Source organism: Cellulophaga omnivescoria (assembly GCF_001999725.1).
Taxonomy (GTDB): Bacteria; Bacteroidota; Bacteroidia; order Flavobacteriales; family Flavobacteriaceae; genus Cellulophaga; species Cellulophaga omnivescoria.
The window spans coordinates 230,686-288,356 of record NZ_MDDP01000004.1; the positions used below are offsets into that span (position 1 = coordinate 230,686).

The following is a 57,671-nucleotide window of genomic DNA, read 5'->3' on the forward strand; positions in this document are numbered from 1 at the left end:
CCCAAATACACTCACATTTCCAAGTTTCTTGACTTTTTTCATCTTCAGTAGGGTCTTGTAAAAAATCTAATTCTTTTGGTGTTACTAAACTAGTTAAATTGTGTGTGTTAATATACTCCAAAGCATCTGGCCCAGACATAGAGTTAAATGCAACAAAGTTTGTAATTGCCAATATAGTTATACGCTCTGCTATTTCTTTTGCCGAACGAATTTTTACACTTTCTTCACTCGCTACAAATGGCAAGTTTTTATTTACTTTTATATTTTTTGATGCTATAAAAGTATCATTTTGCTCTTTTCTTAATTTTTGATCTTCTGTAATATTATGCATTGGTTTGTCATAATACTTAGTGTCTATATTCACTACCAGATCTTCTATTTCACAATTACCTTTACCATCTATAATTAAATCTAAATTTTTATCTAAAAAATGCTGACCATTAGATTTTGAAATTGGAGCGTCTGGCTGTACAAAAAGCACAGCGTCTAACTCTTGTGCTAACTCTAAAATTACTTCTTTTAAATTTTTAATATTACCCTCTTGCTGAATAGAAAACTCTGCGTTTAATGTTTGTACTTTGGCTAAAAACAAGCCTTTTACTTTATCGTTATTAGTAGGTAAAGAATTTATATAGCCATATAAACCTTTTAAGTTCTCGTTTAAAGGGCAATCTTCTGTTGCATGAATTTGATAATCTGGCTGTAACCGTTCTCTATAATTAATAAGTAATTTACTGTCTTTACTAAATAACCCACCTTTGGTTTCTGCTACTATTTCACGAGAGTTTCCTCTGGTATTTACACTTACCTCAGAAATGCTTTTTTTTAACACTTCTACAATTTTATCTACACCAATATTATGTGTGTATACGGTACATATCATATGTATATTTTAATTTATAAGATTGATATTAAACAATCATTCCTGATTTTTTAGCATTAATAAGTTGCACATAGCCCTCAAAATAAAAAGGAATATTATCTTCCACCCCATTAACTAATCTTTTTTCTACCTTATCATTTGCTATAATTGAAGCTTCAAAATTAGGTTGACCAGTAACGAGTATGGGTTGGTTTAATTTATCATACCAAAAATATTTTCCTCCAAAATTTTGTCTTGCTACTTCAAAAATATATGAGCCAACTGTTGTAATTAAATTTTGCTGTTGTTCCTTATCCATTTGCTTATAAAAATCAGACGCTTCATCTAACATATTCTCAACAACTTCTAAACTTTAAACGGAATAGTCTAATCCTTTATAATTTTCTGAACTGCTGTTAACAAAAAATTCAGCAGACTTGGTCATATCATTTTTAAAATTATTTTGTTTCTCATCCAAAGATGATTCACTTTTACTTGTGTTGGTGTTCTTTTTTTTGAAAAAATTGAATAATCCCATTTTCAATATTAAATTTAAATTTATTCTTTCTGAAAAAACCAGCTATATAGAGGTGAACACTCTTAACAAGAAAAGATAGTTCTTACAGAGAGTAATTTAGAGATTGTTTTTTAATGCAGCAAAAAATTATTCGATATATGTATTTATAGAGCAGTCTAATTTGCAATTTTTAGCAAGCATTTTTCTAAAACCCACTGCTAGGTCGTACTCTTCAAAAATTAGGGCCTCTGTAATACTATCGCTAAGTATAAGTTGTTGCAACAAATACTCTACTACGTATTTATTGTCTGCGGTAAATAGTACAAATTTGGTAGTTCCCAACCTTAAAAGTTTGTTTGTATAAGATTTTTCAAATGTAATAAATACAATTTTAATTATAAGTGTAAATAAAAACCCTTCTAAAAATTTAGAAGGGTTTAGTAAAATTATAACAAAAGTTGTTATCTATATAATGTAAAGTGACCCATAAATTCTCTGTCATCACTTTCGCCATTAAGCTTAATAACGTACCAGTAATCACCTGTTGGTAAATTTGTGTTTTGGTATAAACCGTCCCACCCTTGTTCATTATCTTCTAATTTATACACTTCTCTACCGTAACGGTCAAAAATAGTAATATAAATATCAGGGAACTGATCTATGTGTTTCGGAATCCAAAAATCGTTTTGGCCATCACCATCTGGTGTAAAGAAATTAGGAATTTCTATATCTATAAACTCCATAAATATGGTTTGTATAGACTCACATCCGTTTTCATCTACAACACGTACTGTATACGTATCTGTTTTAGTAATGTAGAACGTATTATCTTCTCCGTTATCTACATCATTAAAGTAATATGTATAACCTGGTTTACCACCTGTTGCTAATGCAGTAATTTCATTAATACTTTGCTGCTCTGCAATTAGTTGCAATGGAGTAAAGTCCTCTATTTCAAAATCTACTGTATTTATACATCCGTTAGCGTGTGCAATAGTTATATAGTGCATACCAGGAGCTAAGTTTGTAAAGTCTGGATCTAATACCATTAACGCTGGGTCTGTAGTATCTAAACCATATAATACATCTGCTGCAACAGTAGGGTCTTCAAAAATTACTGCTACACTGTTGTTTGGAGTATCACCTGTACACTCATAAATAACCTCTGTACTTGCCGTAAGGTTTGCACCGCCTTCAATCTCTACAACTTCATTAGTAATACAGCCCATAGCATCTTTTACAAAAATAACATATGTACCTGCTGCCAAGTCTGTAAACGACATTCTGCCTTCTACAAAATCTGCATCATCATTACTATTAATACTTGTACTATATGGCGCTGTACCACCAGTTGCAGTTACTGTAATTGTACCATCTTCATCACCTGCGCAAATTTCTGGTGTAGACACTAAACTCATTTGTAACTCTGCAGGTTCTGTAATTGTAAACTCTATAAGTTCAAAACAACCGTTAGCATCTTGTACAATTACACTGTAATCACCAGCAACAAGCTCATCAAACATATTTTCATCATCAAACCTATTAAGATCCGGAGATATTGCGTACTGGTAGTTACCCGTACCGCCTGTTACATTTAACACAATACTACCATCATCATCACCATTACAACTTACATTAGTAATAACAGGTGTTACACTTAATGCTGTTGGTTCTGTAATATTAATTGCACTAGACAATGTTTCACAATCTTCACTCTGTACATTAACGTAATATGTACCCATTGGTAAATCTGCAAATGTTTCTGATGTTTGGTAGGCTCTAACTTGGTTTGTTAGTGTAGCATCAGTAAACAATCCGTATTGATAGTTACCTAAACCACCATCTGCTTTTGCAGTAATTACGGCAGTACTTTCTCCGTTACAGTTAATAACCGCTGCACTTTCATCTACAACCAATGTAAGTGGCGCTATAGGATCTATAACTATTACATTAGATACTGCAGAAATACAATTAAAGTTATCTCTAACATAATATTGATATGTACCATCTGCAAGACCAGTAAATACGTGCGTTCCAGGACCATTTGCATTGTTCATTGCTGTAAACGTTACACCGTCTGTACTCCAAGTATAAGGAGCAGTACCACCAACTGCAGACAACTCTAACTCAGCACCAGTAGTACAACCTAATTCTGCTGTAGTTATTAATGTTGCATTTGGTTCTAAAGGATCTACAATTTCTATAATTGAAGACTCAAAAGCACAGTTCATAGCATCTACAACACTTATGCTATAGAAACCAGCACTTAAATTACCAAATGTATCTGCAGACTGACTAACAGTACTAGAAATTAATGAACTACCGCTAGCATCTGTGTATTTATTTAATACATATTTGTAGGTAGTAGTAACATTTCTTGGGTTTACAGTAAAGGTTACTGTTGCATCAGAATCTCCATAACAAACTAAATCTGTGTTTGTAATTGTTCCTGAAATAGGATCTGGAACTACCAAATTAAACGCATTAGAGAAAGTGTTAGAACATCCCAGAGCATCATCTACAGTAACAGTGTATTGGCCTGCAGCTAAGTTTTGGAATAAGTATGAGTTAACACCACTTACTGTTTCTGTAGCCAGAGTAACATTATTTACAATAGAAATTGTATATGGAGCTAAACCTCCTGTTGGTTTAATATTTGCCGTACCCATATCATTTGTACAGCCAACATCTTCTGTAGCTATAGGATCTAATGCTAAAGCAGCACTTGGAGACTTTACATTAAACAATCTATTTTGAGTACAATCTGGGAAACCATCTTGTATTACCTCTACTCTGTAATTACCAGCTGGCACGTTAATAGGTGCAGTAGGTCCAAAATCTGCAGAACTACCACTTCTAATAGCCAGACCATCATCTAAAGGATCTGCTGGTGTATTATTAGTTTCATAAATTCTGTATGTAAATCCTCCTGTATAAGTTGCATCACTTATAGTTAACCTAACTAGTCCTTCAGTACCAAAACAAATAACATCAGATACTATCTCTACATGAACATCAAAAGTATTAGGCTCTGATACAATGTGCTCTGTAGTTATTTGACAACCAGTAGTTGTATTTTCTACTAATATAGTATGCGTACCTGGTTGTAAATCTGCAAACAAATTAGATGCTTGAGGTGTACCACTTGGCAATAATGTAAATTGATAATCGCCAGGGTTAGCACCAGTAGTATAACTTGTAATGCTACCTGTAACATCTACCCTAATATCTTCGCCAGCATTAGAACAAGCTATTGCGTCTGTTACAACAGCATTGGCCGTTAGCAATTGATTGTATGCTAACACTGTAACTGTTTGCTCTGCACTACAACCTTTATCATCAATAACACGTACTATAACATCACCACCAGCAAAATCTGTATAAATATATGTGGCATTTGTACCTGTTTGTAATATATCTCCAGTAGTTACATCTTCAAACTCATAACGAGAATAAGTGTTACTACCACCAGTTATACTAGTTTCATCTAAAACAATAGTTGCATTGTTTGTAGTATTATCTGTTATACAACCAAATTGGTTAACAACTGGTGTAGCAAACGCTACTACATTTGGCTCACCTACCACTATAGATGTTCTAGTAGTTACACAACCGTTAGGACCAACTCCAGACACATCATAAGTACCTGCCGCTAAGCCTGAGAACGAATTTGTAGTAGGATTGTAAGTTGCTACATTAGGTGAAATAGAGTATGATAATGGATTATTTCCATTATTAACTTCAGTAATTTTAATTATACCGTCTGCAGAGCTGTTGCATGTTAAGTCTGTAGCTGTAGCAGTAAAGTTTGGCTGTATTGCAGCAGGAACATTTACTGTAAACGTTCTTACACAAACTGGTGTAGATGTGCTTGCATCATAAACCATAACCGTGTACGTATCTGCAACTGTTACCGCTGCGCTTACAGATGTTGTAAATGCTGTTCTAGCAACAATTTCTGTAGCAGATGAATCTTCTATTCTATATTCATAATTTCCAGAGCCTTGTGAAGCTGTAATTAATATTTCTGCGTCATTAGTACAACCTAAACTTTGTTCTAAAGTTGCAGTAGCTTGTAAAGTTGGGTAAACTTCTGTTGGGAATGAATCTGTACATCCGTTACCATCTTTTACAAAAACAGTATATGTACCCACTGCTACATTATTAAACACTCCTCCGTTTGAAACGTAATTTGCACCACCATCTATAGAATATACAAGTGTAGCTGAATCTCCAAGTGTTGTAATAACATTTAAGGTTGCAGTAGTACCACAGTTATTAACCTCAACATCATTAATTGTTGGGTTAGCTGCTAGTGACATATTAATAGTGCCTAGAGGATACTCACAGCCATATTGGTCACTAATACTTACTGTATAATTACCTGCAACAGAACCTTCAGGAATCTCTAAAGGATTATCTGGCGTACCCGTAGCAATAACTGTAGCTGAAGGGTCTGTAAGTGTAAATGTGTATGTGCCACCACCACCAGTGATGTTTTCTACGGCAATAAGTCCTGGACTAGAACATGTAATATCTTCCAATTTTCTTAAGGTTGCAGATATTGGATCTAACTCTTCTAACAATACATTTTCTGAAGCTGATATACAGGTATCTGTAGCACCATCAATTTCTGTTACCACAATGTAGTACTCATCTGGCACCAAATTGGTTATTTGTAAGTTACTGTTAAAAGTAACAATTGTACCTGCCATACCAGGAGTAGTACCATTACCACTAGATCTGATAATGTTACCTGCTATATTGTACAATTCCCATCTGTATTGTGATCCAAAAGGAGCGGCATTATCTGTAATTGTAAAATCTATTGTTGCATTATCTGCCCCATCACAAGAAGGAGTCGATGTAAAATCAACATCTAAAGGAAGTGGATTTACAATATCGTTCACATTTACATCACTCTGGCGTACACAACCATTAAAATCACGTACATAAAACACATAAGTTCTACCAGGAGTTAAGCCTGTCCACAAGTAATTACCGTGCCCTGCCGGAACTGTTACAGCCGATCCTGAAGAATCATTTACCGAACCACCAGCTATCCAAGTAGCAGCAGCAGGGTTAAAGTTTGCAGGATCTTCAGAAAATGCATACTCATAACCAGGAGTACCTTGGGAGCCTTGTACTTTAACTTGTAACTCATTACAATTTACAACAACAGCGTCTATGGTAATATCTAAGTTATCTAAAGGATAAGGGATTGTATATCTTGGAAAATCTGTTTGACAAACAGTATTTCCAGAGCCATCTACCGTTCTCATAGAAGGGTAAACACTTTCTCCTGATAAATAACCTGTTAACCTATCTGATGTTCCAGGAACCGAGTTATCTGCTGTCCAAGTAGCACCACCATCTGCACTAAACTCTATTGTTCCTAATGTAGATGGGTAAGCATCAAATCTAAAACCAAAATCACTAGCAGTACCAGTACAAGTAACAGGTGTAACCCCTATAATATCTGCCGTTAACTCGTCAGGATTGTTAATAATTACATTAGGAGTTGTGGTTACTGTACAACCACTGGCATCTGTAATATTAATTGTATAGTTTCCTGGGTTTAAATTATAAAAAGTTTTGGTGTTGTTAATTACATTAGTAACTGTCTCGTTAGAGGCACCAGCATTATCTATATCTACAATTTGATAAGTGTAAGGTGCTATACCAGAAGTAATTTCTACTGCTATAGTTCCTAAACCGTTATAACAATCAGGATCTGTTGGATCTGCTGTAAATGTTAAAGGTGTTGCTGGGTTTACTGTTACGGTCTCCATAAACTCACAATGTGGGTCTGCTGCGCCGTTGTCCCATACATAAACATCATAAGTACCTGCATCTGCTGCAGCTACAGTAAATGTGTCTGTTCCTGAAAAATCTGCTGCAGTAACAGGAGTTGTAGTTGGTACAAAAGCATAAGCTAAATTACCATCTCCTCCTTGTGCATCTACAGTTATACTACCATCTGCGCAAGAACTAACATCTTCAACCTCTACTATAGCCCTTAAATTAGGTTGTATTACTATAGTTTTTAGTATTGATACACATCCAAAAGCATCTGTTACTTCAATATCATAACTACCGTTAGACAAACCAGTAAAAATATGTTCGTTAGAATTTGCAGGAATTGGACTTACCCAGGCATTTCCATTTATTCTAAAATTGTAGTCGCCATTACCACTAGTAACGGTAACTGTTATAGTTGCATTATTACTGCCATCATAACATGATGTAGCCGATAAATCAAAATCAATATCATCAAATTTATCTACGGTTACAGCTGTTGTTGTTACAACTTCGCAACCTTTATTATCTTTAACACGAACTACATAATCACCCTCAGTTACGTTTATAAAATTAGTATCTGTTTGGTATGCTCTTACTATAGAATTATCAGCAGCTCTTTCTAACTGATATTCATAACCTGGAGAACCACCCGTAGCAGAAGCTGTTAATGTTGCACCTGTGTTAAAACACGTATATGCAGAAGTCTCACTTAAACTTGGTAGTATTGCTGCTGGCTCTGTTAATGTTGCATTAAAGTTTGTAATACAAGCATTATCACTAACCTTACGTACTTGCACATTATATGTACCATCTGCTAAACTTGCCGCTGTTGTAACTGGTGATGTTAAAGATGTTATCCAAGTTGTACCGCCATCTACAGAATATTCAAACCCTGTTACAGTATCAAAATTAGAAACTTCAAAACGAATAGTACCATCAGAACCACCATTACAATTAGGATCTTTTGTTCCTAATAATGCGGCACTAAATTCTTTATTATCTTCTACAATTACAGTAATATCTGCAGATTGTGCACAAGCTTCTGGGGCTTGTGTTGCTCTAAGGTCATCTATAATTAAATCGTTACCATCATTACTATTTACATTGTTACGTATAACAATACCCACAGTGGTATTTGCACCAGGATTAAAAGTAACCGTACGGTTATGCCAATCATCTACATTTGTATTTTTAGGAATTTCTGCAGTTGCAACACTAGAAATTACAGTACCAGAACCGTCTACCAGTTCTATTGTCATTTCTGGATTATTGCCGCTACTACCTACTTGCATTAAATTATATGCCCACAAAGAAAAAGTAATGTCTTGGTTTGGTAACACCTCTATACCTGTTCTAGACCATAGCACACCGTTTAAAACTGGCGCTGCATATACGTCTGAAAATGTACTAACATCAATAGCTAAGAAACGACCATCTGCTAAACCTGTATGATCATTAGGGCTTCTAAAGCTAGGAACCGGATTGGTTACAAAATTTGTAACTGTATATTCTCCGTTTACTAAAATACCAGCCGGACCACGATTACAAGCTGTTTCTGCACCACTTTGCGGCTCATAACAATAATCAGATCCTATTTCTGCTATTTGTGTAGTAGCACCTGCTCCAAAACTCTCATAAAACAATGTAGACTGGCTAGCTGTTAATGCACTTGCATAATCTACAGTAATAGTATGAGAACCATTAGTTACACCTGTAAAAATATTATTATCTGCTGGTGTATTATCTACTGTATTTAGTTTATAAACATATCTAAAGTCTGCTGTATTAGAAGGTGTTACAGTTATTGTACCATCTCCAATACAATCATACGCAATATCAGTATTAAAAGTTGGTGCAGTAATTGGATCTGGAACCGTAATTTCCATCTCATAAGTACACCCTAAACTATCTCTTAAAACTAATTCATAATCTCCTGGAGCTAAATTTGCTGTATCTGTAGCACTAAAAGTACCTCCGCCGTTAAAGCTAAACTCATAAGTACCATTTCCGCCATTAGGGTTTAGTATTTTTACCAAAGCACCTGCAGGGTTACAAGAAGCATCTTCAATAATAGCTGCAGAAGCTGTTAATCTAAACGGCTGATCTATTTCATAATCTTCACTTACTATACAACCTGTATCTATTGTATCACCACTTGCATCCATAACTGTTATAGTATAAATACCTGCAGCTAAGTTGTTAAACTCATTTACAGTTTGGTAATTTGTACCACCATCTAAACTATACCTGTAAGGAGCTGTACCACCAGTAACATTTACTGTTAATGTAGATGTTGCAGAATCTGCACAAGTAATTGTGCTATGTGAAGCTGTAATTTCTGGTGTTCCTAAATCTTCAACTCTAACCGGAACAGATGTAGCATAACAACCATTATTATCTCTTACTATAAAAACGTACTCACCTTCTTCATTAGGATAATAAGTTAAAGGCGAACCTCTATACCCAAATAAGAAACTAGTACTTTCTGTAAAGGCAGAATCTGGTATAGAAGCTTCATCAGCATATAATGCAACACCGTCTTTACTCCAAATTGCCATTTCATAAACTGGACTAGGTAAACCGCCAGTAGGAGTTAAGTTTACTGTACCCGCAGTACAAGTAATATTTGCCGTAGTAACAGCCCCTAACTTAAGTTCTTCTATTTCGCCTACAGTTATATCTTGAGAATTAAAACAACCATCTTGTGTAGTAGTAATTACTATATAATTACCAGCTGTAACACCTGTAAACTCATATGTATTATCATTCACAGTTGGATGATTACGTAATGGAGAACCATCACCTCCATTAGAACCATCATCTAAACGTAGTTCATAACCATAATTAGGTAGTGCATTAGATGCCTGTACAGTTATTGTACCTCCATTATTACAATCTTCTGGAGTTGTAGTAATGTTAACAGTAAAAATATCTTCCCTAACACCAATATCTTCAGTTTCAAAAATACAAGCTCCATCTATAGGTGAGTTATCTGCAGGATTTAATTGCGTTACCTGTACTTTGTATGTACCTACAGTTGCAATATCAAAATTTGGTCCGTTGTTTGCAGAAAAAGGAACTACTACAGCTCCACTAACGGCATCTATTAACTGAAAACCATATCCTGAACCTACATTGGTAATTCTAATATTACCATCTGTATCACATAATATATTTTTTGAGGTAAACTCTATATCTAATTCATTTTTATAAACTGTAAAATAAAAACGACTAAAACATCCACCAGTATAACTTACAACAACTCTATATTCACCGCTTTCTGTTGCAGTAAAATTATCTACATTAGAAACTGCGTTCCAAGTACAAGTTAAATTTTTATTTGCACAATCGTCACCAGCATCAGAACAGCTAGCATCATCCAATTTTTCCCAAGTAATACTTTCTGCGTCTGTAATACCCAGTTGTATTGTTGCCTCATCTGTAGCACCACACAGGTATATTTTTGGTAATAAACTACCGTCTATAGGGCACGTTGCTATTTCTCCCTGTAAATCATTATCTGGGTTAGTATCACTATTTACATAGTTAAAATAGTCTAATACTGGGTTTGTTTGCGTTGTACCAAAACGTTCTACAGTAATACGCTCTACTAAATTAGGGCAAGTACCATCTCCTGTTTTTTCTACAATAAAATTACCAATATCAGTTGTACGATATGTTCTTGGATCTGTATCTGGATCACCATCATTTAAAACCGTATCACCAGCATCTACCACACCATTATTATTATTATCTAATACCCAGTTGTAAGATGTAAACCCTTCACCAGCTGTTAAAACTACAAAGTCTCCACATAGTTGAACTGTTCTAGCTTGGTTACAAGATGACAAGTCACTTAAAATTGAATTACTTGCTACTTCTGGATCTCTTGTACAAGCTCCAATAGAAGTTGCTCCTCCTTCATCTGTAAAAGTATTTGTGTTTACTGTTCCTTGGTAGGTAGAATACGCTATGTTTTCTAAAGTTGAAGAACAAGCTGCTACAAACTCTGAACAATTAGCTGTAATAGATACTTTTATTCTTATTACATATTCTGTATCCCCTACTTCTACCAGATTATCTGGTACAGTAAAGTTTAATGTATGGTTAGCAATATCATGTGTATAAGTAACTCCAGGAGCACCAGAAACATCTACGCCATCTAAAATAACATTTTCTGGCAGTATATTTCTTATGGTATAGTTTGTAGCATCATCATCTCCTGTGTTTTGAAAACGCAGTACATATTGCATTGTTTGTCCTAAAGTTACATCATCACCATTAATATCGTTACCAGATAAATCTTCAACAGTATTACCTAATAAAATTTCTGGAGCTAAAACCTCTACATATGACGCTGCTATTACAGTACCATCTGTAGGATCTACAGCTGGTGTGCCTGCTCCATAAACTCCATCATCTCCACCATCTGCATTATCATCTTTGTAATATTCATTAGCATCACTACAGCCATCACCATCACTATCTAAATCTAAATGATCTGGTATACCGTCTCCATCTGTATCTAAATTAGCACAAAAACCAGAAAATGAATCTGTATTGTATGCTAAAAAGGCAATATCTGCATCATTAGATAATTCTAAACGTAAAAATGCAACATCTCCAATATTTGCTGCAGGTATACCAAATTCTGACAACTCTATAGTTGCTAAACGGTATTCTCTAGTTGTATTGGCAAAGAAAACACTACCGTTAGGGTAGTAAACATCTAAATCATAAGAACCTACTACAGAAGATAACGCACCACTACCCGATGCTTGTACTTGTACTGCGTTACCTAAAGGAGCTCCGTTAGCATCATACAAGCTAATAACGTGCCCTGCTCCTCCTGGTTGTGCAATTTGGGTTAATAAAATATCTGGTATACCATCACCAACAGTAGTTGCTACAATTGGGTCTATCTCATAGGTCCAACTGTTTCCTATATTAGCTATACCAGTACCTAAATCTAAACTATTTTGACCGTTTGTTAATAATGGATTTAATGGGTCTGTAGTTGGGTCTCCTACTACAGTTAACCCTAAAGCATTATTAACATCTCCATCATTTAGACTAGCCTCTATAGTCATTTCGCCATAAATATTGTTAGAAGGTGTTAAACCTAACCAATTAGATTCTGAAATGCTTAAATCTGAAGAACCATCATTATTAGTATCAATACCGTCCATTAACCCATTACTATTAGCATCAAAAAGATCATCATCTATAACACCTGTAGAAAAAGTAGTTCCGCCAGATGTAAATGCCAATAACTCATGAGATAAATTTGGTCTAACAGTATTTGGACTTGCTGAAGAACTTCTCCAAAAATCATTAAAATTGGTAAAGATTTCTGTTACAGATGTTCCTCCTTGTACTGTTGTTGAAGGAGAGGTAAATGTTACATCACTAGAAATAGTACAAAGTTGTTCTACAGAATCATAAATTCCGTCATTATCATCATCTAAGTCAACAGAGTCTATAACTCCATCGTTATCATAGTCATTATGTACAATAATTCTTGCTGTAGGACTATCTGTAGTAATATTAGTATCTGTTTGGTCTTGTGTATTTGTTACCGTATTTACCAAACTCACCAAAGGAAGAATATCTATTTCATCTCCTCTAACTACCAGTTCTAATGTAGCAGTATCTCCACCATCTAATGTACCTATATTCCATACATTACCACTAAAACTACCAGTAATTGTAAAGCTAGACACTAAGGTTAAGCCAGTAGGTATATTATCTGTTATTTGAAGATTTGTAAGTGGGCCAAGTCCTAAGTTACGTACTTTAATAGTAAAGGTTGCTGTTTCACCCTCTACAATCTCAGGTTTATCTACTGTTTTATCTAAAACAACATCCGGATCACAATACAATGCATCTATAGGCTGAGAATCATATGTACAAGGACCTTTGGTACCTCTTACAAAAAATTCTCCAGCGCCAGATGGTGCATACGTAGGGCTGTTTGCTCCTGGTATAAGTACACCATCCTCATACCACTGGTAAGCATCAAAATTACCTGTAGCTTCATATATTTCAGATCCTACAAAACAACCGCTACCTCCTCTAATTTCTAAAGTAACTTCTGGTACCGTATCAAAACCAGAAAAATATCCAGCAACACCTCTAGCTCCGTTATAACCAAAAAAACCAATAGCTACAGGACCAGTAGATTGTACACTTATATTACCATTTAAATCTGGTATAAAAAATGTTTTCCAATCTGGTGTACCTGCAACAGGTACTGAGGCTGGCATAGATGTTATTTCTGTTCCGTTTTCAAAAACTTTAATATTGGCATCTGGAGTGTTAGTGGCTGCAATTATAGTTACACCACCTGTTACCGTAGTACCTGCCATATTTCTAATATCAGGAATATTATCCATATTATCTGGCAACAAACAATTTACAGGCGCTACAAAGTTTAAACCTTGTGTATACACTTCCGCTGCACCGGCCATACATTGGTAAGCGTAGGCATCTTTAGATGTTTGTACAAACATATTTGCACCAACACTATTGCTAGAGTAATAACTACTTGGTATTTCAAAATAGTCTCCGTCATTAATTGTTGCTATTGGTGTTGTACTACCATTAACATATATATTAGTATTGTCTGCTGTACCTATAATTAATGGAAATTCTGTAGTACCATTTGTACTACCATTACCTCTTACAAATACGTAATCTTTTCCTAATTTATTTTCCGGTACAGGTTGATCTATACCTGCATCTCGGTTTGATGAACCTACCTGACGACCAAAGTTCATACCACCGTTACTAATTACAATATTTTTTGTTGATTTAATAGTGGCTCCTATCCAACCATCTCTTTGTGCTTGTGTAGGAGAGTTACCAACGTAAGCTTCAAAAACAAAAGATTCATTTGCATTTAATGTTATTTGGTACGTGTTATCTGTATGTCCGTCTACATCATTACCATTTCTAAAAACACAGTCTGGATCATACCCATATACATCTACTACGGTATTGTCTTCTGTTGCCATAATACCAAGTGTATTAGATTTAGATGAGTGCTGACCTAAGTTAGGTATACCTCCCCATTTAAAACTAGTACCCATAGCAACCCTACCCTTAGATGTTAAGGATGCAGCCTGTGCAGCAGAATATCCTCTATAGTTAACATAAAATTTATTTCCGCTGGGCGACTCAAATCGTAAACCACTGTTGTTTAAAACAACACCCGTGTTTTCATTGGTAACCAAGGTAATATTATTATCTCCGTTAGCAAGTGTGTAAACAGCAGGACTAACATTAGAGATATTAAAAGTTGCAATTGGCGTTGTATTTGTACCCCTATAAGCATTAACCGTAAAGGTAGTTGGCTCTGGCGTAGATAAATAAACAGCTTGTTGCTGCACAGCTTGGTTGTTTTGCCCTTGCTTTAGTGGCGGTAAATAATGTAAATCACTTAACTGAGCTTGAATGGAGAAACTAAAGCCTATTAGCAATAGAAATAAAATAAGTATTTTTTTGTTCATCAGATGGTATTTTGTTGTAACAACACTATAATTAATACTATCAAAAAGAACATTAAGTAGGCATAAATGCAATATTTTGTTGTAAAACAGCATTAGGTTGTTGCCACAATAACAATTGTGAACATCAAGAAAAATGAAAAGCTAAATTGATTTTTTAAAATATGTAAAAAACATCGGTGAATGCACTATTTTTAAGCACTACAAAGAAAATAAGGCAAAAAAAACACAGATGAATTTTATCGTATTTTAATAACTCTACATCTAAAATATTTCTTGCTTATAATCAAAAAATATAATGCTTTATACTTTCCAAATATCATTCATTTCCTCTAAAGTTTTTCCTTTGGTTTCTGGAATAAACTTATACACAAAAAACGCCGCTAAAATGGCCATAACTCCATACACCCAATATGCAAAACCGTGATTAAATTTCTCTACTAAATAACTGTTTTTATCCATCATAGGAAACGTCCACGAAACAAAATAATTTGCTATCCATTGTGCCGCTACTGCTACAGCTAAGGCTTTACCTCTAATGCTATTAGGAAAAATTTCTGATAAAAGAACCCAAGCCACAGGTCCCCAACTCATTGCAAAACCAGCTACATATACCAACATACAAACCAATGCAAACACTCCCAAAGATGTAGTATAAAATGCTGTTCCTAGGGCTAACATAGCAATAGCCATACTTACAGCACCAATAATCATTAACGGTTTTCTGCCAAATTTATCTACCGTTTGTATGGCTAACACTGTAAAAAGTAAATTAATAGCACCCACAATTATAGTTTGCAACAATGCTACATCTGTACCAGAGCCCATACTTTTAAAAATTTCTGGCGCATAATATAGCACTACATTAATACCAACAAATTGCTGAAAAACGGATAGTAAAACACCTATTATAATAATAGGTACGCCATATGAAAATAACTTTGCAGAGTGGTTAGTAACTGTACTTTTTATTTGATTTAAGATTACTGGAGCATTATCTACACCGTTAACTTTAATTAATACATCTAATGCTTTTTTAGGGTTAGATTTTAAAACCAAAAATCTTGGGGTGTCTGGCACAAAAAGTAAAAAAAATAGAAACAAACTTGCAGGTATTATTTCTGATGCAAACATCCAACGCCAACCAAGGGTATTTAACCAAATATTATCTCCTTGACTAGATATATAGTAATTGACAAAATATACAACCAACATACCAAATATTATAGCAAACTGATTCATTGAAACCAACTTTCCTCTTTTATTAGCTGGAGCAATTTCTGCAATGTACAAAGGTGATAACATAGACGCTAAACCAACACCTATACCTCCAATAATACGGTATAGGATAAAAATATACATAAAAGTATGGTCTGCCTCTCCTATTGGTTTTACAAACAGCTCTGGCATAGCAGAACCTAAGGCTGATATTAAAAACAAAGTAGCTGCTAAGATTAACCCTTTTTTTCTTCCAAGTATTTTACTTATTAGACCACCAAAAACACCACCAATTATACACCCTATTAATGCGCTAGACACTAAAAAACCTAGTCTTGCATTAGAGGCAGTTTCAGACAAGCCAAATGGTAGCACAAAAAACTGTTCTAAAGAACTTACAGTTCCAGATATTACTGCTGTATCATATCCAAATAGGAGTCCGCCTAAAGTAGCTACCAAGGTTAACTTCCATAAAAAAAAGGTATTAGTAGAGGTCTTCATAGGTTTAAAAAGGTTAGTTGGTTATGTATATGACTACAAAAAAGGTGTAAACCATTTTATTTAAGTTTACACCTTTTTACTTATTATATATACTGATTTACGATGTTTTCAAACAATTCTTGTTTTCCACTAATTAAATCTAATTCGCCATTTTCTAGTGCTATTTTATGTAAATCTTGAAGGTTTAATTTTCCATCTTCAAACTCCTTACCTTTTCCTGAATCAAAAGAGGCATAACGTTTTTTTCTAAGCTCATCATAAGTAGAAGAAGTTATAATTTTATCTGCTGTTAGTAATGCTCTTGCAAAGGTATCTGCTCCTCCAATATGAGCTAAAAATACGTCTTCTAAATCTGTAGAATTTCTTCTAATTTTAGCATCAAAATTAACACCACCACCTTGCAAGCCTCCAGACTTTAAAAATACCAGCATTGCCTCTGTAGTTTCTTGTATATTATTAGGAAATTGGTCTGTATCCCAACCGTTTTGGTAATCACCACGGTTAGCATCAATACTACCAAGCATACCTTCGTTGGCTGCAACTTGCAACTCATGCTGAAAAGTGTGTTGTGCCAAAGTAGCGTGGTTTACCTCTATATTAATTTTAAAATCTTTATCTAAGCCATACTTACGTAAAAAACCAATTGCCGTAGCCGAATCAAAATCGTATTGATGTTTCATTGGTTCCATAGGTTTTGGCTCAATAAAAAACGTTCCTTTAAACCCTTGAGATCTTGCATAATCTTTAGCTGTAGTTAAAAACTGCGCCATATGGTCTAATTCTCTGCCCATATCTGTATTTAACAAAGACATATAACCTTCTCTACCACCCCAAAACACATAGTTTTCTCCGTTTAAAGCAATGGTAGTGTCTAATGCTAACTTTACTTGTGCTCCTGCCCTGGCAACCACATTAAAATCTGGATTAGTAGCAGCACCATTCATATACCTTGGGTTAGAAAAACAGTTTGATGTTCCCCAAAGTAACTTCACTTTTGAAGCTTCCATTTTATCCTTTAGATAATCTGTAATACTATGAATTCTTTTTTCAGACTCTACTAAAGTTGAACCTTCATTAATCAAATCAAAATCGTGAAAACAATAATAATCAAATCCCATTTTTGTTATAAATTCAAAAGCTGCATCTGCTTTATCTTTTGCTGCTTGTAATGGGTCTGATGAAGAGTCCCAAGGAAAATTTTGAGTTCCAGGTCCAAAAGGATCAGAACCTTGACCGCAGAAAGTATGCCAATACGCAATGGCAAATTTAAAATGCTCTTTCATTGTTTTACCAGCAACAACTTGGTCTGGATTATAGTATTTAAATGCTAATGGGTTTGCTGAGTCTTTACCTTCAAACTTTATATCTCCTATGCCTTTAAAGTATTCTTTATTGCCAATTAATGCCATATTATTTATGTTTTAAAATTGTTTCTAATTCGTATTTCCATTTTTCATATGCCTTAACATAAGACAATTTATCCTCTAATGGTTTGTATGTTTTTACAAGGTCGTTAGCAGTACTATTATTTTTAAAATCTGTAAAATCGCCATCAATTACGCCTGCTGCCCTTGCTGCACCAACTGCTCCCGTTGTATTGTATATTTCTATTTCAAAGCCAATTAATGTAGCCACTGTAGTAGAGAAAATTTCGGATCTAAATAAGTTGTCATTACCTGCTCTAATAACATTAATAGCAGTATTATCATCTTTTAAAATTTGCATTCCGTAAGCAAAAGAAAAAGCAATACCTTCTAATGCCGCTCTATATAAATGGGCGTTTGTATGTTTGTTTAGGTTTAGATTACAAAAATGAGTCCCTATAGTTTTGTTATTAAACATACGTTCTGCACCATTACCAAAAGGTATTAAGCTTAACCCATTAGACCCCACAGAAATTTTAGAGGCCATTTTATTCATTTCATCATAACTATTAACCCCTAAATTATCTTTTAGCCAACGGTATTGAATTCCGGCTCCGTTTATATTTAAGAGTTTACCTAACACAGGCTTTTTTTGTGTATAATTAACGTGAGCAAAATGGTTAATTCTAGATGTTTCTTTAGACTGCAGCTTATTTGTTACCGCATATACAACTCCAGATGTACCACCAGTTGCAGCAACTTCTCCGTGTTTTAATACATTAAGTGATAATGCATTATTAGGCTGGTCACCTGCTCTATAATTAATAGGTATACCAACAGGTAACCCTGATGCAATTGATGCTCTTTTAGTTACGAGACCCTGGCTTGTAAAATTTGATACAATTGTTGGTGTTAAGTCTTCATTTATATTATAATGCTCTAATAAAAATGAAGCCAACTCATCATTTTTAAAATCCCACAAAATTCCTTCAGACAATCCGTTTTTTGTTGTGTTAACTTCTCCCGTAAACTGCATTGCAATAAAATCTCCCGGAAGCATATATTTATAAATTTTATTGTAAACATCTGGTTCATTATCTCTAACCCATTTTAATTTAGATGCCGTAAAATTTGCAGGTGAATTTAAAAGCCTTGTTGCACATTTATGTTTACCAATTTCTATAAATGCCTTTTCTCCAATTTCTACAGCCCTACTATCGCACCAAATAATAGCATTACGTAAAGGGTTTAAGTCTTTATCTACAACTACTAAACCGTGCATTTGGTAAGAAATACCTATTGCAGATATTTTAGATGCGTTAATACCAGATTCTTTAATTGCCCGTTTTGTAGCATTGCATACGTGTTTCCACCATTCATTAGGATCTTGTTCTGCCCAATTTGGTTGATGAGCAATAATTTCCATTTCGGTTTCTGGTTCATTAACAACAATTATTTGTTTACCTGTATCTGTATCTACCAATGCTGCTTTAACTGATGAACTACCAATATCATACCCTATATAATACATACTTATAAAGATTCTCTTAATATTAATTTTGTTGGAATATAGCTTTGCAAAGGCTTATCATTGGTTACAAAAGAAGCAGCTGTAGAACCTAGAGCTTTAAAATCTGTAGACACTACACTAATACCTTTATAAATAAATTTTTTCATTGGAGTTTCATTGTAAGATAAAAAACCTACATCTGTACCTGGCTCTAGGTTATGCTCTTTACATTGTTCTAAAAAGTTACCTAAAACTCTATCACTTACACTTATGTAAGCCTCATTTTTAACTACCTTAAAGTCATTTATATCTAAAACAACATCATAATCTAAATTGCTTTCTTTACAGAATTTTTTAAAATAGGTAACAGTTTCAAACGGGTGATAGGTAAATGTAGGATACACAAAGACCAAGCGTTTGTATTTTTTAAAACTAGAGATAGCTTCATTTAAAGCACTAGAAAACGAAGCACCAAAATCTTGAAAAACGTAGTTATTATTTTCTTTTGCGTGTATGTTCCAATCTATTAAAAGTAAATTACTAGTATCAAAATCAGATAAAATTTCTGCTACTTCTTTATTATTAAAGTTCATTACCACATACTTATAATATTTACCTTTACTATTGTTAAGTATGGTTTTAAAATTGTTTATTTTATAATGATGAAACTGTACATCTACAATTACATTTTTTGGCAAGTTATTTACAAAAGAATGATATAAAACTTCTTTATAGGCTTTAAAAGTATCTAAAACCAAAAGCACTTTTTTAGTATCATTAGCTATATAATACCCTTTGTTAGGCACTGATACTATTACACCATATTCTTTTAAAAGTGAATACGCTTTAAATACAGTATCTCTAGACAAATTAAAGTCTTTACATACCTTATTTACAGAGGGTAACGCATCTCCATTAGTTAATACGTTTGTAGCTAAAGCATCATTAATAGCGTTAACCAATTGTAAGTATTTTGGTATATCACTATTAGAATTAATTTCAAATTTCATAAACCGTTCTGTTCTGTTCTGGTTAGTCAAATATAGAAATTTATTTTAAAATAAACAATCTAGGTTACAAACATAAAATGTAAGTAAATTCAAACATTATAAAAGTAATTAGTCGTAAAAAAAACACCTTTTATCCAAAAAACACAATATTGAGACTAAAAAAGCTTTTATTAAAAAAATGTTAAAAAACAAGATCCAATAGTCACAAAATAACGTATATATACAAACCTATAACGAATATACATTCTGAACAAGCAATAATATAAATTGTTAAAAACGTGTGAAAGTAAATTCTTATATTGCCAACGGAAACCAATTTTAAAAAACCTACTTATGAATTACAAAAATAGATTACTATCTAATTTTTTGTTGTTTTTACTACTTCTTGTTCCTGTATTGTGTTTAGGAAACCTTAACCCTACCCCTACAAACAGATTATTGGATAGTATTTTAAAGAGTACAAATGCGAATGCTGGTATTTTAAATTTACACGATGTAAATAATTCTTTTAATTTCAAAAACATTAAAGAAGAGTTTCCTACACCTAAAGCAATAATCAATGACAGAAATGAAGCTGCTGCAGTTTTAGAAGAAATAGACCTAAAAGATACTTGGGTTAATACTTTATCAAATAACGATATTGTAACCTTACCAGTAGGTATTAAAACCACTGTTAGTGAAGTAGAATACTCTATTGGAATAGCAAAAGCAACAATACACAAAGATTATACAGAATTAACTGTTTTTGCTAGAGTTAGACTACCCCAAACAGATGAAAGCGGAGATCCTTTAGAAATATTTTTTGGCGCAAATAATGTAAAACTCTCTCACGATGGTGGAATTTTTGGCGATGCAAACCTTGTTCTTTTAGGAGATGTACAAATACCTTTTAATGCTGGTAACTGGCTATTAGAACTTAAAGGTGGGTTTGACTATAAAACAGGTAATACAGATAACCTTACTTATGTTACTATAGACTGTAATGGTGTAAAAGAAATGGGCTTAGCTGCAGAAGTTCAATTTTCTAGAAATTTAATTATTCCGGTGACTGATCTTGGTGAACCAGAAAAAGAATTTAAAAGCGTACAAAGAATAGATGGTACAACAGCTCAGGTACCAAATAGAGTAACAGGAAAATTTAATATGGTTGCTAGCGGATGGAATGATATTGTAGCAACAATAGACCTTCAGCCATTTACGCTATCGAAACATCCAGATAAATTTGTTTTTAACTTAAACGAAGCTACACTAGATTTTAGTGATACTAGAACTCCTGATATTCCTTTTCCTCAGCATTACCATGAGAAAGGTTTACTATTACCAAATGCCGAATTGTGGCGTGGTGTGTACGTTCAATCTTTAGAGGTTTCTTTACCAAAGACTTTTAAAACATCAGAAAGTATAGCTAAACAAGAGCGTGTAAAGTTTGCTGCCACCAATATGATTATTGATAACAATGGCGTATCTGGCTTATTTTCAGCAGAAGATATTATTCCACTAGATAAAGGAAGAACTAATGACAAAAAAGCTTGGGCTTTCTCTGTTGATTATATTGATGTTGAACTTACCACAAACCGGATAACTAGTGCTGCGTTTGATGGACAAATAGTTTTGCCTATTTCTGCTAAAAAAGAAACAACTTCTTCTACCAATGAAGATAATAAAAAACTTGGTTTATCATACAAAGGGTTAATAAGTGAAGAAGAATATCTTGTACGCGTTGCTACTGCAGATACATTAAACTTTAACGTATGGCAAGCTAAAGCACAATTACTACCTAATTCATTTATTGAGTTAAAAGTAGCAGATAATAATTTTAAGCCTAAAGCGGTATTAAATGGTCGTATGGCAATATCCGCTAGTCAAAAAGAATCTTTAGAAAATGAAGGTACCAAAGATGCAGATAGCAGCATGGTTAATTTTAAAGGTATAGAGTTTCAGAATTTAGTATTACAGACTGAAGCCCCTATTTTACAAGTAGATTATTTTGGATATAAAGATGAAGTTAAACTTGCCAACTTCCCTGTATCAATAGCAGATATTGCTTTTAACTCTAATGACCAAGAAGCTGGTATTTCATTTGACTTGAAAATAAATCTGATGGGAAAATCAGATAAAGGTTTTGCAGCAGATGCAAGACTAGGTATTATAGGTAAATTTCAAGAAGAAAACTTTGTTCAAAAATGGAAATATGATCGTTTAGACCTTTCCGAAATAAATATTGAAGCCAATATGGGCGCGGTTAAAATAAAAGGAGGTTTACTATTAATGAATGATGATCCTATTTATGGTAATGGCTTCTCTGGTAATATAGAAGGTACTTTTAGTGAATTTGGGCCTATTACATGTAAAGCAATTTTTGGAAAAAGAGAATTTAGGTACTGGTATGTAGATGCTGCTGTTCACGGACTTAAAATAAATGCTGGCCCTATACAACTCTCTGGTTTTGCTGGTGGCGCATTTTATAAAATGACCAGACAACCTAATGCTGGCCCTGATTTTTCTCCTTCAGGACTTTCATACATTCCTAATGATGATACTGGTTTAGGTGTAAAAGCAATGATTTTTGGAGGTATTCCTGATGAAAGTGCAATAAGTATTGGTGCTGGTTTTGAAATTGAATTTAATAATAACGGAGGTGTTAATAGACTAGGTTTCTTTGGTGAAGCACAAATGATGAAAGCTTTTGATATTCCAAACCCTGTTGCTAAACTTACAGATAAGCTAGGCAAAATGGTAGATACTGAGGCCTTAAATGGAGTAATGGATAGTAAAGTTGGAAAAACTTTTTTAGACAAAGCAGATGATGAATATGAAAGTGAAGTTGTTGGTGAAGCTGGTATAACAGCTAAAATAGGAATGGAATTCGATTTTGTAAATAAATCATTCCATGCAAATATGGATCTTTACGTTAATGTAGTAGGTGGCGTGTTACAAGGAAGAGCTTCTGGTGGTAGAGCTGGTTGGGGTGTTTTTCATTCTTCAGAAGATGAATGGTACGTACATATGGGGACTCCAACAGACAGACTTGGTTTAAAACTAGGAGTTGGTGCAATATCTGCACAAGCAGGCGGATATTTTATGTTGGGTGATAACATACCTGGTAGTCCGCCGCCTCCTGCTATTGTAGCAGAAATTTTGGGTGTAGATGCTGAGTCTTTAAATTATATGAGAGATGAAAATGCACTAGGTGATGGACGCGGGTTTGCATTTGGAACAGACTTTTCTATAGACACTGGAGATATGAACTTTTTAATGTTCTATGCTCGTTTTCAGGCTGGTTTAGGGTTTGATATTATGCTTAAGGATTACGGACAAGCACAATGTGTAAATACAGGAGACCAAGTTGGTATTAATGGTTGGTATGCTAACGGACAAGCATATGCTTATTTACAAGGTGAACTAGGTATCAACCTAAAATTATTCTTTGTTAAAAAACGTATTCCTATAATAAAAGCTGGTGCGGCTGTATTATTACAAGCCAAAGCACCTAACCCTGTTTGGATGCGTGGTTATGTAGGCGGACATTATGACTTACTAGGTGGTTTAGTTAAAGGTAAATTTAACTTTAAAGTAACTATTGGTGAAGAGTGTGAGTTTGACAATGCATCACCACTTGGAGGATTAAAAATAATAAGTGACCTAACACCAAGAGATGGTGAAACAGAAGCTGATGTTTTTGCAACGCCACAAGCAGCATTTAATATGGCTGTAGAAAAAGCATTGACAATTCCTGAAGCCGATGGCGACCATATTTATAAAATTACCTTAGACGAATTTAAAATTACAGATGAAAGTAATACTGAAATCACTGGTTCTTTAGAATGGGGAGAAAATAGTAACAATGTAACATTTGTTCCTGAAGATATTTTGCCTCCTTCAACACCATTAAAAGTTAGTGTAACCGTTGGTTTTAAAGAGAGAGTAAACGGCGTTTACCAAATAGTAATGGTAGATGGTGCCCCTGCAAAAGAAACAGAAGAACGTTCTTTTACAACTGGTGGAGCTCCAGAATATATTCCGTTAAAAAACATAGTATACTCCTACCCTGTTATAGATCAAGAGTATTACTATCCTAAAGAATATAATAAAGGATATATACAACTAAAACAAGGTCAAGATTACTTGTTTGATGATGCACAATGGAAAAGTGAATTGGCATTAATTAGTGAAACTGGTGAAGAAGAAAAACCTGCATTTTCATATAATAATTCTAGTAATACTATTAATTATTCCTTACCAACATTAAATAAATCTACAACGTATTCATTATCTATTTTTAGTAAACCGAAAAATGCAAGTTCAGAATCCGCATCTACTAGAACAGAAAACAATACAGATTTTGGTGATGATAATACAGTGACTGTTACAGATAATAATGCCCAATCTGTTTCTAAAGATGGTAGTATAGAACGTATAGGTTATAATTTTACCAGTAGCGCTTACAACACTTTTGCTAAAAAAATAAAAGCAATAAAAGTTAACAACTATGGTTGGGGTAAAATTACAAATGATGTGGTCTATTTATACAACTCAATAGATAACCACGAGGCTTTTGAAACTGCAGAACTAGTTGGTACTGCCTATACAGATAATAAACCAATGATAGTTGCAGAATCTGACTTAACTGACAACTATTTTAAGCAAGATATAAATCCAATTTTATATCAAAAATACAGTTCAGGTGCATATAAAATTGAACGTCCAGAAGATCCATATGGTTTACCACCAAAAAGAGCATTGCCTTTGTTTACTAACTATGTTACAAATATTGCATATGGTATTAATAAAGGGTGGACAAGAACACATTTTCCGTTTAAATACAATTTACCAGAGATTTACAAGTTAGATTACACTAACACTAAAACTAATGTTTTAAATGATTATGTAGACGGTATAATTACGTTAACTAATCCAAATTCAGCAATACTAGATACAGAGTACATTTTTATTCCAAAAGGTACTTATACCATAAAAGTACAATATGTTTTACCTGGAAATAAGCTAGGTACATCTGAAACTGTAAACTTTAAAAATCTATTAGATTTAGACTAATGATAAAAAAACTATTTTTCTTAATTTCTTTACTTGTTACTTTCTCTACTTATTCACAGACGCAAGACAGTATTGCAACGCCCACTATACAAGCTATTGCAAGAGCACAACAAGGCAAAATATTGGTGCGTTGGGCACCAACAGATGCTATTGTATGGCAAAGAGCAAATACTTATGGTTATACACTAGAACGCTTTACGGTATACAGAGATGGTAAAAGATTAGAATCACCAGAACAAAAAACTATTGTTGCTGGAACTTTAAAACCTGCTCCTGTAGCATCTTGGGAAGAAATTTCTATGGCTAATGATAATGCTGCTATACTAGCACAAGCAATTCACGGTGAAGATTTTGAAGTTGGCACAGATGAAGGTGAGTTAATGGCTATTGTAAATAAAGTACAACAATTAGAACAACGGTACTCTTTTGCCTTATTTGCTGCCGATATGAATTTTGAAGCTGCAAAATTAGCTGGTTTGGGTTTTGAAGATACCGATATTAAAAGTAACGAAGGCTATTTATACCGTGTAAAATCTGCAATTCCTGCCGAGTTAGCAACTAATGTAAAAGAAGGTTTAATTTATATAGAAGCTTCTAATACAGAAGCACTACCTGCTCCTATAGATTTAGTAGGTGTTTTTAAAGATAAAGAGGTATTACTTACGTGGGAATATGAGCTATTTAAAAGTATTTACGCAACGTATTATGTAGAACGTTCTGAAGATGGCACCAATTATAAACGTTTAGACGACCTACCATTAGTAAACCTAAATAACACAGAAGATTCACCTACAAAACGTATGTATTATGTAGATACATTAGCCCAAAACAACAAAAAATACTACTATAGAGTATTAGGTGTTTCACCTTTTGGAGAGCAAGGTGAGCCCTCAAAATCTATTGTTGGTCAAGGTCAAAAAGCTTTAACAGCTACTCCTTTTATTACCAACCATAAGTTAATAGGTGATAGTAATGCCGATATCTTTTGGGAGTTTCCAAAAGAAAAAGAACTAGAGGTAGCTGAATTTCAAATAAGAGCTGCTACTAAAGATAATGGTGATTATGAAACCATTAGAAAAGGAATTACTCCTCAAACAAGATCTACAAATGTAACCACACCATACGCTACCAATTATATAAAAGTTATTGCTATTGGAAAAGATAGTACAGAAACAGCATCGTTTTCTGCTTTGGTGCAGTTTGTAGATTCTATTCCGCCTTCAAAACCAGTTGGTCTTATTGGTGTTATGGATAGCTTAGGTATAACTACCATTACTTGGGAACTAAACACAGAAAAAGATATGTTGGGTTATCGTGTTTTTAGAGGGAATATAAAAAACGAAGAATATGCACAAATTACTGTAGATCCGGTTACTACAAATAAGTTTACAGATACCGTACAAGTTAAATCTTTAAATGATAGAGTATACTATACTGTAGTAGCTGTAGATAACAGATATAACAACTCCGATTACTCTGATGTATTAGAGATTAAAAAGCCAGATGTTGTACCTCCTTCCTCTCCTATTTTTAAAGAATATAAAGTTCATAAAGATGGTGTTTCGCTTTCGTGGATAAAAAGTGTTAGTACAGATGTAGACAAGCACCAACTTTTTCGTAAAAATAAAAGCACTGTGAGCGATTGGGAGTTGATTTTTGAAACCAATGACACTATCACAAATTTTAATGATAACAAAGTAGTAGCTGCTACAAAATACACCTATAAAATTCAGGCTATAGACGATAGCGGACTGATATCTGCGGACTCACCTACCCTGACCATAGAAACAGCTTCTAATACAGAAGATAAAGTTTTAAAGGGATTAAACGCAACAGTAGACAGAGAGCAAAACAACATTACACTATACTGGCGAAAATTACCATCTGAAATTAAAGAATTGGTCATTTTTAAATCTAAAAAAGAAGGAAAACCTTCTACTTGGAAGCAATTGCCTGCAACACTCACAAAAATTATAGACAACAATATATCTCCCAATAATATCTATATCTACCAAATACGCCCTGTATTTGCAAATGGTAGTTTTGGAACTTTGGAGACTATAGAAGTAAATTATTAAGCTATGAAAAAAATATTTCTTTTAATCATAATTTTTTTAGGTGTTTCCAACTCTCTATTAAGTCAATCATATGAAATTAAAATTTATGATTATAACTATTGGATGACTTCCAGTGGAAATAATGTGTGTTCTGATAGAGGCACTCACTTAACAATAGTATACTTTGATGGAGATAGAGAAGAAATATACTCTGGTAATGCTAATGGATCTTTATCTGTTGCTAACTTAAGAACAATTGTAAGACAAAAACGAGTAACTAAAGTTGAATTTACTTCTTTTTTCCGACGTAGGTCCGGTATAACTTGTTCTGGAAATACATCTAGCATTGATGTAGAAAATACAATTTCCACTAGCGGTTGTGCTTATAATGGATTAATACAAGATCAAGAAACAGGAGGTTCCTCACGTTCATCAATTAGTTTTAGGTATGATATAAAACCTTTGATAGAACTAGAAACACCACCTAGTGACCTTATTGGTTATGAAGATGAATTTGATGTTAATGTCACAGCTAATTCAATAGGCTTTAACTCATCTGTCTACAATTGGCAATATCAAGTTGTTAGCAACGAAAGTGATATATCTAATAACAATTGGTTAAATATGCCCTTTTCAACTGCAACTCAAGGTGAAACTTCATTTTCTTTAACTCCTTCAAGTTTTTTAGATGAAAGTACTATTGGTAAATTTTTAGCAATTAGAGTTAATATGTGTGGAGATTTAGAGTCTCCAACCAATAATGTATTTAAAATACTCCCATCTGCACCACAAATTACAGGTATTGAAAATAATACTGGCTTACGCTGTAATGGTACAGATGACGCAGAAATAACCCTTGTTTTTGATGAAAATTTAGAGCCTGGAGAAAGTTTTGGTATAGTAATAGAAGATTTATCAAATTCTACTCCAATAAAAAATATTAACAATATTACTGCTGATGACATCATTAATGACAGATTAACCATAACTGGATTACCAGGAAGTACTGATGATGGTTTTCGTATAGAGTTTGTTGGTGGTACTACCCTTTTCGCTGATGGTGATAATCATAAAATTGATTTTGAAGTTTATGAACCACATTATGTTAGCTTTGAACTTTCAGATTCTACTAAAGTAAACTGTAAAGATGGGCAAGATGGTACCGTTTTAGTTACAGCTGAAGGTGGTACAGAGGGTAATTATCAATACCAACTAACAACACCAGATGGTACTATTGAGGATTGGGTTAATTTTGAAGATACACATACACATAGAATAAATAACTTGTCTGCAGGACTTAACAAAATTAAGGTTAGAGATGGTAATGAGTGCGTTGCAAAAGAATTAGTTCCTGATGATGATGGTAATGATACTCCCGATCATGATAACGATTTAATTTTAGAACAATTAATTGAAGAACCTAACAACATATTAGCTTTAGAATTTTTACAAGTAACAGTAGATAGATTAAACGAAAGTAATGATGCTACCGCTAATGGGTTCACAGATGGCCGTATTATTGCAGTAGTTACTGGTGGTACAGCACCTTATAATGTAGTATGGACGAATAAAAATACCGGAGTTGAAGTTACAACTGTTTCTAGCTCTGCATATGATGCAGATGAAGAAAGTCAAACTTTTACTTTAAACAATATTGGAGAAGGCACGTATACTTTAACTGTAACAGACGCTAACCATACGCAAGCAACACAAAAAACTACTTGTTTTACTGAAGGAGATTTTTCTATAGAAGATCCTGATGAATTACTTCTTACTATTGAAGAAACAAACCCTGTTTCATGTAACAGTTTAAATGAGTTTAACAATCCTGTTGGAGACGGACAATTAGTTGCTCACGGTACAGGTGGTATTAAATTAGATAGTGACATTAATAACGGATTACCATATTATTATACTTGGAAAAAAGAAGATGAAAATGGCGTTTTTCAAGTACTTACAGAAGAAAAAGATAGTATTATTAGTAATTTAACTGCTGCTCGTTATGCAGTAAATATAAGAGATGCAAACGGTATTGTTATTGGCAATTATGTAAACAATAGTTTGGTTAATGAGACGGATGTTATTCACGACTTACTAGATCCAGAACCGTTTGTAATTACTTTTACCAAAGGAGATTTACTATGTTCTGATGGTACTGAAGGTTGGGCAGAAGCCTCAATCACGGGTGGTACTGGTTCGTATACGCTAAACTGGTCTAATGGTTCTACAGAACCTAGAATTGATAATCTTGAAAAAGGAACTTACCTTCTTTTTGTAACTGATGAAAAAGGGTGTCAGGCAACTAGTCAGGTTGTAATTGATGCTCCTAACCCACTCCAAGTAGCCATTTTAGAAGAAAACGATCCTGTTTGTAATAATGGTTCAGACGGTGTAATATCTTTAGGTATTAGTGGCGGATTAGAAGATTACACATATAATTGGCTTAAAGATGGTAATGTTATACCTAGTCAGACTGGTTTTTACGCCAACAACTTAACCGCAGGGACGTATACTATCACAGTTATGGATGCTAATTTATGTTCAGAAACAGTAGAAATTACGTTAGAAAATCCTAGTCCAGATTTAATTAGCTTAGGAGAAGACAGATTACTTTGTGGCGGACAAAGTGTTGTTTTAGATGCAACATACCAAGGTAGTGGCACCACATATTTATGGACATCGGATAACGGATTTACAAGTACAGAACCAAGTATAGAAGTTGCGGAAGCTGGTACTTATACTGTACAAGTTACAACATTATTGGGTTGTAATGGTGGTGATAGTATTGTAATTACTACATCAGATACGCCAATAGATGCACACTTTATTGTAAGTACGCAGGCTTTTGCTGGTGAAGAATTAGCTTTAGTTAATATTAGTGAACCTATAGGCGATAAAGTAGAATGGTTTTTACCTGATGAAGCTGTAGTAATTGCTAAAACAGATGAAAATGTTATTCTTTTGTTTGATGAACCTGGATCTTACGATATATTGCTACGCTCTAACCAAGGAACTTGTTTCTTAGACTATATGAAAACTATTATTATTGGCGAAGCAGAAAACATTCCAGACATTGGCGATGCTGAAACGCCGTTCATTCAAGATTTTAAAATATATCCTAACCCTTCTAATGGTCAATTTTATGTAGATATTTTACTTTCTGAGGCTAGTCCTATATCGCTTAAAATATTTAGTATGGCATCTCAAGGTTTGGTAAACGAACGTCAAGAAAAAGCTGCTGTTAATTTTAATTTAGAATACGGTACAACATTAGCCTCTGGAACTTATGTGCTTTTGCTAGAAACTGCTAAAGGGAGTGAAATAAGAAAAATTATTATTAACTAATATGCTTAACTCTAAAAAAATAGCGCTTTACTATTGTAATTTAATTGCAATTTTACTTTTGTATACTGGTTGTACGCAAGAGCAAGCTGTACCAGTAGTTATAGATTTTGAAATTGCTATAATTAATGAAGATTACTCTATACCTGTTACCGTTAAAGTGTTAAACAAAACTGTTGGCGCAGACGCCTACTCTTGGTCTTTTGTAGGTGCAGATAGGGAATCTAGTACAGATAGAAACCCTGGTGCTTTGGTCTACAACAATAAAGGCGAATATACCATACGTTTAGATGCATCAAACAAAGATGGCTCTGCAGATAGTAAAGAAATTACTTTTACCCTAGATGCTGCTGTAGAAGTTGCTTTTGATGCCGAAATACAAACTAATAATTTTGCGCCTGCATCAGTTTTAATAACTAATAACACTAAAGGAGCTACAACCTATAATTGGACGTTTGCAGGTGGTACTCCAGAAACTTCTACAGAAGAACAACCAGGAACAGTAGTTTTTAATGAACCTGGCGATCATATTATAACATTAGTGGTTGGTAACGGAAAAGAAACTCACGAATTAGAGAAAACAATTACAGTTGCGGATGGTTTGGTAGCAGATTTTGATTGGGAAGTCGCTTTTCAGGATGATGATCTTCAAATTCCAGTATCCCTTACAATGCAAAATAATAGTACAGGTGTTTTAACGTACAACTGGACTTTTTCTAATGCTACACCATCAACTAGTACAGAAGAAAACCCAACTGTTACTTTTACTGCAGAAGGCACTCAAACACTAACGTTAACGGTTTCTAATGGTAAAGAATCAAAATCGATCTCTAAAACTATAGAGTTATTAGCAAATACCAATATTAGAAGTTTAACGGATATAAAATTCGGAATTAACACTGCACATAACAACAATACTGTAGGTGCTTTTTATTCCGCCACAACCAGAGAAATATATACTAAAGAAGAACTAGATGCCATAGATGGTAGCTTAATAGATATTGTATTTTTTGGCTTGGGTGAAGACTTTACCTTTAATAAGTTTGTATCTCCAGACGATTTAAGCACTACTACGTTTCCTGCATTAATAAATGCACAAAACACACGTATTATTAATTCTCAAGAACAATGTGGTTGCTCTACATTATTAACTGTAGCAGAGTTTGATGCTATGACAGATGATAGTATTTTAAGCAGTTTAACCGTTACAGAAACCAATGGTGGTTCTCAACATTTTACAGATACTACAGTGCCCAGAATTGTTTTGTTTACTACTGCAGACGGTAGAAATGGTGCTATAAAAATAAAAGAATATGTAAAAGACGGACAAAACTCTTACATACTAACCGATATTAAAATACAGAAACAGTAAGATGAAAATACGTAATTTAATACCTTTTAAAACAAGCATATTAAGTGCACCTATAAACAAGCTTTTAGGTTTTGCATTAATATTGCTAGTACTACTTACTAGCTCTGTAGCATCAGCACAATTATTCCCCGTACAAGTATCGCCACAGTTAACACCTCCTTACAGTTTAAAACTGTCTGACTATAGCACTTCTACCACAGAAAAATTATTGGTAAACTTGCTTTTAACAGATGTTAATGAGTCCGACTTACAAGTGCGTTTACGATTTTCTATCTCTGGTAACAGTGTTAACATACAATCTAAAGATTTTGTTCAAAATGCTGCTCCAATACAATTAACTGGTGGTATTCCGTTGCGCTTATCTAACCTAGATTTGCAACCGTATTTTGACTTACAAAACTTAGATGGCATTACTCCTAGCGAATACAGCAAACCGCTACCAGATGGCCTGTATCAGTTTTGTTTTGAGGTTTTTGATTGGACTACAGGTAGACCTTTATCAGAAAAAAAATGCTATCCTGTTTACTTAGTACTTAACGATCCTCCTTTTTTAAATTTGCCACAAAACGGAGAGCAAGTACCTGCCCAAGATCCTCAAAATATTATTTTTCAATGGACACCAAGACACGTAAATGCAACTGGTGTTGAGTATGAGTTTGAACTGCGTGAACTTTGGGACACAAATGTAGATCCACAAGCAGCTTTTTTAGCTTCGCCAAACTTATACCAAACTAAAGGTTTTGCAAATACCCTACTCTACGGCCCTGGAGAAACTAGCCTTTTAGAAGGCAAAACATACGGGTGGCGTGTGCGTGCTATTGTTAGCGATGGTATTAGTGAAACTGCTGTATTTAAAAATGGTGGTTATAGTGAAATTTTTTACTTTACCTATACTGGCAAGTGCGATGCTCCACAGTACATTTTAGCAAAGTCTGAAGGTACAACCACAGAAGAAATTACCTGGCAGCAAAACCCAGACCATATTAACTACCAAATACAATTTAGAAAAGAAGGTGGCAGTAATAATGTGTGGTTTGAATCTCAAACTGTTGAAACTAAAAAGAAATTATTCTTTTTAGAAGCAGAAACTACCTATGAGTATAGAGTTGGTGGCCAATGTGTACAAAATGGTGGCTACAGCTACTCCGCAATAAACACCTTTACTACGCCTGGCAAAGAAGATGCTAGTGAGTACAATTGTGGCATACCTCCAGAAATTGTAATTACCAACCAAGACCCGCTACAATTACTAGGCGTTAATGATGTTTTTACAGCAGGTGATTTTCCTGTAACCGTAAAAGAAGTAAATGGCGGCAATGGCAATTACACAGGTTGGGGTTTTATAGTAGTACCATATTTAGGAGACACACAAATAAGGGTTACTTTTAACAACATACAAATAAATACAGACAAGCAATTAACCAATGGTATTGTAGAAACGGAGTATGATGAAAAGTTTGCTACTACCGGTGGTGCTGGTATGTCTGATGTATCTGAATTAACAGAACTTATTGAAGGTGATAATGATATTGATGAATTAAATGTAAACTTTGTTATACCTCCAGATTATTTTGAAGATTACATTACTGTTGAAGACGGACAAATTGTTATTAGAAATCCTAATGATGCACAGGTAAGAACTTCTCCTTTAGGAGATGATAAAGTTATTGTAGATAGTGCTGGCAACACCTACCACGTAGATGCAGAAGGTAATGTAACCAAAGGTGGTAAAATAGACAAAGGCGGACCTGTAAATCCAGATAATGTAGAAGGTGTAACCAAAAACGGAGACATAGAGTCTTTAACTGCCAAAGGTATTACTGTAACTTTTAATACTAGAGGCACTTACGGTTATGACAAATTACCAACAGGAATAAATAACACCAAATTAAATGAAGAATATAAAACTATAAAAGATGCACAAGGTGCTAACTATGAGATTGTAAATCACGTAGCAGAAAAAAACAACTCTTCTTTAATTACAGCAACAGTTAGTATTTCTAACTCAGACTACACCATTGATGATCTTATTTTTAAGACCAAACAAGGAGAGTTATTAACGCATACAAAAGCTACCAACAACACTATTAACTTAAGTGTACAAGGAAGGTATACTTTTGAGAACGAACCTATTTATGCTGTTGTAAAATCTAAACAAGACACTACCAAACAACAAACGGCTGGTGCGTTTAATTTATGGCATTTATCTAGAAAAACTGTAGACGTTGTACTCGTTTCTGTAAACGGTGCACAACTACCTACAGCAATAGACTTAAATACAATTTTTAACCAAGCTTCAACTACGCTTAATATAGAGACTAAAAGTGTTTCTTTAACTAATGGCCTATTAGGAGCCGATAATAAATTAGAAATTGGAGACAAACCTTGGTTAAACACCTATAACCAAGAGCAGAAAGCCATTATAGCAGATTTAAAACAAAAAATAGACTACCAAAAAGATAAATACTACGTCTTTACATTTAATTCTAGTTTTAATACAACTAAGTCTATAGCTGGTTTTATGCCACTAAAACGCCAGTTTGGTTTTGTATTTAATGGTGGGTTAAGCTCAGATGAAGAAGGTAAAGGAGATTTAGCAAAAGTAACAGCGCATGAAGTTGCTCACGGTATTTTTGCCTTACAACATCCTTTTACAACTTATGGCGATGATATAAAAGGAAAAACTCCTTGGCTTATGGACTATGCTAACGGTGACCTTTTAAGTCATATGGACTGGGCACAAATACACAACCCAAATTTAAAGTTCTATATTTTTCAAGATGAAGAGGATGGGGAGAGTACTAAGTTCTCTAAAATACCTGCAGAGTTTTCTAATGGTAATGGCACATTTACCTTTATGACTTTAAATGGAAGTTATATTACATTACCCTCTGACATAAAAGATATAGTATTTTCTACAGGCTTAAACGAAATTGAAAAATATATTGATTATCCAGTTGGGGCTATTTTAGGTTTCACAATAGGAGATGAAGAGTTTGAGGTAGATGTAGATAGAAGTACTAATTTTACTAACGTAATCACTAAAGAAGATTTAACATTTACTTATAAAGGATTTATATCAAAGAAAACAAAACAATATTATGAATCTACGCAATACAATCAAGAAAGGCAAGAGTTAATTGCTTTGTTTCCTTATTTTGAAAAAGGTTCTACTTATGAGGTAATAAGTTATAGACTTCAAAAATGTAGCGTTCCAAGCAGCGTTAGTTTTGCTCCTTTAGCAAACAACAAAGTGACATTTAATTTAATAGATGATTATCAAAAATTAAAATCTATATATCAAGGAAAGACTGAATTATACAAAGATTATGATTACCAAAACGTTCCTTTCCCTGGTCAATATGAAGTAAATGCTAGTAGAATGACTGACATTCTCAGGAACATTACTGGGGATTATATGATATGTGCAAAGCTGGCATTATTAAACAATACGCAACCTTTGTTATTTAAGGATTTCATTTCTGAAAAATTTGGAATTAATGATTATGATGAACTATTTCTAAATCATCTGAATTCTGAAGCTAAAATTAAAAATGCCTACATTGACTTAATTAACTATTTTACTAAAAACTCAAAAGATAATACATCTGAGTTTATCTCATTAGTAGATAATTTTAACTATGATTCTGCTAGTAGTTTTGATTATGAAGAAGTTTACGACAAATGGGTTAGAATTTCAACAGAAGACATTATTGAATATATCCCTATCACTACAAGAAAAAAAGCACTTGATTTATTTATTGAAGGATTTAGTTCAACCTTAAGCTCTTCTAATCTTAATAATCTTCACTGGCATAATGGTATTGCAAGATTAATAAAATTCTCAAAAGAAAAGAATAACGAATATGATGATAAAAAAGAATTATATGAGTTTATAACAAAAGAAGAAAATAAATACGTTTGGCAATTTTTAGAAGATGCAAATGATGTTGCAATAACCGAATTTATGAATCAATTTACTCTCCTAAGTAATGATTATGGAGATGTAGATGACCGCATAAAAATTCTTAAAACCCTTGATAACAAAGATGATTGGGGTAGTAAATCAGAAAAAATAATTGCAGGTACTTCTGCTAATCTTACTGATGCTAATAGTTTAGCTTTAGGATTAAAGCTAAAAGAAAATCCAATTTTAGTAAAAAAAATATTTGAAACTTTAGATAATATATCTGACAATACCGAATTAAACAGTTTTATTCAAAATATTTCTAAAGCTTATATCAAAAGCTTTGAGGGAGCATTTCCTAGTTCGGTTTACGGCGATTATGCTACAATTGATTATCTCAATACGGAGTATGATAAGCTTAAAAAAATACCTGAGGACACTAATTACATACCTTTTCATCAAATATCATTGGGTGATAAAGTATATGAAGTTGCAACTGACGCCATTTTTTTAAGACACTTTTTATTTGAGGGAGCTAATTTTTCTACTAAAATAAATGAAAGTGGAAATATTGAGGTAAAATTCAGCATAAAACATTTTGGTAAGAGTGATAAAGAAATTATAAATAGGACTTTTAACCCAATGGATTTAGTGTATCTAGATTTCAAGGGAAATATTTATTTAGACACTCAAAAATTTGATAAGGGGTCTGCTTTTATGGTACCTGCTATATTTCTACATTGGTTACAAGATTCTATAGTAGATGATCAAATTAAATCAACAGTTAGAATAGCAGCAGATATCTTAGCCATTGCAGCTGCTCCTGCAACATTTGGAGCAAGTAGTACTTTCTTAATTGCATTAGAGCAATCAGCAGCTGGTATAGATATATATATGATGCTGCAAAGAGAAGAAGTAGCTGATTACCTTGGAGAAGACATATACCCTTTATGGGATAATATGTATACTATATATCAAGTAGCACAATTACCATCTGCAATAAAGGGACTATATCAGACTGTTGCTGTAGGGGGTAAAAATGTTTTAAAATTTGGGTTAGTAACAAAACAGGCTATAAAAACATTACCTGCTCAATTAAAAGGAATGTCTTCTGGAAATAGAGCTATTCTATTAACAAAATTAAATAATACATATAAAGAATTAGTTAAGTACAGAGAGTTTTTTCCTAATACAGCTAGCTACGATCAAATTTTAGAAGGCTTTGCCGAGTTAACTCTTGTAGTAGCTTCAGAAGCTAAAAACGCATTTATAACTGCTAAAGGTAAATTTGATTATTATAAAAAAGTATATAATGTTACAGCAGAATTAGAATACTCACTATTTAAGTATAATTTTGAAGGGGGTGATGATGCTCTTACTATATATAATACACTTAAGCTCCCAAATAGTTTAACTAACTCTAAAAATATTATTGTTTTAGAAGAGTTTAATGCTATAGACAAATCTGTAGATGCAGCTACCGCAAAGTGGCAAATAGTAGAAAACATTGAGGATGGTAAGTATTACATTAGAGCTGCTACAGCTGATGACCTAACTGTTTCCAATTTTATAAAAAAATTAGAAGATGATGGTTTTTCCAGCTTAAAAACAACTTTAGAAAACTTAAATGACCAAGGAAAATTAACAAAATTTGCCGATCAATTTTCAGAATTACCAGACTTACTTAATGCCCTAAACAAAAAACCAAAATCAGTTGAAGCTTGGGCTGTTTTAGACGATATAGGAGTTGATGATGTTATAAAAATAGACTTAGAAAACCTAGATGAAGTTTCTGAATTAATTGGTGGGAGTTATAAAACTTGGAAAACAAGCTCTGCCGGTGTTAACAATAGACTTTGGACAAATATAGATTTTACGGGCAAATATTATAAGGTTAAGTTTTTAGATGATGTAGATTTAGGTGTTGCAAGCTCTAGTTATACCCAAGCAACAAAAACAATTGAGTTTGACTTAAATGTTCCTCCATTTTTACAAAAACAAGGAGTAGCATCTGAAATTTATGCAAAAGGTTTAGCCAACCATCCAGAAACAAAAATTATAAAAGAAGAGTACATAGCATCTAGCCGCTATATTGGTGGTGAACCAGCTAACCTCACTGAGTTTAAAAAACTTATAAATGGAACAGACGCAATTCCACCTGTTTCTCCAAAAGAAGCTGCTTTTTTAACTCCTTCTGGAAAAACTATTAAAAGAAATAATTTTGATGCGGAACCTGAAATACTAATAAATACTGATAATAATGTAACCATACAGTTTAGAAGGGCTGGAAGTGCGGCAAATACTGTGGTTAACAACATAGATGATTTTGCTAGATTATCTAAGGCACAAAAATTAAGTTACATAGAAGATGCTTGGAAAGCATATTATCCTCAAATTTTCTTTGAGCGAAAGTTGTTTGAAGATATGATGGGCAATTACAGGTATTTGAAAACTTCTGGATGGGGACATACAGATGAAATTGCAAGTAATTTTAAAGCCATTGATTTTTATAAAAATGGAACTTCTTCTGGTAATAATATTTTTACAGAGACCGTAGTTTCTATGAAAACTACAACAGTTACAGATGTAAATAAATGGTTAGAATCTAATGCAATAAAGAATAACTTAGATAATCTTATTGCAGGTAAAGGGGCTAATAATGGTATTACTTGGAATGGTAAAACAATTATTTATAATAAAGTAGAAGTTCATATTTATATGCCAAAAGAAAAATTTAAAGATGCCATTAAAAATGAATGGTTAAACACTTTAAAGGTGGAGAGACCAACAATAGATTTTAAGATTAATACTTTAGAAGAATTTATCCCATAATGAAAATATCAGACCCTTGGATATCCAAAGAGAAATTTAAGAATATTTCCAAAATAAAAGAGAAAATATCTTACGATGCTTATATCGAATTTATAGATACTCATCAAGACTATTTTACTTGGGAAGAAGAAACTGAACAAGGTAAAAATACTTTAAAGAATTTAGATGAAATACCAAAGGCCTTTAGAGATGGTATATTGAAGAGTCATAGTAAACAAAAAGCTAATGCTGAATTTAATTTAAAAAAGGGGTATTATGAAGTTGTTGTTCAATTCAATGAAGAACTTGGAGTGATTAGAACTACTTTTCAAAAAAAAATTAAGAAGCATCATTTAGAATTGTTATTAGAGATGGCAAATTATTTAGATGCATTGCTTCTTGTTGATGGCACAAAGATTATAAATAAAGAAACTTTGAAAAATGAAATTTCTTAAATTCATAAAATATATATTTTTCTTACTCTTAACCCCCGCTAGCGCTAGCGTCACGCTCGTGCCGTAAGGAGTAAGCAAAGCAAAAAACAATATAAAAGTAAAATGAGCAGAAAATACAAATTTAATAATCCAACAGCAGCTTACTTTGTAAGCTTTGCTACTGTTTATTGGATAGATGTATTTACTAGACAAACTTATTTTAATGTATTAGAAGAAACATCAATTTAAAAACAAAAAAATAACCCAAATAAATTACATACAACTATGAAAAAACAATTGCTTATTGCCTCATTATTTTTAGTATCTCTTGGTGCTATGGCACAAAAAATAAAAGAAAAAAAAGGGGAGATATTTTTAGATAAAGTAAAAATTGCAAACATAGAAAAGGTAAAAACAGAAAAGCCTAAATACTACCAAATATCAGACGTAGATGGTAATCCGCTTTTTAAAGTAAAAACTTTTGTTTACAAGTCTATCTTATTTCATGATGATGAAACTATAGACTACCACGTGGTTACAGGAGACAAAATACAAGACACACTTGCTATAGTAGAAAAAGGCTTTTACATTACGCAAAAAAGAATTGTAAAGTACTTGGTAGAAGTTGGTTTTTTAAATAGTAACGGCTATAATGAAGCTAATATTCCCTATTTAATAGCTAAATCTATCAAAATTCCAACAAAATTGGTAGAACTACAAAACAACGAAAAAGAACTTAAAAAACACATTGGCTATAAAGTAGAAAGAGACTTTGAAAATCGTGATATTTTTATAAAAACCTATGCTCCTAAACAAACAACTAGTATTAAAAGTACTATGATGGTTACTGCTACTGAGTTAGAAATTTACCAAAATACTGCTACAGAAGAAAACCCAGATAGTGAGCCATTATTAATTGGTTACGGTGTGTATGAGTTTAAAACTTTTGCAAATAATACTACGTATAAAAAAACGTACTTATTAAATTCTAAAAGAGTGCCTTTGGCATCATACGTAACCTATAATTACAAAACATACGTTCCTTTTAGAAAAGAAGAAAGCGACAAACTAGACAAGTTAAAAACCAAAGAAGAAGTTTTAAAAGCTATGGCTATAAACCATATTTTAAGAGAAAAACTATAATTCTTGTTTTTACTACTACTATAAACACCAACCAACTTTTTTCTTGAAAAACCTATTACTTTCACTTTTTATACTACTACCTACACTTGCCATATCGCAAAGTGTAGATTTAGAAACTTTTGGAAAATCTTCGCCTTTTAAAGTAGGCGGAGGTATTTCCGCTAGTTCTGTATTTTACAGTAGCAACCAAAGAAACAACAGAGAACCTTTTACGTATTACGCACAAGGTAATTTAAATTTTAGTTATTATAATTTTTCTATTCCTGTTAGCTACAACTACTCTAACCAAGGGGAACAGCTAGGCTATCAATTGCCTTTTAATTTTAACAGGTTAAGCTTACACCCTAAATACAAGTGGATTACTGCGCATATTGGAGATGTAAATATGACATTTTCTCCTTACACCTTAAGCGGACACCAATTTACTGGTGGTGGTGTAGAACTAACACCTAGTAAAGGTTTTACATTTAGTGCTATGTATGGTAGACTTTTAAAGGCTACAGAACCTGTAGAAGATGAGCGTGCCGTAGTTGCCTACCAAAGAATGGGTTATGGTTTTAAAACGGTGTTTGAGCAAGATAAATACAGTGTGGGTGTGTCTACGTTTTATGCATCGGACAGGGAGAATTCTATTGATATTAACCCAGATGTAGAAGGTGTGTTACCTAAAGAAAACCTTGTTCTTGGTTTTGAAGGTAGTGTAAACCTATCTAAAAACTTAGAGTTGCGTGCAGAATATGCTACAACTGCCATAACGCAAGACACTAGAGCGCAAGAGACCTCTAGTGGTAAAAAAGGACTGTTAGGAAGCTTTTTTAAAAACCGAGCTTCTACAGAATATTACAATGCGTATAAATTAGGTGTAAACTACTCATTTTACCAAGCAAATCTTGGTGTTAATTATGAGCGTGTAGATCCTGGTTATGAGACTTTAGGTGCTTATTTTTTTAACAACGATTTTGAGAATATTACTCTAAACTTATCTAGACCACTATTTAACAATAAAGTAAATTTAAGCTTTAATGTTGGTTTTCAGAGAGATGATCTAGACGACCAAAAAGCAAACCCTACAAGCAGATTTGTTGGTGCTGCAAATGCAACGTATACTGCATCAGAGCGTTTAACATTTACTGGCTCCTACTCTAACTTTAGTACTTACACCAACGTTAGAACCAATCAGTTTGATGATATTAATGATGATAATTTACTAGACAACGCTACAGACTCTTTAAATTACAAGCAGATATCGCAAAATGCAAATTTAAATATCAACTATATTTTATCGAGCTCTAAAACCAAAAAAGAGAATGTAAATTTAAATTACAATGTTAGTGATATTGCCAATGAACAAGGGGGAATTGTTAGAATTGGTGATGCGTCTACTTTTCATAACATAGCTACCTCCTACACTATTGGTTTTACAGAATTAAACCTAAATATAACACCATCATTAAATGGTACATACAATACTATTGGTCGTGAAGATGCTACAACTTGGGGTCCTACCTTAAGCGTTAAAAAAGGCTTTTTTGACAACAAATTAAAATCGGTTTTAGCATCATCTTACAACAAAACCCAAAATACAGGTGGTACCACAAACATTACCAACCTTAGAGGTGGTGTGTCTTACGTGTTGCTAGAGAAACACAACCTAAGTTTAAATGCAATTCAGCTTTTTAGAACCACACCAACGGTTTCTGGCTTAAAAGAGTTTACGGCAACTTTCTCATACAACTATTCTTTTGACGTTAAAAAACCTAAAATTAAATGGGGTAAAAAAGACAAAAAACGTAAAACTAGAGATAGTATTATTACTATAAATTACAAAAAATACAAGTATGTAGATTATGCCAATAATATTACAGACACTATTTTACAACTAACCAAAGATCCTAACTTTGGAAAAATACCAGACGATAAAAATCTTGAGTTAAGAGGCTTGGCAGATAATATGATAAAAGCTATTGGTAAAAAAGATGCTGTTTACAAAGAGCAAGCTATTATCTATTTAAAGTCTTTAGAAGATTTTAAAGGTTTTCAGGAAAAATACAACGACTTTGTACTACGTGCATATAATAAACTAGTTAAAGATGCAGAAGATATAGACTATAAACTAGAAAAAGAGTTTATACGCTTAAATGCTGAGAATAACGACCCTAAAGTTAAAAAGACAGCAGCAAGTAAAGAAAAACTAAAGGTTGTTAATGAGCGTTTTGACAACCATAGAAATATGTTAGAAGGTATGCGTACTTGGGACATTATGGATGAAATTAATAGTACACGTTTAACAGCCTTTAAAGACAAGCATATAAACAAGGTTTATTTAATGTACACCAATGGTAAAACCGAAGTAGACATTGTAAACTTTTTAGAGTATTATTTAGCTGATTTATACCATAAGCAGATTAAGAAATAGGTTATAATGAAACTCTCAGATAAAACAGAAGAACTGCTTGTTAATTTGCTCGCACTTGCTACTACTGTATTTCTTTACTATATATACGATTATTGGACTCCTTTGGAAGAATTTCCTTCTAGTTGGCGAGCTGGTTTGTTAGAAGCAATATTAAAATACCTACACAACAACAAATTTGGTGTATTTTTAGGTAAAGGAACTTTACTTATTTTAAGTGCTTATTACATCTATAAAATTATAAGAGACTTTAGTAAAAACAAGTAAAATTTTTAGTTTGTTTAACGGCACAAGCAAGATGCTTGCGCTAGCGGGGGGGGTCTCCACCAATTAGACCTTTAGATTATTAATTATGTTTATTCAATTAAAACCACAAGCTCCTTCTCAGCTTGGTAGAGAAACAGAGTACGACAAGTCGTTTACACCTTGGAAAGTATTAAAGTTACATATTGTTTTAGATTTATGGTCAAATGACGATATTTTAAGAAATTCACCTTGTTATTTTATAACTAAAAGAGTTTATGATGCTCTTTTAAAGACAAATTTTACTGGATTTGAATTTGGAGAAAAAGTAAATGTTGAAGTTTCTGAGACTTTTAAAAATTTATACTCTGAAAAAAAACACCTGATTATTACTTAATTAGAATAACTGGAGAGGCGAAAAAAGATGATTTTGGAATAGAAACTCCAAATAAATTGATAATATCAGATAATGCTCTTTTGTTTTTAAAAGAATTTAATTTGGTAGATGCAAGAGTTATTTCTTTATCTTGAGAATAAACCTGTCTCGCTTTCGAGTCCTCCCCCGCTAGCGAAATCATCCTGCTCCTGCCGTAAAGAGTAATCAGAGTAACAAAAAATTAAAAAACCACCCAAACGGTACATTTAGGTGGCTTTTTACTAATTTTTAAGTATTACTGTTTATAAAATTGTTTGCTTTCTGTTCCTGGTATAGAAATAATATACATTCCAGATTTTAAATTGTCTAAAGAAATAACTGCTTCTGCTGCTGTTGCATTCATTTCTTTAACAACAACACCACTCATATTTCTAACAACTAGCTTATCTCCTACTTTTACTCCTGCTACCTTTATTAATTCACTTGCTGGGTTAGGATATACTGTTAAAACAGCTTCACTGCTTCTTAAACTAGCTGTTGTTGGTACTATTTTCCATTTTTGGTTGCCATTGTCCTTACCATAAAAATAAGTTATAGCATTTGTATTTAATGTCCCATTGTTACGGTCTAAACCTTGTGTTTGGCAATGGTTAGGTAATAAGCCGTATACATTTGCACCGTTTTCTACAACTTTCCATTGTTGGTGTTTTCCAGCTGCACTAGTATATGTTGCTACTTGTACTTTATTCTCACATTTGGCGTATGGTACTTCTAAAAATCTATTGTTTGCTTTATTTTTTATAGTGTATACGTTATCACCTAAATGCGTAAAAATCCATTTTTGATCATCAAAATTACCAGGATTTACCATTTTTGCATTAAATGTCTCTAAGGCTCTAGACAATAATCTTTGGTTAGAAGTTACAGACTCTATAGTATACATTCCATTATCTATTAACTGAGAGGTTACTGGCGAACCTGCATCTGCTTTTCCTTTAAGCAATACAATTGCAGAATAAGGCGCTACTGTTACATTTCCTGTGTAATTTTTATGCTTAGCATCTACATAATCTGTAGATCCTAAACTTACAGATTTTGCTACACCTGTTGTATTTACTACAAATTTTATAAATGTACCTGGATTTACTGTTGTTGCAAATTGTACAGGAGCACTCTTTCCTTTTTTCTCGTAATTAGGATATTTTGTTTTAAACTCATTTAACGTATACTCATTTGTCTGCCTAGCTAGCGTAATGCTCAGTTCTTCTTGTCCCTTGTATGGCATACAGTAATAATTACTATTTACATCTCCTAAAAAGGTATTAAAACCAGCATCTGTAATTTGGTTGGTATACCTTGCAGAAAACTGGTTTGGTTTTTTACAAAACAAAATATTATTAGTTATAGTGTTATTGGTGGATTTTGCTACACTACCACCAGCGCCAAAACTATTGCTATAAGTAGATAGTACTAACCCATTGTCACAATTATAAACCGTATTATCTTTAATTTTATTTTTACTAGACAAGTTTGCCATTAAACCCCAACCTACTATATTGTATACGGTATTCTCATAAATTAATTGGTTTTGGGAGTCGTTATCTATATAAATACCAGCTGTTTTAAAGCCTCTACCACTTGGCACACCTCTAATTGCGCCAGGAGAATCGTGTACAATATTGTTATAAATGCTGTTATTTCCGTTTTTATTACCAACAGAATATATACCACCACCATCATCTTTAGTATAACAATAATTACTAATGTTGTTATACCTAATTTTTAAATTACCACCACCAAAATTTAATGCATGATATCCTATGTCTTTAATTGTGTTTTTTTCTATAATGTTAGTAGATGATCCAGACTTACTAATAAACCTTACTCCTGTATAACCAATAAAACCTGGTGCACCCATACCAGTACGCATACCAATATTTTTAACTGTATTATTGCTAAAGGTTAATCCATTTATACCCTCCCAACGTATTGCTACGTTATTACTTTCTTCAAAAACAGTATTTGTTACTTTAATATTGCTTAAGGTAAAACCTAAAGACAAGTAGTTATTACCATTGTAAAAATTACAGTTTGCAATAGTTAAGTTAGATGCACCGCTAATAGACAAAGTCTGACTTAAACCTCCTTCTACTCTTAAATTCTGAATTTTAATATAATTGGTATTATTTAAAGCCAGAGCCTCTTCTCCTGATGGTATTTCTACATTTATATTATTTGGATTAGTATTGCTATACAAATACAATACACCTGCATTGGTATCGTGTGCCCATTCTCCGTTTTTGTCTAATGTGTTAACGTGATTCTGAAAAAAATATCCAAAATTGTTTTCCAAATTGTTTTCAAAACCTGCACTAGGGTCAGCTAAACTAAAATTTACCGTTGTACCTCCGTGAGATGTAACTGTTTCTACCTTTACATTATCATCTGTAGTTCTAATAGCAATTTCACCACCCTTAAACCTGTTTGATGCATATGGTAAACTAGACTCTTCTGAAATAGATTTATTATTTCCTGCGTGAGATTTTATTGTTCTGTAACCGCCATTTGCAGCACTAACATTTGGCTCCCTACCTATTTGCTGTGCTTGATTGTTTAAAAACAAAGACGGAATTCTACCGTTATTTACCTTACCCAAGTTTGTTTTCCAAATATTACCACTATGGCGTGTCCAGTTATTCATTTTTTTAGCCGCTCTAAGTACTGGCTTGTTCCCAGAACCATACGCTTGTAAGACAATAGCTTTACTAGATGACCCTTTTTTGCCTTTTAAATCTAATGAGCCATAAAAGACGTCTCCTCTATTAAAGTTAATAACATCACCTGCTTTAATGTTGTTTTTTTGGCTATTAACCTTATTTATTGTTTTCCACGGAGTAGCCGCAGATGTTCCGTTGTTAGCATCGTTACCAGAGGTGCTAACGTAATAGTTTTTTTGTGCAACTACAGATACTGCACTTAAGAATAGAAAAGCACAGAACAAATATGCTTTTATTTTATGTTTATTTATTATCATAGTAATTGTATTTATAAAGCAGCTTAACTCTAATAGCTAAGCGGCTTTTAGTTATTATTTTTTTATAAACTGAACACCTTTTTCTCCTTCTATACCAATAATATATTTACCGGCTTTTAAGCCCGAAGTAATTAAGGTTTCTGAAGTATATTTGGCTACTTTTTTAAGCAACACATTTCCTAAAAAATCATATAAAACAATATGCTTACCAACGGTAAGTCCAGATACTGTAATATACTCTTGTGCAGGATTAGGATATACTATTACTGTAGTTGTGGCTTCTACTGTTTTTGAACTTAAAATACTGTTAGTTGCTGCATTGTTACAATTAATTTTTAACTCTAATTTTGGTGGTTTTATTCCTTCTTTAGACCAAAATGATACATCGTTACCACTTGCTTGTTTTACTACCAGTGTAATTGTTTCTCCTGGTTGTACACCTGTTAAGTCCCAATTGTAAGTTTCTCCTTTTTTATAAGTAGTTGTTAATGTACCTAATGTAGAACCTGGTAAAGGTTTGTTTGTAGCAGATAAATTATCTTCTGTCCAACTATTAGATTTCCCTTTTAAAACATCTATACGTCCGTTACCATTATCAGTAGATACCGTTAGTTGTAACTTTGCACTAGTAATAGCCGCCGCATTAGCAGGTATTTTAAACTGCAAGTAACTAACCCGCTTAGTGCCCTCTACTCTTAGCTCACTTGTATTATATTTAGATGCTTGTTGTAAATATGCATCTTCTAAAACAGAAACTGTTACCTCTCTATTGCAAGCATTAGAACCTCCTGAATTTTCACTCAAAATTATAGGATACAATGTGCCTCCTTTAGGTGTTAAACTCGCAGATAATGCAGGGAAATTAGTAGCAGGGTTTGCTGGTTTTACTTCCTTAGGCCCTTTATAAAGTAAATTAGGATTAGACCAAGGCCTAGCATTATTGTGGTTTTGTTCTAAACAATTGTTCTTAAAAATAAAATTTGGTTTTTCTGAGTTTGTATGCTGACTAGACCAAGGTCCCATAATTGCATAATAATTAGGCTCTTTGCTGTTATTATAAGCTGCATTAGGAGTATCTGCCTTTGAGTTAGGCATATCAAAAGGCAATGTAATTCTGTTGTTTTCTATTAAATTATTCCCTTTATCTCCACTATGGAAACTCACCTCTTGTCTAAAATCATTATCATAAACCACATTGTACTCTACATTACCGCCTTGTAAAGAAATATGCCTTAAATGTGTAACCTCACAACCTGTTATTAAATTATACGCTCCTTGTATAAAAAAATAACCTTGTGCACCACCAGCTTTCTTATGTGCTCCATCTACCTTTAAATCTCTTAAAGTAATATGGTTAGATGGTACTCTTACAGGATCTCTAGCCGAGTTTAGTATGGTTACTTTATCTAACCAACAATCTTCAGATCTGTTAAACTTTACAGAAATATTATCATTATTTTTTAGCTCATCATTAGCATCTAAACTATAATTCCAGTTGTACTTAGGTTTTCCCCAACTACCTTCTATAGTTAAAGTGTAAATACCACTTTTACGTACTTTGTAAAAACTAAATGCATCACCATTATTCATTTTTATAATACACTTTACATTACCTCTGCTTTCTCCTATTAAAGAGACATTAGATTTCATTACAATACGCTTATTAATAGTATAAGTGCCATTTTTTAGTAACACTGCTACTAACCCACTTTGTTTAGATGCATCATTTATAGCACTATTAATAGCGTCACTATTTGCACCATTTGTAAGTGTTTTTACAACTTTTACATCTTTTAAAAACGGAATACCACCTCTAACACCGGCTTTTTGCCATTCTTTCATTTGCGGATATCTACTGTCATACTTACTATTATTAAAACGTACACCTGGATCACCTACTTTTAATTGTGCTGTTACCTTAAACCCAAAACATAATAGGCAGACTAAACAGTAAACAAATGCTTTTTTTTGTTTATATAGATAAAGTTTCATATCATTTAACTAAAAAAGCTACTTAGAAAATTAATCTCTAAGTAGCCTTATGGTTATTATTTTTTTATAAAATGAATTCCGTCTTTTCCTTTAATAGAAATGATATATTTACCCGATTTTAAGGCTGAAACATCAATGGTTTCTGCAGTAGTACTAGCTTCTTTTTTAAGTACTACATTTCCCGTAAAATCATATATAATAAGTTGTTCTCCATTGGTTACTCCAGTAATGGTTATATAATCTTGTGCCGGATTAGGAAAAACTTTAACATCGCTAGCCATAACCTTTAAAGCAACATTAGCGGTTTTAGAACTAGAGCAGCCCTCCAATACTTCTTCTGGTCCAGCTCCAACAGGTTTAGTATAAGTCTTAGAAAGTACAAACTTATCCATCTCAAATCCGTCCTCTCTCATTGAAAAAGAAATTGTATGCACTCCTGCACTTGGTACATTTATAAATATTTTTTGTGGTTCTCCACAATGGTTTGCATTTGTTCGTTGTTTGCTCTCCCAAGTCCATTGTTGTTTACCAGTACACCATTGCATTTTTTGTCCAGAAGCTGGCCAAGTACCATTAATACCAACGTGTACACCGTTATCTTCTGATCCGGTAGAATATGCTCTTACCCAAACAAAATATTTACCCGGACTAGAAAACTTAACTTTATAGTCTACAATAGCTATTTTTCCTGGCTGATTAGAAAAATTTTGAGCATTAAGAGGATCACTATGAGTTACTCTTGTATCTGGTAAAATTTCTAAATACCCGTTGCCACTAGCTTGGTTATAGTGGTTTGTATCTGGATCTGGAGTTGGAGTACCTGTTGTGGTTCCATTAAAAGAATACCATTTTCTATCGCCATCTTTAGATTGACTAAAAAAATGTTCTGCTTCTACAGCTACTACTCCATTTTTTTCTACAGCAATACAATCATTACCAGGTTCTTCAGTAGTAACATCTTCTTCAAAAATTAGCTTATTTACATTAAATAAATAACCAGAACCACCTGTAAAGTTTAATTGAAGTGTTTGCTCACCTGCATCTAAATTAACAGTTGTACTTACCGTTTTCCAGGTTTGCCAACCTCCTGTGTTTGCAACTGTAAGTTCTCCAACATTGGTTCCATTTGCATCAATCTTAATTGTACCACCAACAGTATTAGTAGCTACTTTTGCTTGTACTTTGTAAGCACCTGCTTCTGCAACAGTTACTTTATAATTGGTAAAGTCTCCGTTTTCTATATAGCCAATATTTTTTCCTCCACCAACATCAGATGTGTTTTCTACTTCTATACCCAACTGATCTGTAAAGTTTTCTGCTTCTAATGTTCCTGGTAATGAAATATTGTTATTTACTACTCCGTTAGCTTCATCACATTCAACCTCTAAAATTAATTTAGGAGCAGAAGAACCCTCTTTAGAAGAAAAAGACACATCATTACCCGCAGTTTGCTTTAGTATTAAAGTAATGGTTTCGCCAGGTGTTATATTAGTTAAGTTCCAAGTATAAGTACTACCTACACTATAAGTAGTGTTTAATTGCCCTAATTTTGTGCCTTCTGCAGGTTTGCTTGTGTTAGACAAATTAGCCTCTGTCCAGTTAGTAGAGCTTCCTTTAAAAACCTCTATTAAACCATTGCCAGAATCACTAGAAACTGTAAGTTGTAACTTTACACCTGTAACTGTTTTAGAGGTTGTAGGTACTGTAAACTGTAGGTAAGCTAGTCTTCTACCACTTTCTACTCTTAATTCTGCGTTGTTAAACCTAGTTGTTCCTTGTAAATAGGCATCGTTTGTTAAGGTAGATCTTAATACATTATCACAAACAGTGTTGCCGTCATCGTTTTTACTTGTAATTAACGCAACCCAATCGTTAGTATCTGGTGCTACCAAATTATTGCCTAATGTTGTTTTTGCTGATAAATTGCCACCTTCTCTTGGGTTAAACCATTGTACATTATACTTATTATTACCACTTGGCAAGCTTAAAGATGTACTGCCTCCGTTTGGTCTGTATATAGCGTATGTTTTTCCTTCTTCTGCAAAAACATAATCTTTACCATCTGCAGTAACACCGTCATCAGAAACCATTTTTGTTAAGTTAGGTAACAAGTTTTCGTTAAAAAATTTAAGTGCATAACTACCCTGCTTATACTTAGCTCCTCTTTTTCTATGGTCTTGTCCGTTAAGGTCGCCATCATTACTTGTATAACCACTGTAATACTCTACACCAGCGCCACCAGCTAAAAATGTAGCCCAAAGTACTTTTTCTCTAACCTGCTTGTCAGATACCATTATACCTTGTGATGCACTACCTTGCTCATCATTTGCTACCACCCATTTTTTACCAGTATTTCTTGAATTCATTACCCATCTACGTATATCTTTATGTACGTTGTTTTGACTTGTTTGTACAGATAAGCCTGTTAAGTTAGACTTGTTACCTATTAACGGATTATACCTTTGGTCTTGTTGCCCTGGATAAGTATGCAAAACGATATGATGATTATACGGGTCTAAATTTTTAATGTAATTTATTGTAGCTTTTACCACTTCGTCTTTAATGGTAGATTCTTCAGACAAGTTCCAGTTTAATGCTAAATGGTGTGCAAACCTGGCAATTAACTCGCGGTAGTATAGCTTACGTTCCCTACCAAAAGTATGACCATCCATTTTTTCACAATTTTCTGTTTCCATTGTTTTAAAATGCAAGTACATACCTTTTTTATCTGCATACTCCATTACTTTCTCCCATTGTGCAAGTTTAGATACATCAAACCTATCTTTATGTAACTTATTCCACTGTTCAGATTTGCTTGCGCTAGAGTAATCTGATGATGCCCCTTTTAATATGTGTGGAAAAACAGCACCATCATCACCACCAGCTGCCCATGTTAAAAAAGAGATAACATTAGCACCTTGTCCGTATAAATAGTTTATCGAGCCCAATATGCCTTTACCTTTACCACTGTTCCAAGTATAAGCACTTGCATCTGTAGCATTATAGTCTGTAACATGTGCTTGCCAAGTTTTACTTTTGTTACCACCTGCTGTATTTCCTGGTGTACCATCAAAATCTACATAATGAAAGCGGTTTTCTGGAGAGTCTGCACCTACTTTTAAAAACCAAGGTCCGTTAGGATTATTAGGGTTTGTACCAGTATGCTTTAAATAGTGCTCTCCTACATATTGTAATCTTCCTAAATCCTTGTTTCTTAAATCTCTTCCTGTTTTGTTAGATTCGTTAATTGTAAAACTACCAGTAGTACCATTCATAAATCCTCCGTTAGTACCGCCATTGTTTATTGCAACGTTAGTACCCGTTTTAAAAACCACTGTCCAGTTCCAAAGTCCTATATCATCTGGTGTAAAATGTACTCTCCATTTATTACCAGAAGTACAACCCGTATTTTCTGCGTTACCACACGCTGCATAATAACCAGGTACAGTAAAACTTCTGTTGCTATTTTTGTGTGTAAAAGTTACATCTAATCTGTAATCTGAAAAGGGATTAGGATTAGCAGTTTCTGAAGTATTTGGTCCATTAAAAGTTAAAGTAAGCTTATGCCACCGTTTTAATTCTCCGTCTGGAGTTTGAGCATTTAAAAACATACTAAAGAGTATGAATGCCATAAGTAATTGAGGTTTAAAAAATTTCATAGTAGTAAAATTTAAATTAAGGGTTAAACAATTAGTAATAAACACCTTGTGACCTTAAAAAAAGTTTAAGACTTTGTTATCTATATATTGTATTGTTTAAAAATAATGTACTTATATCCTAAATATAGCTTATAACTTAGCATAAGAAATTACCTAAAAAACACAATTTTTTATAAAATAACGGATTGGAAAAAATCACAAGATTTAGTTTTTCTATATCATTAAAAAATGTTGAGTAAAAACATGAGTATGCCTATATGCAACTAAATAAATTAGTCCAATTATAGTACTTGGCTTTGTTTTAGAACCAAGTAGCACATTTTAGCAAACAGTACTTTTTAACTTGTACTTTTAAATAAAAGTTGAGATGATTTTATATGATAAATAAGGAGTGAATAACAAGCCCAAAACTCGTTTTTAGCAATGTAGTAGAACTTAAGTACAATTGTTTTCATTTTGTAAATAATTAAGTTGATAAAAAAATTCTTTGGGGATACATCAAAGGTAAGTAATTTCTTACTTTAAAATTAAAAAAAATTCATATAAATAATTTTTTTTTACAATTATGCATAATCACTTAGAAATACTGACAATATAAAAGGTATTTTGGAATAAATATTAATAATTTAACAAGAATAAACTTAAATAAAAGCAAAGCCAAAATATTGCTTAAAAATTATATTTTATACTAACAACTGTTATCTAATTTGTTAATTCACATATTTTTAACACTTTTACTTCAATTTTTTTTAATAATATATTTGTGCTAACTATACAGTAAATACTACAATCTACAATTAATATACTGCTATCTATACTATTATAACAAAACTACAGCCAATACATACCAAAAAAACAGTGTTATAATTAGAAGTATTTTTGTAAATTTATGAATACCATTTACCTTAGTTACATACTAACCCCTTTTTAACCTTACTTTATGGGAAAAAAACTAATTATAGTTTCCGTAATATTATTCCTATTAATAACAATTGTAATCTGGAACGTTTCATTAGATCAAGTACAAACGTTCACAAAAAACATAATATTAGTAGAAAACATAAAATCTAACAATAAGCTTGTAGAAACAGAGTCAAAGCTAAACGAGTTATATAACATTAGTAAAAAAAATGTATTATACATTAGTAAACTAATAGAGTTAGATTTAGAGAACAATACATCTATTCTAGAAATTGAAAAGAAATTAAAAACTTTTATAGATATAGACCCTAACTACTTCCAAGCTAGATTAATTAATACTAGTGGCATAGAAGTTATACGTGTTGATATAGACTCCTTGGCTTCATCAATAAAATACCAAGACAAATCTAGCAGGTATTACTTTAAAGAATCTATAAAAGCTAAAAAGAATGAAGTATATATCTCTCATTTAGATCTTAATATAGAAAAACAAAAAATAGAAATACCCTACAGACCTACAATTCGTTTTTTTACACCTGTATATGTAAATAATGAATTGCAAGGAATAGTTGGACTAAATTTAAACGCAAAAAATTGGTTTAAAAATTTAGATAATTATAACCTAACATTACTAAACTCTAGAGGAGAAATTTTTTATGGTAATGATGATGAACTTTACAAATTATCTAAGATAGATTTAAACAAAAAGGATGAAAATGGTAATAACTTATATGTTTCTAAAACAATAAGTTTAGAAGGCAACCATCCTTGGACAATATATACGAGCACAAAAATTGAAGATACAGAAAATAGACTTGCTACTTTTAAATTTGAAACTTATAAAAATGCAGGTTTGCTTAACCTAGGGTTACTTATATTTTTAATTATAGTGTACTCTTTATATATTAAAAATGAAAACATATCTAACCTAAACCAAACTGTAGAGAACAGATTATCTGAAAGAGATACATTATTAAAAGAAATTCATCACAGAGTAAAAAACAATTTACAAGTAATTACCAGTTTACTTAGTTTACAGTCTAGCTTTATTAAGGATGAAGAAACAAGAGCTCTTTTTAGATATAGCCAATACAGAATTAACTCTATGGCCATTATTCATGAAATGCTTTACAGATCTAATGATTTAAGCAGAATTAATTACGGAAGCTATATGGAACAATTAGCAAACACTATGCTAATTTCTATGAAAGGTAATGCAACTAATATTAAACTAGATATTAAAGCAACAGACTTGTATTTAAATTTAGATACATCTGTGCCGTTAGGATTAATGATTAACGAAATAATTACTAACTCTTTAAAATACGGTTTTAAAGATATTCAAGAAGGCGTACTAAGCATTGAAGTAAAAAAATTAGTATACCCTAACTTTTTATTATTAATAGGAGATAACGGAAAAGGATTTCCAAAAAGTATCAATTTTAGAAATACAAAATCTTTAGGACTTAAATTAATACACAAACTAGCCCTACAACTTAGAGGTAATATTGAAAAAGATAACTCTAAAAAAGGAACAAATTACATCATCACATTTCAAGAAATAGAACAAACATCATAAATTATGGCATTAAAAGTACTCATAGTAGAGGATAATATGATTATCCAAATGTTTATAGAAAGCATAATTGAATCTATGGACGAGAATATTGTTAGAACCGCTAGTAATAGCAATGAGGCTATTTCTGCCTTACGATTTTTTTCTCCGGACATTATATTATTAGATATTGGCTTAAGTGGTGATAAAGATGGTGTGGAGGTTGCAGAAATTATAAATAAAGACTACCAAATACCATTTGTATTTATAACAGGTAATTCTGATGCCTCTACTATAGAACGAGCAGAGAAAACCAATCCAATGCACATTATTCGTAAACCAATTGATGAAAATCAGTTAAAAGCTGAGTTTGAAATAATATGCAGCAAATTGACCGAAAAACGATAGAAAAGTGCATTTCAGCTTAAAAAAGAGTTATTTAATCGATGAAATAACCTTTTTTAGCAAAAACCTATGAATATTTACTAGTACAGGTAACGGGTAAAAACTAGATCTTTGATGTAGTGATAATTTAACCCCTATCTTATGAAAAATTTTATAACCCACAAAGCAGCTATAGTATGTATTTCTACATTTTTCTGCTATTCGTTATCTGCACAAAATACAGTTGCAAGTAACGCTTCTAAAACAACTACTGTTGAAGTAAAAAAGAGAGTAGACAATTACAAAAAACTTAAAAGTTTAGGTTACACAGACAAAGAAATTTACGAAGATCTAGGTAACGCAAACTTTTTAGTAAAAAAGTATGAAACTGCTGCTTTTTGGTACAAAAAACTGAAAGATGTTAGTAAAGACAAAATGCTAAACAAAAGTTACCAAGAGCGTTACCAATTTGCACTTAAAAAAGTTGGTGTTAGTACAACTAAAGATACTCACAACTCTAATAAAGATTGGATGGCTGCTGTAGCTAATGATTACAAAACTACTAAGCAAAAAAACAATACTACGTATACGGGTAAGTATGGTGAGTATAGTTTTAACCCAAGAGGAAACTCTTCTTTAGAAACAGTTACACAACAAAACAACTATTTAGAAGAAATTACAGACAAGCACAACGCTTATAAAACACCTGTAGCAGTTACTGCAGATGGCAAAACAGCTTACTTTAGCAAAGGTGTTTATGTAAAGCCAGCAACTGGAATTTTTTCTAAAAAAGAACTGGTTCATAAAATTTACAGAGCACAAAAAGTTAACGGCGAATGGAAAAATGTTAAAGAAGTTGCATTAGCTCCTAAAAATTATTCGGCAATGCACCCTACTGTTTCTGCAGATGGCAAACGTTTGTTTTTTGCATCTAATATGCCTGGTACTTTTGGTAAGTTTGATATTTATGTTGCTTCAATTAAAGCAAATGGTGACTTTGGAGTTGCAAAAAACTTAGGACAAAAAGTAAACACAGAAAAAAACGATTTATATCCTAAAATTGTAAACGGAAACTCATTATTTTTTGCTTCAAACGGTCATAAAGGCTACGGAGGATTAGATATTTATATGGTAGAAGTTGGTCAGCGTAAAGTTGGTATTGCTGCAAATTTAGGTAGCAGAATTAATAGTGATAAAGACGATTTTTCTTTGGATTTACAATCTAAAAACGGAATGGGCTACGTAATGTCTAACCGCGGACAAGGAAATGTAGAAAGAGTTGCTTTTACATACACTAACAAAAACAGAGATTTTAACTCTCTAGAGGCTGTTAATGATGAATCATCAATAAACTATTCAACATCTGTTTTTGAAGATTAAGACCCAAGTTATATAAACAACCTACCCCCTTAGTTTATATTTCTTTACTGTACTTTGGCAAAAAAGTACTTACATTTTTCACCCTAAAATAACCGTAATTTTTACTACTATGAAAAGTCAAGTTTCATTTACTCACAAAATATGTTTACTAGTATTAGTATCTATTTTACTAAGCTTACAAACAGTAACAGCACAAGAGGCTACAGTTTCAGAAAATAGTTCAAACAATTCATACCACAATCAATTGTTTTTTAATAGATTTTTAATAAATCCTACTTTTTCATTAGTAAGAGAAAACAAATCTTATTTAAACATTTTACACAGAAACCAGTATGCTACTTTTGATGATAATGTGCAAAACTATTTTGTAGGTTTTAGTAGTAAAATTAACGATAACGCTGCATTTGGAATTGGTATTTACAGCCAATGGGCGGGTGTTGTACAAGAGTTTGGTTTTAATGCAAACTATGCAACAGCAGTACAATTAAGTGAAAAAAGTAAGCTTACTTTTGGTGCTAACGTTACTTATTTTAACGAGGGTTTAGATAAAAACAGAGTAATAGCAGATGATAACGACTTACAGTTAATAGACGCTAAAAAAGAAAGTAAATTAGCTATACAACCAGCAATTACACTATCTGTGGGTAGGTTTGATGTTGGTATCTACGCTAAAGATTTAGTTAAGTACAACCAAACAACCAATGCATTCTCTACTAATTTTAATGACAGAAGCGTTAAAGCATCTTTACAATACACACAACCATTTAGCGCAACTAGAGGTTTATTTGCAGAAGGTAGATTTATGCCACTTGTACAAGTTGGTAAAAACGAAAATGGTGGTATATCTTACGTAGGTTCTATGTTATTAGATTTACCTAAGTACGGTTGGTTACAATCTACAATAGATAACGAACACGGTATATCTATGGGATTAGGTTTTAACTTAAACAACAAAATGTCTTTAGGTTATTTATTAGAAAAAGATGTAATGAATAATGAAACAGACTTAGGGTGGAACCACGAGTTATCTTTGGCTTATACTTTTAAAAACAATGGTCCGGCTTTTGCAACTAATGACACACAAGAATCTCATGACAGCAAAGTAGATAAAATTATTAGAAACTATGAGGAGCAAATATTAGCCCTTATGGAAGATCAAAAAAGAGATAAAGAAAGAATTGTTGCTTTAGAAAGTGGTAAAGACGCTACCAAAATGGCAATCTCTAGCAAAAAAAGAGAAAATGAAATTTTAGCACTAATTACCAAACAAAATAGTTTAAAAAGAACTCAAAACAATACAA

Annotated in this window: 25 protein-coding genes and 1 pseudogene (2 of these 26 only partly in view); 15 read left to right on the top strand and 11 right to left on the bottom strand. The window is 33.0% G+C overall.

Annotated features, from left to right (window positions below):
* The 8 genes from BFJ87_RS03480 to BFJ87_RS03515 form a co-directional block, all read right to left on the bottom strand.
* Positions 1-883, bottom strand: partial view of a DUF4272 domain-containing protein gene (locus BFJ87_RS03480; protein ID WP_077399967.1) — the 5' portion only. 332 nt of this gene lie to the left of the window's left edge; 883 of the gene's 1,215 nt are visible here — the first part of the coding sequence; the start codon lies at positions 881-883; the stop codon falls past the left edge of the window.
* A 28-nt stretch (positions 884-911) separates the two neighbouring features.
* Positions 912-1,214, bottom strand: a complete 303-nt coding sequence (locus tag BFJ87_RS16965; protein WP_216352836.1) for a hypothetical protein — start codon at positions 1,212-1,214, stop codon at positions 912-914.
* A 312-nt stretch (positions 1,215-1,526) separates the two neighbouring features.
* Positions 1,527-1,721 (bottom strand): hypothetical protein, encoded by a 195-nt coding sequence (locus BFJ87_RS03490; protein WP_034646407.1) that lies wholly within the window; start codon positions 1,719-1,721, stop codon positions 1,527-1,529.
* 119 nt (positions 1,722-1,840) lie between these two features.
* Complete coding sequence (locus BFJ87_RS03495) at positions 1,841-14,692, bottom strand: T9SS type B sorting domain-containing protein (protein WP_077399970.1); 12,852 nt, start codon at positions 14,690-14,692, stop codon at positions 1,841-1,843.
* A gap of 300 nt (positions 14,693-14,992) precedes the next feature.
* On the bottom strand, positions 14,993-16,408 hold the full coding sequence (gene xylE / locus BFJ87_RS03500) for a D-xylose transporter XylE (protein WP_077399973.1): 1,416 nt from the start codon (positions 16,406-16,408) through the stop codon (positions 14,993-14,995).
* 83 nt (positions 16,409-16,491) lie between these two features.
* Complete coding sequence (gene xylA, locus BFJ87_RS03505; protein WP_077399976.1) at positions 16,492-17,817, bottom strand: xylose isomerase; 1,326 nt, start codon at positions 17,815-17,817, stop codon at positions 16,492-16,494.
* A gap of 1 nt (position 17,818) precedes the next feature.
* Positions 17,819-19,303, bottom strand: a complete 1,485-nt coding sequence (locus BFJ87_RS03510; RefSeq protein WP_077399979.1) for a xylulokinase — start codon at positions 19,301-19,303, stop codon at positions 17,819-17,821.
* A 2-nt stretch (positions 19,304-19,305) separates the two neighbouring features.
* On the bottom strand, positions 19,306-20,292 hold the full coding sequence (locus BFJ87_RS03515) for a GntR family transcriptional regulator (RefSeq protein WP_077399982.1): 987 nt from the start codon (positions 20,290-20,292) through the stop codon (positions 19,306-19,308).
* Positions 20,293-20,625: 333 nt separating this feature from the next.
* Between BFJ87_RS03515 and BFJ87_RS03520 the strand changes: the two genes are divergently transcribed.
* From BFJ87_RS03520 to BFJ87_RS03570, 11 genes and pseudogenes are all read left to right on the top strand, one after another.
* A complete protein-coding gene (locus tag BFJ87_RS03520; RefSeq protein ID WP_077399985.1) occupies positions 20,626-25,347 on the top strand; it encodes a hypothetical protein in 4,722 nt (1,573 codons plus the stop codon).
* Complete coding sequence (locus BFJ87_RS03525) at positions 25,347-27,425, top strand: fibronectin type III domain-containing protein (protein WP_077399988.1); 2,079 nt, start codon at positions 25,347-25,349, stop codon at positions 27,423-27,425. Before BFJ87_RS03520 ends, BFJ87_RS03525 begins: the two co-directional genes overlap by 1 nt.
* 3 nt (positions 27,426-27,428) lie before the next feature.
* Entirely contained in the window at positions 27,429-30,749 is a 3,321-nt protein-coding gene (locus tag BFJ87_RS03530; protein WP_077399991.1) for a T9SS type A sorting domain-containing protein, read from the top strand.
* 1 nt (position 30,750) lies between these two features.
* Entirely contained in the window at positions 30,751-32,118 is a 1,368-nt protein-coding gene (locus BFJ87_RS03535; protein ID WP_077399994.1) for a PKD domain-containing protein, read from the top strand.
* A 1-nt stretch (position 32,119) separates the two neighbouring features.
* Positions 32,120-38,857: a hypothetical protein gene (locus BFJ87_RS03540; RefSeq protein WP_077399997.1), complete on the top strand. Its 6,738-nt coding sequence runs from the start codon at positions 32,120-32,122 to the stop codon at positions 38,855-38,857.
* The gene (locus BFJ87_RS03545) at positions 38,857-39,291 is read left to right on the top strand and encodes a hypothetical protein (protein ID WP_077400001.1); all 435 of its coding nucleotides are present in this window, start codon (positions 38,857-38,859) and stop codon (positions 39,289-39,291) included. The genes BFJ87_RS03540 and BFJ87_RS03545 overlap by 1 nt, the downstream gene beginning before the upstream one ends.
* 102 nt (positions 39,292-39,393) lie before the next feature.
* Positions 39,394-39,510: pseudogene (locus BFJ87_RS03550) on the top strand (transposase); the annotation flags it as partial.
* A 45-nt stretch (positions 39,511-39,555) separates the two neighbouring features.
* The gene (locus BFJ87_RS03555; protein ID WP_077400004.1) at positions 39,556-40,413 is read left to right on the top strand and encodes a hypothetical protein; all 858 of its coding nucleotides are present in this window, start codon (positions 39,556-39,558) and stop codon (positions 40,411-40,413) included.
* A 43-nt stretch (positions 40,414-40,456) separates the two neighbouring features.
* Positions 40,457-42,829 carry a TonB-dependent receptor gene (locus BFJ87_RS03560; RefSeq protein ID WP_077400007.1) on the top strand — a complete coding sequence of 791 codons (2,373 nt, stop codon included), beginning with the start codon at positions 40,457-40,459 and terminating at the stop codon, positions 42,827-42,829.
* A 6-nt stretch (positions 42,830-42,835) separates the two neighbouring features.
* Complete coding sequence (locus BFJ87_RS03565) at positions 42,836-43,093, top strand: hypothetical protein (RefSeq protein WP_077400010.1); 258 nt, start codon at positions 42,836-42,838, stop codon at positions 43,091-43,093.
* Positions 43,094-43,178: 85 nt separating this feature from the next.
* Entirely contained in the window at positions 43,179-43,466 is a 288-nt protein-coding gene (locus BFJ87_RS03570; RefSeq protein WP_077400013.1) for a hypothetical protein, read from the top strand.
* Between the two features lie 274 nt (positions 43,467-43,740).
* Here BFJ87_RS03570 and BFJ87_RS03580 read toward each other — a convergent pair whose 3' ends face one another.
* From BFJ87_RS03580 to BFJ87_RS03590, 3 genes are read right to left on the bottom strand one after another with little or no spacing between them, the layout of a single operon-like run.
* Positions 43,741-46,479, bottom strand: a complete 2,739-nt coding sequence (locus BFJ87_RS03580) for a right-handed parallel beta-helix repeat-containing protein (protein ID WP_077400019.1) — start codon at positions 46,477-46,479, stop codon at positions 43,741-43,743.
* Positions 46,480-46,533: 54 nt separating this feature from the next.
* Positions 46,534-48,471: a CBM96 family carbohydrate-binding protein gene (locus tag BFJ87_RS03585; protein ID WP_077400022.1), complete on the bottom strand. Its 1,938-nt coding sequence runs from the start codon at positions 48,469-48,471 to the stop codon at positions 46,534-46,536.
* A 56-nt stretch (positions 48,472-48,527) separates the two neighbouring features.
* Entirely contained in the window at positions 48,528-52,103 is a 3,576-nt protein-coding gene (locus BFJ87_RS03590; RefSeq protein WP_171974461.1) for a carbohydrate-binding protein, read from the bottom strand.
* A 967-nt stretch (positions 52,104-53,070) separates the two neighbouring features.
* Between BFJ87_RS03590 and BFJ87_RS03595 the strand changes: the two genes are divergently transcribed.
* The 4 genes from BFJ87_RS03595 to BFJ87_RS03610 all read left to right on the top strand — a co-directional run.
* Positions 53,071-54,630: a sensor histidine kinase gene (locus BFJ87_RS03595; RefSeq protein ID WP_077400028.1), complete on the top strand. Its 1,560-nt coding sequence runs from the start codon at positions 53,071-53,073 to the stop codon at positions 54,628-54,630.
* 3 nt (positions 54,631-54,633) lie between these two features.
* Positions 54,634-55,014, top strand: a complete 381-nt coding sequence (locus BFJ87_RS03600; protein ID WP_077400030.1) for a response regulator — start codon at positions 54,634-54,636, stop codon at positions 55,012-55,014.
* 138 nt (positions 55,015-55,152) lie between these two features.
* On the top strand, positions 55,153-56,370 hold the full coding sequence (locus tag BFJ87_RS03605; RefSeq protein WP_077400033.1) for a TolB-like translocation protein: 1,218 nt from the start codon (positions 55,153-55,155) through the stop codon (positions 56,368-56,370).
* A 109-nt stretch (positions 56,371-56,479) separates the two neighbouring features.
* Positions 56,480-57,671, top strand: the 5' portion of a protein-coding gene (locus BFJ87_RS03610; protein ID WP_077400036.1) for a PorP/SprF family type IX secretion system membrane protein. Its footprint extends 863 nt past the window's final position; the window shows 1,192 of its 2,055 coding nt (coding positions 1-1,192); the start codon lies at positions 56,480-56,482; its stop codon lies off the right edge, out of view.

Coding starts and splice junctions, on each gene's coding strand:
- BFJ87_RS03515 (WP_077399982.1), bottom strand. CDS start 20,292: ATGAAATTTGAAATTAATTCTAATAGTGATATACCAAAATACTTACAA.
- BFJ87_RS03580 (WP_077400019.1), bottom strand. CDS start 46,479: ATGATAATAAATAAACATAAAATAAAAGCATATTTGTTCTGTGCTTTT.
- BFJ87_RS03590 (WP_171974461.1), bottom strand. CDS start 52,103: ATGGCATTCATACTCTTTAGTATGTTTTTAAATGCTCAAACTCCAGAC.
- BFJ87_RS03595 (WP_077400028.1), top strand. CDS start 53,071: ATGGGAAAAAAACTAATTATAGTTTCCGTAATATTATTCCTATTAATA.
- BFJ87_RS03570 (WP_077400013.1), top strand. CDS start 43,179: ATGTTTATTCAATTAAAACCACAAGCTCCTTCTCAGCTTGGTAGAGAA.
- BFJ87_RS03585 (WP_077400022.1), bottom strand. CDS start 48,471: ATGAAACTTTATCTATATAAACAAAAAAAAGCATTTGTTTACTGTTTA.
- BFJ87_RS03555 (WP_077400004.1), top strand. CDS start 39,556: ATGAAAAAACAATTGCTTATTGCCTCATTATTTTTAGTATCTCTTGGT.
- BFJ87_RS03600 (WP_077400030.1), top strand. CDS start 54,634: ATGGCATTAAAAGTACTCATAGTAGAGGATAATATGATTATCCAAATG.
- BFJ87_RS03540 (WP_077399997.1), top strand. CDS start 32,120: ATGAAAATACGTAATTTAATACCTTTTAAAACAAGCATATTAAGTGCA.
- xylE (WP_077399973.1), bottom strand. CDS start 16,408: ATGAAGACCTCTACTAATACCTTTTTTTTATGGAAGTTAACCTTGGTA.
- BFJ87_RS03510 (WP_077399979.1), bottom strand. CDS start 19,303: ATGTATTATATAGGGTATGATATTGGTAGTTCATCAGTTAAAGCAGCA.
- BFJ87_RS16965 (WP_216352836.1), bottom strand. CDS start 1,214: ATGTTAGATGAAGCGTCTGATTTTTATAAGCAAATGGATAAGGAACAA.
- BFJ87_RS03605 (WP_077400033.1), top strand. CDS start 55,153: ATGAAAAATTTTATAACCCACAAAGCAGCTATAGTATGTATTTCTACA.
- BFJ87_RS03525 (WP_077399988.1), top strand. CDS start 25,347: ATGATAAAAAAACTATTTTTCTTAATTTCTTTACTTGTTACTTTCTCT.
- xylA (WP_077399976.1), bottom strand. CDS start 17,817: ATGGCATTAATTGGCAATAAAGAATACTTTAAAGGCATAGGAGATATA.
- BFJ87_RS03520 (WP_077399985.1), top strand. CDS start 20,626: ATGAATTACAAAAATAGATTACTATCTAATTTTTTGTTGTTTTTACTA.
- BFJ87_RS03545 (WP_077400001.1), top strand. CDS start 38,857: ATGAAAATATCAGACCCTTGGATATCCAAAGAGAAATTTAAGAATATT.
- BFJ87_RS03495 (WP_077399970.1), bottom strand. CDS start 14,692: ATGAACAAAAAAATACTTATTTTATTTCTATTGCTAATAGGCTTTAGT.
- BFJ87_RS03530 (WP_077399991.1), top strand. CDS start 27,429: ATGAAAAAAATATTTCTTTTAATCATAATTTTTTTAGGTGTTTCCAAC.
- BFJ87_RS03565 (WP_077400010.1), top strand. CDS start 42,836: ATGAAACTCTCAGATAAAACAGAAGAACTGCTTGTTAATTTGCTCGCA.
- BFJ87_RS03535 (WP_077399994.1), top strand. CDS start 30,751: ATGCTTAACTCTAAAAAAATAGCGCTTTACTATTGTAATTTAATTGCA.